Raw genomic sequence first — 40,557 nt, forward strand, 5'->3', positions numbered from 1 at the left:
CCGTGCGTGCGCGAAGCTGGTGGCTCGAATTCCGTGAAATCATCCTCAAAGCCACCGTCTACAACCTTCGCCGGAGCGTCCGATATCCGTGAAATCCAGCGCAGTGTACCGAAACTACAGAGCCCAATATCTTAATTTGATGTCCGGCAATACGGGCAGTGCTGTTCTGTGACCTTCGAATTATAAATTCGGCCGCAAGCAACGCATTCTTTGATGGGATTGTTGCTCATACGAGTCTTAAGCTATAATATAATATAGCAGTTCCCCTATTTTCTCGCCATCAGACAGTAGAAGGACTGTACTGACAGATTGAAAACCGCGAATAGGTCATTGTCAGGAATCCAGCAACGTGCGATTTGTCTCGTCGCGTGTGGACAGAGCCTTGAGACCTAAACTGAAATAATCCAGTTAACAGTAGTTATTTCACAGAGAAATGCGTTAGTCCTTGTAAGTGACCTCGAATATGGATTTGACCGATACCCCTCAGGATATACCGGGAGACGATGAAGAAGCCCCTGACTTCGATGCGTGGGAGTCTCCTGACGAGGTACTGAAGGAAGGACCGACCAGAGAGCGGATGCTGGATGTCATCATGCAGCTACGGGAGCCAACGAAGGTGTCTACCATCGCGACGCGAGCAGACTGTGACACAGAGACAGCCCGTGACTATCTCCAGTGGTTTGCTGAGATGGGGATGGTGCGTGAGCTGTCCGGACGGCCTGTACGATATGAGCGAAACAACTCCTATCTGAAGTGGCGCAGAATCGAGCAGATTCGCCAACGGTACTCAGAGACAGAGATTGTGGCACGTCTCAAAGAGACGCTTGATGCGGCCACGGAGTATCGAGAACGCTTCGAAGTCGACTCTCCCGACGATGTCTCTCTTGTCGAGGAGAGCTATGAAGGGTCAGTAGAGGACATCTGGGAAGCGGTATCAAACTGGAAGACCCTCGAAGAGAGAGCAGCGCTGTTGGATGCTGCTCGCCGCGAGGATACGTCTGGCGGGCATACTGAGACAATCGATGCCTGAGCGGGATACAGACGGTGTTGGTGGCATCGATAGCGATGTCTTAGAACGGATCGGACGACGTCTTCGTGGGAGTGCTCGTTTTGCAACTGTCGAATACCGCCCTGAGTATGCCCCGAACGCAGTCGTCGCCGAGTACGATCTCGGATATTTCCCCGCCGCCATAGAGCGTGCACATCTTCGCATCCGGTGGTTCAAAACGGATGATTTCAACATTCACTACTCCGAGCAGTATCGGGACGGAAACTCGTGGGAGTGCAGATGGGACCGTCATCCGAACAGCCACAACGACCGGGAGCATTTTCATCCGCCGCCTGACGCAACGACGCCCGGTCAGAACATGAACTTCGAAAGCGACTGGCGTGCAGTTATTTCTGAGATTCTGTCGGAGTCAGATGAGCGTATTCAGTCATTCTGGGAGTGATCGTAGTACCCTCTGTTAGGGTCGGTGAGAACTTTTCCCAGCTAGCCGCTTCGCTCTTCTCGGGTATTTGCCGCAAAAGGGGACTGAGGGGGTCAGGGGTGTAGCGAATCACACCCGTCCACCGATTGATTCCATCGTTGCTCGCTTCCAACCGGGGCGAGTCAGCGTTCTCCTCCCGATTTCGGCTGTGAGGGCAGTGAGTAATTTCTCAGAAACCCGCTTCGCATTTCCCGCGTATTAGCCCCCAAAGGGGGCTGAGGGGATGTGGGGCGGAGCAGGTCCGAGAGATAGTTGTGATGTCACGACTATCGCGGTCTCGCATCTCGTGCCGGTCCACCCCGTGAATCCCCTCAGAGAGACGACCATGAGTGTCAACACCAACTCCGACGTAGCGTCCCGTGCGGCAAACATCAGCGGCGAATTCGAGACAATCGGTGTCGACATGTCGCCGGCATCGGTCGAAGAGCAGATGGAGTCGATGACCGCGTTCAAGGTGCCTGTCGACGACGCACAGGTGGCGGTCGTTCGCAAGCTCATCGATGAGTTCGACCTTTCGGACGACGACGTCTCCGAGGACCTCGCGGCTCTGGCGGGCTACAGTTCCGGTGGCGATCGGTCAGAGGACTTCGACCGAACGCTCCTCAGTGAGATAGCGGACCTCGGCGACGAAGAGTGGGTGGACGTTCGAGCACAGGTCGTCGACCTCTGGGATGTAACGCACGACTCCATGGCTCAGGTCGGCCTCGTGGCAGACGAGAGTGCCCAGATGAAGTTCGTCAAGTGGGCGAAGAACACCGACGAGCTCCCGACTCTCGAAGAAGGTGTGACCTACGACTTCTCGTCGGTCATCACCAACGAGTACGAGGGCAAATTCAGTATCTCGCTGAACAAAGCCAGTAGCGTCGTAGAGGCCGAACAGGAAGTCATCCCGGCCGACGGCTCTGTGAGTGCCACCGGGACGCTCGTCGCCATCGAGGATGGCTCTGGGCTCATCAAGCGCTGCCCGGAGGAGAACTGCAGTCGACTGGTGACGAACGGCCGCTGTGCTGAACACGGTGAGGTCGATGGTGAGTTCGACCTTCGTATCAAGGCGATTCTCGACGATGGTCAGTCGGCAGTCCGGGCGCTGTTCAACGACGAAATGACCGAAGCGGTCACTGGCATGAGCCTGGAGGAAGCTATCGAGATGGCGATGGAAACAGTGGATCCCACTGTCGTACTCAACGCCTTCCGAGACCAACTCATCGGCCGAACCTTCGAGGTCAGTGGTCCCGTCATCGGCGACTACTTCCTCGTCGACGATGTGGCCCAGACAGTCTACTCCAGTGAACAGCCTGGTCTGGAAGACGGTGCCCTCGATCCGGCACGAACGCAGCGCCAACCGGCCAAGCGTGTCTTTGCACAGGACCTGAATCAGGCGACGCACTCCTTCACCCGTCCCGAAGACGGTGAGGAGGACCGAGCGCCGAACTTATCACTGCTCCCCTCCGGTGAAGCAGCCAACCGGGTCTTCGTCGTTGGAACGCTCATGGAGACGAAGGATGTCGGGACGGACTCAGAGTACTGGCGCGGGACGGTCATGGCGGCTTCTGAATCGGTCAGTGTCTACGCTGGTGAGTACCAGCCGGAGGCGATGCAGGTCCTCTCTTCGACCGAGACACCCTGCTATGTGGCTGTAATCGGGAAGATACACAGCTACGAAACGGATTACGGAATCAACGTCTCGCTCCAGCCGGAACACATTTCGGTGGTGGACGAAGCGGTTCGGGACTCGTGGGTAGCAGAGACGCTGGACGCTACGCAGGATAGACTGGACGCACTGGAAAGCGGTGAGACGGAGGAAGCAGACGCTGTGTTGGCTGTCTACGAGGGGAATACGGACGACGTCGAGGCGGCGGTTGAGGACGCTGTCGACGAACTGGTAGCCGAGATGGACGTTCCGGAGACACCAGCTCAGTAGGAGCCCTCGTTCTGGTTGTTCTTGCTTAGTAGAGATATCCAAGTGGGTTGAGGCTGCCTACGAGAATCGATCTGTGCAATGAGTGTATCGGGTGCCACCTCAACTCTGGTTTGTTCAATAGAGCCTCCCTAAGAATTGCTGGCTTGATTTTAGATAGAAGAAACTCATAGGTTTTATCCGAGACAATCATATAAACGAACATGACTGACCATGCCGAGAGCCACTCTTGATACTATAGAGGAGTTGCTTGAGAGTGTTCAAGACGATGTGACCGATTCGGAAACTATCTATAAAATCAGAAGCGCACGGCAACTTCTCAACGTATTGCGACAGAAGCATGATGACCTTGACGAAGCCATCAATGAGACAGTTTCTGACGAAGAAATCATCGAAAATCTAACCCAATTGGGATATCTGGATTGAATTAGAGAGGCTATTGATACGGTCCCCACCTTCTGAACAGGTCTTCAAACGGAATTACGCCTGTAAAGGAATTCAACAACCGTTCCGTGCCGCTGCTCAGCTGAGAATATCGAAGACTTCGACCGCTTTGTACTCTTTCCCGCGCTCTTTCCCGGTTACCTCTTCAAGGAGCCCGTCTGCTTCGAGGTCATCCACGATCTTGTAGGCAGTGCGGCGTGAGACATCGAGGTAGTCCACCAGATCTGGAGCCGTAAAATACGGGTACTGAAGCAACTGTTGGGCAAACTTGTCCGTATTCGTGTTGCCGGAGTATTCCTTTTCGTAGCGCTCTTGTAGTTCTCTCAGCTGCTGTGTCCGTTCGTAGGATGTCTCGGCTTGGCTTCTGAGCCCTTCGAGGAAGAACGTCAGCCACTCCTCCCACGCGCCTTCTTCACTCACAGCACGCATTCGCTCAACGTATTCGATTTTATTCCGGTTGAAGTACGCGCTGGGGTAGATGTATGGACTCTCGAGGTAGCCGTTCTTCGCAAGGTAAAGGATGATCAGGAGGCGTCCAAGCCGTCCATTCCCATCTGAAAATGGATGGACTGTCTCGAAGTAATAGTGGATGATGGCGGCATCGACGAGTGGGTGATATTGGCCGCCCATCTGGATATAGGATTCAAGCGACTGCATCAGCGGGGTGAGTCCTTCCGGTGTCGGTGGGACAAACGGACGCTTTCCGGGTCTGGGGCTCGTCAGATGGACCATGTGGTCGCGGAAATCTCCGACCACGTCGCCATCATTGCGGACGTCTTCGAGAAGCATTGAATGGAGTTTTTTGATCAGCGAGAGCGTTATTTCCTCCCCGCTTTCGATCCGGTCGAGTCCATACGTCAGCGCGGCTTCGTAGTTGAGGGCCTCTTTCAGGTCTTTCTCGACTGTCGCGTCTTCGTCCCCCGAGGGATTCTGGGTGTGATATGCTTCGACGTCCTGGTACTCGACATCGGCGCCTTCGATACGTGCTGATTCGACCGCTTCGATACGGATAAGAGAAGTGTAGAGAACTGCAGCGAAATCGACCGTTGAGCTAATTCCGTCGACACGACCGATTTGATACGCTGCTTCAGAAACTAGATCATGCACCTGTGCAGAAATTTCGAGCTTTGGCTCTACCGGCAACGGCTCAGGTGAATAGTACGGATTTGGGTGATAGGGGACGTACTTTCCCGGTGCACTGTCGGGTAGGTCCTTCTCAGCCATTTCAGTAGTCCAATGTCTCCCCTCTATTGGTATAGTTGTTTTTATACTCGGTATACGTATACTGAGTGAGAGGCCGCTGATGTAACATTCAGCGTGAATTGTATACGTGGAGGCGCTGATTCCTGCTCTATGTAAAGTGAGTATTTAAATAACTATATTAGTGTGGTGGGATACCTGACCGACATGTTAGATAGGTGGTGCTGCTGCACTTATCGTCCAGATTATAATAGCGAATATCAGCCTAAGTAGGAGGGTGCGTGTGCCCTTACTTGATTAGGAGGGTAAGGAGGGCACGAACATTAGTAGGGGGTGCAGTAAGAAAAACTAAGAGCCTGATATACACTGTCTTCAATATTTTTGATACTATTTCAAGACAATGTCTTGTTATCTCCAGATTTGTTGGTGTTTCTGGAACTCGAACGATCTGTAGCCCCCTGATGATTCTCTGCTGGAAGACCGAGTTCAGCAAACGAGACAGATGAATCCTCGATGTCGTCGACGGGGATCGAGTCGACGACTGTTAGTGGGATATCTTTCATCCGAGAGCCGAGTTCGCGTTTGACCAAGGTCGTGCTTTCATCTACTGAGCTGGCCTCTATTTCCACTGTAATGTCCAGAACGACCATGGCGTAGCCGTGTGTGCAAAGCACTGCTTCCATCTCCCATTCACAGTTTGGGCAAGCAACGTCCTGGACCGATATATCGGCAGAGCGAACCGCCGAGGCGTCTGCTCGACGGCCTACCTCCGCAACGGCGATATTGATTGTATCTTGGACGCCTGGTGCCCCTGGCACGACCCACGGCAGCGTGAGTCGTACTTGATACCAGTCTTCTGACTGCGCTACATCCGTGCTCATGGTGAACTGTTATCTGGAGTATTCGTCTTCCCACAGCTAGGCACATCGGGTGCTTCGTTGGCTGTTGAAACTGTGCTACTCTTCAAAATCTGGCTATGGATCATTATTGGGGGGGGTATCTAACGAGCGCCAGCAGGAGGGCTGACACATTGGAGGGCCATGACCCCTGTCCCGTTATCGACGAGGGGTAATTTGGTGGGCTGACTATGGAGGGCTATCTCACCCGCAAGCGGTGCATTGCAGGGGTTCGATTCAGGCTTTCTCCGCAATGCACTCTTTAGCGGGGATTGATATAATGACTCCAGAGTTACAACAGTTGCAACGGTGCCTGATTCTTATCGATATGGTTGGGTCCATCCAATCGATAGCGATCTTCAATTGTTGCCGCAGCGGTGAATCCGCTCCCATCTTGAGAACTCCTTGCTACCGAGCGATTCATACCGTCGATGGCCTGTGTGGAGTCCCAAAGAAGTGCGTACGAGCCCGCAAATTGCCTCTGTGGGTCGGTAGCAGAACCCCTGATGGAGGAATCCTCGCGCTTTAGCGCGCGGGAGATATCAATCTCGCAATTCGACTGACTCAAGAACTCAATGGGCGCATTTCTTACAACGCATTAACCAACACTGGGTGGGTAAAGAACCGAATTGTTGGTTAAGACAAGAGCACACTCCCGCTCATGAGCCATCGAAGGGAAGAATAGAGATCTGAGTTCGTCGCTGAACTCGGGGGTGTTAGTGGTCGTTACAGTTCTGTTGGACAGTTGCAGCACTCTCGTTGGTGTGAGAGACGTACCTTGAGATCCAAACGACGGTTCCAGTGGTGTTCAGTGGTGAACCTCCTGGGACCGGAGTTCTTCGTACTCAGAGCAGCTGTCGACACCAGCACGGTCGAGGCAGATTGGGTGATAGAACGCCCGGACACCGCTGTCGTAGGACATCGAGCCGGATTGCTGTTGGCACACCCAGCAGGCTGAGGAATCCCATGCACTATCCGAAGATAGGTGGGTATCAGTCTGCTCATCCGCTCCGTTGGAGATAGTCTCACTGGTGTTGGGCTGCGCTATCGTCGATTGACGGGTGACGGTAGCGATCTCGGCAGACATGATCCAATTCAGCCAGTCCGAATCGGGCCATTCAGTCGAGGTATCGCCAACATATCTCGCCATTGCGTTCGCAGATTCGCCCGTAGACTCGTCTTCACTGGCAGCGTTGCTGCGCTTGTGGGTCGGAGGCGTAGGGCGGTGTTGCGTTGGCGGTCGCCTCGTCGACGTTCGCGCGGCTTTCTCGAGGATGCGAATGTCGCTATCCCATCGAGAATTCAGCGAGGGCTGGTCGTTGAATTCGCCTTTGCGGAAGTCCGTGAGACGAACCAAATCGCCTTCGTTCGGTTCCACAAAGATGCTCTCAGACACAATCACCTCGCCGTCGGCATCGTCTGGATCCGAAGTCGAACGGGTGATGACTCGTTCGCTGGGTTTCCAGACTGCAACGTACGCGAAGCCGGAATCATCCTCCAGAATAAATCCAAACTTGATCTTCGGATTATCCGGATAATACACTCGCTTCACTCGTCCCTGAGTGGAGACATACCCCCTCGTAGAGTAGGTATTGGTGTACTGGATGTTGCCGATCTTCAGGACGTTCCGAGGATCGTGTTTCTCCAGTTCTGACTGGCTCAGGACTGCAGATGAAAGATCCCGTCCATCTAACACGCAGCGTGCTAAGACGGATGCCATCTGGACAGGCGTCTTCGTTCGAATTTCGTGAGCATGCGGGAAGTCTGTGTAGAAGCGCTTGGCTTCAGCCAAGACTTCAGGCACACTCTCAGGATGATTTGCTTCGAGTTCTCGAAGCGGGTCTGACTGTTCCTGAATCGATTGTTCGAATCGCTCGCTACGTCGCTGTGGGACGATGCTGTTCTGCTCTTCGCGATAGATCGCTAAGGCATCAGTGTGTGCATCGAGTACAGCAGCAACGCCAGACGTCTGACCGTGTTGGTCGATTCCGTTGGTCACCTTCTTGAGCTCGTAATCGAGTGCAAGTCGGCGTTCGATACCGGGAATCGAGGACCGCGAGTACTGCTCCGGGTTTGGAACGATTGCTCCGAGTGGGAGCGTCGAACCATCCGGGAGTGATACTTCGAGGTCGGTCGGTTCTATCCCCAAAGCAGACGCAGGCGTCTGCTCGGCTTTCGGGATGTAGTCACGCGAACGGAGTCGAAGCGTCCGGAAATCGAGTTGATTCCACGGGACGAGCTTCTGGTCCGTCGGAGTCGTGGTATCAGCGGAACCACTGGGGTAAGATTCATCGAGGCCAGAGGACACACCAACTAACTGGTCGCCAGTCGGATCGGTGAGTTTGTCTGCGCCTTTCAGGATGAGCGCACTGCTCGGCGGAACAGAGTCAGGTTCGGACAGTGCATCGGGTGCGCTGCCAATCACGTTGATCTCTGCCCTCCGTTCGTCGCTACGAGAGGGTACCATGGGTTGCCCATCGAACCATCCGTAGCAGTCGCTCTCGGAGAGCGTTGCGCTTTCTTGCCCAGCCACGTCCCAGTCTGAAGGAATGTCGTCACTGCGAGCCTCGACCGCATCGAGGCCCATGTAGCGTCGGACATACGGGGACTGGGGAACGTCGCCATGGTGGGTGTCGGTACTACCGCTCTTCTTGTGATCGTCCTCGTTGGAGCGATCGCTGTTGCTGTCGCTGCACATGATCTAAGAAAGCAAGCCGATGCTTTCCGGTCTCTACAACGCTTGAACTGAGTATAACTGTAGCTGATGATTAGAGAGCCATCTGGCGATTCTTGAAGGATAGCCACACAAAATCCACACATTGGCTGTGGAGTCTGGCTTCGGCTTCTGGGCGGGGCAATAGTGACTGTAGCTATAGGCCAATCTCGCATCTCAGCAGCGGCTCAGAAGTATCGAAAGGAAAGGCGAGGTTCGCCTTCCTAGATCATGTGGGACCGTTCAAGGTCCAATTCTCTGTACGCTGAGCGTGGATATAACCATAGCGGTGTAGGTGGTTTTGATCCGGACGGCGTATCACGGCTCCAGAGGCAAGCAGATGTGTAAATGCACTATTCCATCGTCGAGATGTTCCCGAGTCAAGAATGATACTCTAAAGTATCATACTCTGGAGTTTGATTATTGCGAGTATGATTTTGCCGTCACGACTAGTTGACAGGCGAACAGTACTCACTCAGCTAGCCGTCCTCTTCACAGCCAACCTGTCCGCCAGTATTTGCCCCCAAAGGGGGCTGAGGGAGTTCGAGAGGAGGCGATAGTGACATCGTGGCCTTCATCCTCACGTGGTGTTCCAAGCAATGAGAGCCAACTACAGACAGCGTGGACAGAACCGACTGACGAACGCAGAGATCGAACAGGGTAGCCGCTTCGACGAATTAGATATGCGCGGCCTCTATGCGAGCCCGCATCTGCAGAGTGACTGCTTGGGGACTCGCTTGGAGAACGCCGGCGAACTGTTGCTCGCCGCTCGTTCCGAGCCCGAATACGATGAATTCGGGGAGCCAATCGAAGGCACCGGTCAGGTAGAACTCGACGCCCACTGGGTGAACGCTAGCCTCCGAACGAGCGTCGCTACGGATATCGACCCGATAGATCTGGCCGACGAGGATCTCACTGGCCTCCCACTGGAAGCGCAAGAGCGCCTGCATGGGCTTCGATCCGAACGCAAACGCCAGCGTGAGAAAGCCTTAGCTGCAGCTGTAATCGGTATCGACCGAGAGGCTCGTCGACGGGATGAACTCCTCGATGAGCAGCGCAATCGTCGGGAGGACTACCTGGACCGCGTGCTCGGCGCTGGACTCACTCGCTACGATCCGTTTGAACGCCTCGACGGCGGGACGGCAGCTACCGTTCGCGAGACGGCCGCGAAACTGTCTGATCGGTTGCTCACTGGCCCAACACTTGAGGCCCTTGAACACCGCCTTGCGGGCAAGGTTCTCGGTGGGCAGTCACTCTACACAGCGATGTCGAACCTTCAGGATGAGTGCTTCCAGGAGGCAGGCGTTATTCAGCCCATCGCGACGGTCCCTGTAATCCCATCGAAGTACAACGTTGAGGCCGACATCCAGGGCGAGGTCACGACACTCTGGCAGCCAAAATCGTCGTCCCAACAGCAGGTCGGCATCATCAAAGACGACACGGGGACAATCAAGTTCACTATCTGGACCCGCTCAGGGCAGGATGTCATCCTCCACGAAGGCGACCTCGTCCGAATCGTCGCCGGAAAGGTCGGAAAGTACAACGACCAAGCGACGCTAGCGGCGGATTCTGAGACGCTCATTACTATCATCGACCGGGGGGATGGGCCGGCGCCGCGGGGCGATATCGCTGACGTCGACTGGGAGGCGGTCAAAGAGCGCAACATCAAGCGCGGAATCGAACAACCCCATCAAGTGCATTCGGCGAAGACGATCCCGGCTATGGGTGCGCCTGGTGTCGAGAAGGTTTCTCGTCCTGTCCATACACCACCCGACCGGCTTGATGAGTCGGAGGGCAACGGCGTCGACGCAGGTGAGTGGCTGAAGGCGACGGAAATCTACGAAGAAGGTGGCGCGATTCCACTCCCCGAGTGGTGGCGGACTCAGGATAACGTCGTCACCGTCGACGTCGACGATGATGCCTCCAGTCAAGCAGTCAACGCTGCTATCCAAGAAGTGGTCGCGAATACGTCAGCACCGGATGCTGAGCCTGCATCAGCTGGATGGGAGTCCGATGATACTGCTGAGACCGATGCCGAACAGGTGGTCGTTCCCGATGGCGGTCAGACCATACACAAGGCTCCGATCCCTCCGGGGAAACGCCGATTCTGGGCGCTCATTCGTGATGAAGCGTTGTTCGGAACTGCATTGCAGTCCGTGAGTGAATCCGCGCCAGCGTCGACAGCAGCCAGCGAACTCGTGGGTGTCGCAGAACGGCAGGAAGATGTCGAAACGACAGCTATCTCAGAGCCGGATATCATCCTTCCGTCGACAAGTGCGACGTGTCCGGAGTGTACTCACGACCGGGCACACTATCGCCTCGTCCAGCTGCGTTCTATTGACGAACCTCCAACGAGAATGCTGACCTGCTGTAAGTGTGCTAATCGATGGCGAGAGGACAACTGATTCAAAATCGTAAACAAAAACCCAGAATCATATAAATACGATTTTGACTTGCAGTTTACGCAACTCCCTTACTAGACCGTTCAAAACACCCGGTTTCTTCCCTCCCAGTGAAGAGAAGAGAGCCGGTGAGTCTCTCACTCTGGGATTGTTATTCCCGCCTGTCAGCATCACGTGTCCTAAACTCACTCATCACCGCTTCCAAACACTATCATGAGCTTTTACGCTTCTATCTCCGGCTACATCACGTACCATTCGAACGAACATCTCGAAGCTGTCCTTGACTATCTCAAAGATGGAGGCTGGATCAATGACAGCGAACAGTGGCTCGTTGACGGCGATTCAACTCACACCCGAGGCCAGCCCGCTGTCAATCACCACAGCAATTCTCTCCTCATCCCATTTGGACACTATCGCAATTTGGCCCGAGTGACGACGGAACTTTTTGCAGGAGCGACTGATGGGTGCGTCGTCAGCGCATCTACCGATGGTTGCTTCGATGCCTGGCGTGAGACACCGCTCGACAGTGCTTCTGGTGTTTCACCGGGGGCAGGCGGAGCTGTTTCTTCGGTCGAATGCATCGATCTCCTTGACTACGCACGGCTCCGAGGGCTGGGAACGAGAACCCCCTGTGAACCTGGATATATTGAGTGGCAGCAATCTGTAGTCGATGCGTTCCACGATGAGTACGATCCTGATCTCCCTGAGTCTCTGAGACCGGTCAATGGTTGAGAAAACGCTATCGTTATACCGATAACTCTTAGTGATTTTCACGGGGCAACACTAATACTGTTAGCTGTAATAACGATAACTAGTGATGATGGAGTATAACGACGAGACGGCGGCTAAAATCATGTTGGCGATTCGTCCGGGGGATTCTATCCGACGGATCGCCCAGAAGATTGACGCCTCATACTCCTGGGTCTATGACTGGATTGAACGATTAGACGACGCGGACTTCATTCGTCGGGACGGCGGTGTCTATGTCGAGAACTACGCTATTAGAGATCGCTATTTCGATCTCATGGCGGCAATCTCGCAGTCGGTTTCTCCCTCAATAGACGATGGATACGTTATCCCCCACTTTGCCGAAATGTCGTTCGCCTACACGAAAATTGATAGCGTCTATGTCTGGACTCATGGGGGATATCAGATAGCTCGGGGTCACGACGATTATCCGATTTTTCTCAAAGTTCGTGACCAGGATGTCGAGCGGTGGATCGCCTTCTTTGATGAGTTCGGTATCCCCAACTCAGTTGAAGAGCGATTAGATGAAAGTGTGCTTGATTCGCCGGTCTCGTACGTCCTCTTTCCCACTGCTGACGAGCTCGAACCTGAGTGGGTGGAGGGCAACCCTGTTATTTCACTCGACGAGACGATTTCTCATATGATGGAGAACCGTGTGAACTACGAACCGGCTTTGGAGATGATCGCTACAGAATACGATCGGGATCTCGACGCTAGTCACGAGGATCCACGGTTGAAATCATGAGTCTGGGTGAACGTGAAGCGGAGCTGTTAGACACACTTGAGGCTGTAATTGGGGCTGAACTCCCATATGTTCTAGTCGGAGGATGGGCAATTGCAGCCTTTAATCAGCGTTTCACGACCGATGTCGACGTTGTCATACCGGCCCAAGCACTAGAGGCGTATACCGATCTTCTGACTGAACGTAACTACGAGGTCACCGCCGATGTGAAGCGAAACGACCTGTATGAGGGGCGGACTGTCCGGTTCACAAAAGATGTTGGGAATCCAGTCCAGTTCGATGCGATGGTTGATGCTTTGGGCTGTCGACAAACAGAGGCTGAGTGGTCTTATCGACACCTGGCAGAGCATTCTATAGAGAAAGAACTGCGCACTGCTCGTCCGATTACAGCTCGGATTCCGGAACAAGAGTTACTGTTTTCTCTGAAACTTCACAGTGGTCGAAAAGCAGACACACGCGATCTGGTTGTTCTCGCTGCCGATGCTGATTTTGAACGAATCGGTCGACATCTTCACCGTGGAGAGCCAGAAAAACTCGCAGCACGCATCGAAATCGTTCTTGAGCGCCTCACCTCTCCAGATTTCGAAGATGCGTTTAAAGGGGTCTTCGAGCAAGCATCAGTACCAACACAGGATATTGATGCAGTAGCTGCCTTCCTTCGCGATCAGCTTCGACGTCTCGATACTGATCAGTGACTACCACTCTCATTTAGCCAGATAGCGCTTCACGCTGATTTGTGCGCCCCTGTGGGATAGGGGCCGACGAACTGTTGTCCCGTATTTAATGTCCACAGAATCTTCACCCGCAACTGGTCGTCGACAACAGAACCAAGACCGCGCAAAACACTCTACGGAAGAAACATCTTCGCGCCAGACACCATCGGAGCGCTGCTGTCCTGAGTGTGAGAGCGACGACTTGGTCGTTCAACAAAACGAAACGTACTGCGAGGGATGTGGCCTCGTTGTCCACCGTGACGACCTTGATCGTCGCCGGAGGTGGAACTACACCGAGAGTGGACGTGAGCCCGAACGGACTGGCTCTCCAAGCACTCCTCGGCTCCACGACCGAGGCCTCTCGACCGATATCGGCTACTACCGGGACGGCGCCGGAAACCCGCTCGATTCGAATACTCAACGGCTGTTTTCGCGCCTCCGTCGCTGGGATGCTCAGTCGAAAGTCCCCTCAAAACGGGATAAATCGCTGCGGGATGGGCTTAGCGAGATTGCTCGGCTCATTAGCGTTCTGGACCTCTCAGACACGATATTCGACGAAGCCGTGGATATCTATCGGAAAGCGTGGGGTGCGAACTTGCTCAAGGGTCGCTCCATCGAGGCGATTGCCAGTGGTAGTGTCTTCGCGGCCTGCCGACTGGAACAGCTACCCCGGCATAGAACTGAGGTGGCCGACGTCGCCCGTGTCGACAGTGATGCGATCAATAACGCCTATACGCAGCTGAATCGGGAATTGGAATTGGCAATCCCACCACCCCTTCCGCAAGATTTCCTCCCACGTATTGCGTCGACAATCGGAGCGGGCAATTACATTGAACAACGTGCCCGAGAGCTGCTTCTTTGTCCTGCGGTCGGCAGACTTTCGAATGGACGACCGCCGTCTGGGGTTGCAGCCGCCGCATTATATCACGTTCAGCAGGCTGAGACTGATGGAAAACGCGCATCTCAAAAGGCCATTGCTGAAGCTGGCTTCACTTCCGCACTCACCATTCGAACGATCTGGCGGAAGCTTCAGGAGCTCGAAAAGGAGGGTAAATTGTGCGACAACGCCGATACGACCCTTACCTAACACACCCGGCGGTAATCAGCCAAGCGGTAGCGTAGGACGATTGGAAAAGAACATCTCCAATGCTGATTTGTCACCCCCGATGCGGTGAGGGGAGATAAGCCTGCAAGTGTGCTACCAAGGAGCCACTGCATTCCTTGGATTTTCCCGCCACTGCGAATCTATCGCAGAGCAACTAATCGATTATGAGCACGAACACTGAATCCACAGCAGACGCACAGCCCGAAGACGATATCGACAATCTGGAAATCGAAGCCGCCCCGGAAGGTACGGTTGAAGAAGACGATACTGACGCAACAAGAAACGAAGGCGTCGATGGTGAGGCTGACATCGACGGTGAGCCAGCAGCCGACCTGACCGACGAGCAAGACACCAGTGAGGAGTCGATAGCGGAGGCTTCCGACGAAGCTGATGCCAAAGACGAGACTGAGGAGGAAAGCGTACTCACGGGCCCTCCAGAGCGCTTTCAGGCTGCGATCTTGGGTGGCGAACTCAAGAATTTTGTCTCAACGCTGCGAGTCCTCGTTGACGAGGCGAAACTGACTGTTGGACCGGACGGCATTACTAGCAGAGCGGTTGACCCAGCGAACGTCGCGATGTACGATCTAGAACTGTCGGCTGCTGCATTCGAATCCTACGAGTCCAGTGACGGCTTGCTGGGAGTCAATCTGGAGCGATTCGAGTCCGTTCTAAAACTCGCAAAGAAAGATGATCTCGTCCAGGTTTCGTTCGACACTTCCACGTACAAGCTTCTCATCGTCATCGACGGTGTCGAGTTCACGATGGCGTGTATCGACCCCGATAGTATACGGCAAGAACCCGAGATTCCAGAGATGGAACTCCCAATCAACCTTACCGTTGAGGGGAGTCAGATATCGCGAGCGGTGAAGGCTGCTGACATGGTCTCCGATCACATTGGATTCCGCTGCGTAGAAGCTGACGAAACAGTGTTCATCGAGGCTGAAGGTGATACCGATGACGTCTCGCTCAGACTCATTGCTGACGAATACGAGAGTCTAGACGCCGCTGACGGACGAGCACTATTCAGTCTTGACTACATCAAGAACATCTCCAAAAAGCTTCCCAAGACTGAGGATGTCACTCTCACATTCGGAGACCAATTCCCGATGCTGGTAGACTACGAAATTGCAGACGGCGAGTGTAGTGTCGCAGCGATGGTGGCTCCACGTATCGAGACCTGATGACGGCCAGAGAGCGGCTCCGAATGCATCTCGTACAGGCATTGACGCGGGCGGAATCTCCAGATGTAATCGTGCATCTCCAGGCGGCCATTCGAGAATGCGATTCTCTGCCGCCGGCATCGTTAACTGAGTGTCCGATCTGTGGTTGCTGTGGTCTACCAGAACGCCTGCTTTCACATGACTGTTGCAACGGATGCGATAGGTAGCCGCATATTCGGTGGTTCACGCGGAAATCGGTGAGTGCAGCTCTCTCGCGGATTAACCAACACGAGGCGCTACTCTATGCCACTGTTGGTTAAACTATCTCTGTTTTCCCGATCTGGAGGTTACCTGTGGCGGCTCTGTTGAAATCCAATCCTTTAGATGGGTTCTCGTGTGATACAGTCAGTCAGTAGAACTGCTTATTGAGCGCTTCGTCCAAGTTGGAAGAACGGATAGGAAAGAATAGCAGTGTACACGATAATAGCTATAACAATCACATAGCTAATAAATCCACCCAAACCACCGTAAGTTGCCCCCCGGAAAATCTGTCGAACAGCGAACGGAGACAGCAAACAAATGACCAGTGCCATGCTGAGATTGCGGTGAATTTGCTCAGTTGCAGCGCCGCGAACAGATGCGAATCCTGGCGCGGCTCCGGCAAGCCCAATTTGAATGGCACCGACAACGGACATGAGAGGATATAGGATTAAAATTGCAGTAATCCCAAGAAGAGACCCTGTGACCCCGCTTACAAGGAAAATAGTTGTCGCTGGTTGATTAATATGCCTGTGACAAGCGACTGCAATACCAATAGTCACCGCAGCACTACCAACACCGATTGGATAGCCAATACCCAAGCCAACCGCTCTTATCGGATCAAGCACTGGTGCGACACCAATATCCATCAGAAAATCTTGATATAACACTGGAACAAGAATGAGCAAAATCCCAATAATACACGAAAGCAAACTCACTCTTTTATAATTATATGAGTTTTAAAACACAGCGTGCGGTAAGTATTTTCTCCTGACACCATCATTTGTCATTTTATCGATTCTCTGTACTGAGCGGGACGTTTCCTTTCTGTATTGACCGCGCAGAGCCAGAATCTATCACCTACTGAGGGTTTCAACAAAGCCTCTGTGTCGTAGTACACGCAGTCATCGTGACCGGCTCGCCGTCGATACTGTCTTTCAAATTATGCAGGTCAGAGAAGAGAAAAGCAGACAAAAGGAGCAGAGTTGAGGAATCAGGCATCCAGAGAGAGGACGATATCTGCATCCCACAGGAGGGTGTATTGGCTGTAATGTCCTTTTCCTTCACCAGTCCCCCGTCGGCTGCCCGCAATTTCTAGGAAACAGAGTTCGTTGAGCAATTGCCGTGTTCGTTCGGCTGATAGCGGATCGGCACCACTCTGCTCACACACGTCGAGATACGTCTCGCGTATCTTCATCGTCCGGAACCACTCCCGCTCAGGCTGGTTTTTCGTGAGATTCGCCAGCGCGATCAAGACATGTTTGCTGTGAGGAGGCAACCCCGATATGAGTTCGAGTAGACGGTCAACTTCTGCCGAAGCCCGTGCATCAGAGAGGTGAGATTCCTTCACCCGGTCGGCGTTTTCCTTATTCGCTTGGTCACCAGCATACCGAAGGAGTCGCATGGCCTTTCGAGCATCTCCGTGTTCTTTCGCGCTCAGAGCAGCCGCACGAGGAATCACCCCGTCGTCGAGAACTCCATCAGCAAAGGCATCAGTCCGATTCTGGAGAATTTCCCGGATTTGACTGGCGTCGTAGGGCTCAAAGATGAATTCGTTGTGCCCGAACGAGCTCTTTGTCCGCTCGCTCATCTTCTCCCGGTAGTTAATTTTGTTCGACACTGCAATCACGCCAATCGGAACATCCACACTCCCGTCCTCTCCTGCCCGAGAAAGCGCCATCAACAGGTCGTCGTTATTGAGTTTGTCAACTTCATCGAGGATGATGATCGCAGCGTCGTAAAAATCATTCAGCACCGACCAGACTCGCTCGAAATACTCATTCTCGGAAATCCCTCGGGCTGGGAACGTCATACTGCTCTCTGGTGGGTTGATTGCCCGACCGTACTTGCTCAGGGCGTCGGAGTTGCCCTTTGCCTGCTGGCAATTGACGTATCCCGTTGCAAGCCTCACACCGCGATTCTCCGCTTCTTCTTTAGCGATTTTTGAGACGTGCTTTGCGACGAGGGACTTTCCACAGCCCGTTTTCCCGTAGATGATGATCGAATTCGGCGGCTGACCAACGACTATTGGCCCGATCTCTTCTGCCACCTTCTCAATTTGTTCATCGCGACCGACGATGCGCTTCTCACTGGGGACATAGTCGATTTGGAGTATCTCCCGTTGTTCAAAGATTCCCCCACCACCCTCGTCGATATTCTCAAAGACACTGTGGATAGTGTCTGACCCATCTTCGCTATCCATTGTCAGAATCAAACAGTTGTAACCGCAATAAAGATTTGGGGACCGAGTTAGGAGTAATAATCTGGATATAGGCCCTGAGAGTCTTGATATATAGATTCCCGTCTTACGAAAAACTCAGTCGAGACACACCAGATTTTGAGTAAGGGGTTGCAGAGACACACACCAAATTTGGAGTAAGAAATAGAAGAGAGGTGAGGTCGGAAAGAACCGCAGTTAGAGCTGTGCTTGTTGGTTTACACCTTCTGAACCTACTACACTACTACTTACTAGAATAGCTAGACTAGAGAGACACACCTAGTTTGGAGTAAGAAAACCTCCCTAGACACCAGTATCTGACCCCCTATCCCACTGAATCTACATTCCTTACTCAAAATCAGGTGTGTGTGTCGTCTGCTGACCTTCCAGATACTGACATTTCAATTGGCACAATGGCCGCTTCCATTACCTGCCAATTTGTTTCCCCCAAGGCGGCGTGGGGTTGATGCCTGACTGGAGTGTCTCCTGAGTCCTTTGGCGCTCTCTCTAAGTCAACACCGGGGAAGTCTCAGTCAGGCTTATTACACTCCCACTCCGCTGTCTGCTCCATTTGCGGCTCTCCCTTTCTCTTTTATACAATACAACAGTACAATGTCAGCAAACTCACCCTCGCACTCTGACCAGCAGAGCGCAGTGACACCCAGTGAACAGAGCGCCGATGGATCGGCTGAACCAACTTCACAGAAGAACGACTCGCCAACTGTACCGATAGCCGATCTTCTGAAACAGGAATCTGTCCTTCGGTTCGCTGGTCTCACTGAACACGATTCTCAGGACTATCCAAATGAACTCGAGAGTAACATGTGGTGTCGGTCGAGTACTCCACAGACGTTCAAAGATGTCGTAAAGGCACTCCCAGCAGCGTCTTCTGGTGAACTGTGGGCGACAAACGAGTTTATCGGGACTTCCGGAGACGTTGATATCGACGCTATACGCTCCGTCGAGGGGCTGGATATCGAGGCTCTGGAACGAGGCACTGGCTCAGCTCTGGAGACGATAGCACAACGGTCGGCTGCTGAACCTGTGGTGGACGTACAGGACCACCAGGACATCGTCGACGAGCGACGAAAAGCGTTACACGCTCTTGGCTACGATGTCAAATTTCGGTGGCAAATCGCCAGCGACTCATACACCATCATCAATCCGCAAGATGCGTATCTCCCAATCATCAGCGCCCTCCAGCAACGGGGAGAAGATGACGTATTCGGATGGGCTTCCTACCGGGATTGGGGTGGACTGTTGAAGATGGTCGTCGTCTGTCCAAGTCTTCGCCGTGTCGTCTCTGCCGGTGAGGAAGATCTGGAAGAACTGGATGACGATGGTCTCAAAGCTGCCACCTCCGAAGACGAAGCTCCGGAAACAGTGGTGTATGGAGGCTTTCAAACTGGCTACGATTTCCGGGGGACACAGACACTCTGGGCACGGCCTGTTCTATTCTTCCCGGCTTCTGGAACTGTCCTTCCCGACACAGGAAAGCGATACACCCGCCGCCACTACGGAAAGGCCACTGATGCGGCTCACGAACGGGCAAACAATCGGACTCCTATCAACGAGTGGTGGCGGTCGATCTACGACGACATCGATACCCGGATGGTCACAGTCGAAACGGCAATTCAGCGGTCGCGGGCAATCGCGTATGACTTCGAAGAACTCCCGTTCAGTCTGCAGGAGTGTTACACGTACTGGGGGATCGCGAAGAAGTACGCCGAACGGGCGGCGAATCGAGCACAGACAATTGCCCGTCCGACAACTCGCCCAACCGTGTTCAATATCCAGTTGTCGTTGCTCATTGCGCTTCTTGAAGAGTACAATGGGTCGATGGCTTCGAATTCCTATCAAGAGTATATCGAAGTAGCCGGCGAGCTCTACCGGACGCCGTCGATGATGATTCAACTGGCCATGCAGGAGCACGACAAGCAAACTACCGATTCAACTGACCGAGTGCTTCCCGGCGACCAGCAGACTCTATCTGATTCGTTAGAAGATCTCATCGACATTCCTGGAATCTCCGTCGACTCGGAAGTGGATCTCTCGAACAAACAGGCCCAGCGTGTCCAACACGGTGTTCAGAGGCAATTGGACCACTTGGGATGACTGACTCTGCAGCAGCACGATGATACTATTTTATAGATTCCGCGGAAAATATAATATATGTCTGAGAGTCCTACTCGACACTCCCATCCCCTCGATTTGATGCTCGCAGTATCTGATGTCGTGGTGAATAAGCGGTATGCCCAAATCTACGCTCAAGTGCTTACACTCGATACCCCGACTGTCGAGGAGCTCTCTGAAGATCTTGATAGTTCGACCACCACTGTCTATGAGGACGTGAAGCACCTGGTTGAGAGTGGCATCCTTGAGCGCGTTACTGAGACTCAGCCACACCGATATCAGGCCCGAGACATCGATCTCAACGTCCAAGCCGGAGATGAAACCTATGAGATTACGCCGGCGCTGTTCGTTGCTCTAGCTCGCAGTGGAACGAATGAGAATCTTCGATTGTTTATAGACCGTCACGGCACAGGCGGGCTTGCAGGCGCACTCGAGTACGCTCGTAACTACGTTCAGGGTCAGATGAACGCCCGAATTATGGCACGCGAGCAGGATATACCCGTTCTGGAAGCGGAGACCATTCTACAGGAGCTGCGTGACGTGCTCCTCGATGTCGAACCGGATCGAGAACAGAGTCCTGATATCGAAGAGGTGGAAGCCGAAGTTGACGATAGAAATTACGAGTGAACGGCGTCAAATTACGCCGTACCCCCGGGACGCCTCCCAAATTTGGAGGCAAATTATTTTTGCGAGCAACTGTAATCTCTAACCATGTCTCAGGAAGTCGAAGACGAAACTACGGTGAACGAGAGCTACTCGGTCACGGTTCCAGCAGCGGTACGCCGAGAAGCAGGTGTTGAGGCAGGCGATAAACTCCGTTGGCACGTCGACGAGGATGGGACACTCTCTGTTAAACTCGTGAAGCAACAGTACGGGGCATTTTCAGAGCTAGAGCCAGTTGATGTGGGTGAAGCAACTGACGCCGCCGAGGACCACGATCTCATCGCTGGAGACTATTGATGGCCGCAGTCGTGGTTGACGCGAATATTCTCATTGCCGCCCGACTGTCTCGCGACCAGAACCACGAGCGAGGTGCCGCTATCTCCGAAGCTATCGATCAGGGCCAACTCCCAACAGCATATGTCCTTAGTGATGTCCTCGAAGAGGTCATCAATTATCTGCAAGCCCGGGGTGGGCATGATGTCGCTACTAAGACGCTGGATGCACTCATCGAAAGTAGCGGATTCTCACTCAAACAGACACCAAAATCTGACTTTGACGCCGGCCGTTCGGTGTTCCGTCAGTACGAATCGCTCTCGTTAACTGACGCTGTTATCGTGGCAGCGATGCAGCGTGAGGACATTGAGTATCTCTACAGCTTCGATGACGGATTCGACAGTGTACCTGATATCACTCGTCTCACCACGCCGGATAATCCGTTTGACCAGTAGTCAAAGGAGTTTGGAATTGCAATTCAGCGGCTCTGTTGAGATCCTTCGTGGCCAAAGGGCCGATACGGTGAATCGTTCGATACAGTGAACTCAAATATCAGTCAACCTGGTGACTTACCCGGCACCTGTCAGGAACACCGTACGAGGGCGGTGTTTAGTTAAGCGTGAAAAGTGAGGCGGGCGAATTTCTTGGTGCTCTATGCCAGAAATCGTCCGCCTCAGCGGTAGTAGCGACTGGATAGATTTGGATTTTGTGGAACGCGAGCGGACACCCGAGCGAGCGATGAAGCTCGGTATTCAGATGCACGTGGCTGGTCTATCACTATCGAATACTATCTCTGTTCTTGATAATTTGGGTGTCAATCGTTCCAGAAAAGCCGTCCACGATTGGGTGCAAAAAGCCGATTTACAGCCAATCAGCGGCAAATCACCGAATCAGATTGCAGTCGACGAAACGGTGATTCGAATCAACGATCAACAGTTCTGGCTGTACGCCGCCGCGAATCCGGCAACAAACGAAATTCTCCATCTACGGCTATTTTCGACCACTACAACCGCTCTCACCGAAATATTTCTCAAAGAACTGCAGCAAAAACATGATGTCGAAACCGCCGTATTTCTCGTAGATGGTGCGAAACACCTCCGAGCTGCCCTTCAACGAGCAGGCCTCCGATTTCAGACAGAACGCCACGGAAATCGGAACGCTGTCGAACGTATCTTTCGAGAAGTAAAACGACGAACCTCTTCTTTCTCAAACTGTTTCAGCCACGTCGAACCAAGTACAGCTGAAAATTGGCTCCAGAGTTTCGCTCGCTGGCACAATGCTCCAAACTAAACACGACCCCTCTGGAGGGCGGTGTTTAGTTAAGCGCGAAAAGTGAGGCAGATGACGAACCTCCTCTTTTTCGAACTGTTTCAGCCACGTCGAACCAGAAACAGGTCACACACTTACCGCGCCCAACGGCTACTTCTCAGAAGTCTATTAGAAAAGCCGTGCAAGACTTAGGGGGCGCACGTATCGGTTAAGATAGGGAGATTGCTCAGCAAATCGTGTACGTCGATGAGGGAGTACCGTCTTCCTGAATCATCACATATGCGCCTCCATAACACTGATTCGTCTTGATAGTTACCTGCCCGGTTTCATTACGCGCAGTCCAATAGATCTGAAACGTCTCGATACCTTCAGGAGACGCTCTATCGGTGTTGTATACCTCTCGGTCTTCGTCGGGGTCAAGTACATAACTCTGATTGTGAACGGTCTCCCCCGTCGCATTTCGTACAACAGTAATGTCGAACGATGCGCTCTCATTGCCATAGTTTTCGAGATACACTGGATGATCTGAGGCCGGTTGTTCCGAAGCGGGAGTCCCCATACATCCAGTTACGAATAATATCGCTGTGAAAGCACAGAACGCCTTCAGCCAGCGGTCTCGCATGACTTGAGCATATAGTAATCAGCATGAATACTTTCTGTTGAATACGCATTCGTACCAAGCGGTCGTTTCGTCCCATTTACCACCGGATAATAGGATTTCGACAGAAATAGCTTAGCGACCCACCGGTTCAGAGCTGAATTTATCTCTCCCTGCTGGATGAGGAGTGCAGAACATGCCTCCACACATAGAAGCATGTCTATCAATTCATCCACGACACAGACGAGTAGCGATGGGTCTCCGGAGGGACAGCGGGTTCTCTCCCACTTAGTCCACCGACTCCTGCGAGCCGAAGGAGGGAGTGTACCTGTCGAACGGGTCACGCTCAGAGTCTCGGATTTCACTGACTTGAGCGACCAGCAAGCAGCAGACCTCATCGACGAAGGAGAGAAGAGCGGAATATACACACTCACACGCTCGAGTGGCGGTAGCGCAACTATCGACAACGTCGTTCCCCAGGGAGAGGAACCGGAGGTGATTACCGCCGCATTTGGTCAGGGTCCACCAGACGACACTGTTGACTTCCGTATAATCGGTGTCGTAACTGATTCAATCAACGATGCACTCCAGGAAGCCGGCTACACTGACTTGGGGGCCCTCTCGGAGGCAGACATCGACGACCTCACACACTTGACTAGTACCCTCACTGAGAGCCGAGCTGAGGCTATTGTTGCGGAAGCTAAGCAACACGTTCCCGTTGGTCATACGCTGGCCGAGCGAGCGGCGTCGTACTATGCTCAGCGAAGCAATCCAGCAAGTGGCGTGGGTGAGGCCCGCGTTACTGATTTAACCAACATTACAGAGACAGTCGGTGAGCCGCGCTACCTCTCTAAAGGATGGGATGCTGGCGATGAACGCGGGATGTACGTATCTGATGTCGGTCGCAACACGACTAAGCCAGTTCCGACTGGATTGCACATCCTCGATAATCCGGACTACCCAGGTGTTCCCAAAGCAGAGACTCATCCCGATGCCAGCTACGATGCCCTGCCTGTTGGCGAGGATGGAGCAGTTATCCCTCCCGCTGTCCCCATCGATCCGCGTCTTCAGCTCCCACTTGACGAACTCATTGCGAAGAAACTCGCACGAGGGCTCGTTCCTATCCGAGTGGTAGGCCCGCGAGGGTCGGGGAAGAACTATCTTATCAAGTACCTCTGCCACAAGACAAATCGTGGCTATCAGTCCATCGACGTCGACCGGGCGACGGAGCCCGAGGACCTCTTTGGGCCACTTGTTCCCGACGGCGACGTGATCATCCCACGCAACGGCGCCGTGAAACAGGGGCTGATCAACGGCGATACAATCGTCATCAACGAGTTCCCTGTCATGCAAGCCGGGGCAGCGATTGCGCTGCACCGACTCCTGAACGAGGGGACACTCCTGGTCAAGAGCCACGGCGAACTTGTCGAACCACACCCCTCGGCGCGACTCATCATCACGATGAATCCGCCAACCAGAGAATACAGAGACTCGGAACCGATGAACTCGGCGACGAGAGGGCGCTTTCGGTCGTTCGAGCAACCGTACATCCAAGATATCGACGAGGAAGTCGAGACATTGTATCCGCAGGTCAACGGTGACACCGAAGTTGTGGACCGTACGACCCTGAAGCGAATCGTCCGGTTTGCTCACAAGACCCGCGAAAACGAGAACTGGCCGACTCTCAGCACACGGAATCTCACAATCCTCTGTGAGCACATCGAAGACGGAGCATCCCCGAAAGCCGCTACAAAGAATGAACTCTGGGCTGTGGCAGAACCCAATCAGTACCCGGAAGATGCTCACGAGACGCTGAACGATATTTTGTGAATCTGCCTACGGCGGGAAGGGAGGTAGCCACTATCCGTCGTCATACTTACTTGCCCATCTTCTGTCTGTGTTACGTACTGCTATCAAATCGCGCACTCATGGCGTCACCTCGTACTTTTCAGCTAGTTCCTGGAAGTCCTCCCACTCGGGAAGTCGAGACGTCCGCTGGTCTCCGCTGGTGTCGAGGTATGTGCAAAGATCGTCGACGACGTCGTCGACGCCGTACTTGGTGGCCTGAGCTCGGAGTTCGTCCCTGTCGATACTGGCGTGACTGAGCAAGAGTAGGCAATATGACTGAGCCCGTGCACCCGAATCAATCACGAGCATATGGCAGCACAATATCTCCGGTGAGAGTTCACTCATCGTCTTCGAATAGAGGTAGTATCGGCGGTCACGGGCCAACAGCGGCAGGTCATATCGCTGGAATTGGTCCGGCCCTGTCGGAATGAAGTGTTCTTCGGTAATCTCAGTCGTCGTCTGGACAAGGAACTCGTCGAGGGCTTCCCACAGAATGGTGTACGTGTTGGCCTGTTGTTCGACAGTCTGGCGGTGACCGTGATGGGCAAGCTCACGAGCGAATGCACTCAACTGTTCGAAGCCGTCATTCAGTGCGTACGTCCCATTGTCGGTTTGGTAGACGATTCCCCGATGCTGAAGCGGGGAAAGCGCACGGTGGACGCTACTCCTGTGGACATCGGTGTGACGTGCGAGATCAGTTACAGTCCGTGGGGTATCGAGAAAGTAGCAAACACGGAGAGCAGCCCCTGACAACAGCTCCGGCCAGTCAATGTGTGAATACTGCTGCGTGAGAGCGGCGAGTAATTCGAGTGCTTTTGCGTCCGATAGTCGAATCTGCTTTGTCTTTCCTTGTCGACGTGTCTCGACGAGTCCAGACGTTTCGAGCTGTTCGACGAGTTTTGAGGTATAGCTGAGACTTCGATCGAGATTCGCCGCGAGCTCAGAGACCGTCTGCTCACCGCGGAGGGCAGTGAGGGCGCGAATCTCGCCTTCTGTGAGCATACTGTTGCATAATAGCGAATCAATATATAAATCACTTCGGTATTTTGCAACGCCAAACCGCTATTTCATAGCGGGTTTTTTACCATCGCCGAACTGATAACAGGTGTCCCCACCAGTACTGATTTAGAGAGCGCGAGTCCGGTCAGTACAGGCCATGGATGTCTCGTTTGTTTCTCTGCTTCCAGCATGGATAGGAGTACTTGGTCTTCACCATCCTTATATAGCCAGAGTGACATTCTACTGTACGGAATCACAGTTTCACACTGTGCGTTTGTCCCGACGATGAAGGGGCCGCTTGAACCGGGTCTACCGGACGTGCAGGGGGTTATCCCTTGTTCTCTTCGCGTGGTCGTCACGCGGAACGCCTTAACAAACTCCGCATTCCGCACTACGAGCCACCACTATGTCACAAACCACCGACTCGGCGTCACTCGACAGCATGTTCGACGCCCTACGAAACCCGTACCGCCGACGAATCATGCTCGCTATCTCGGACCACAATCCACGCGATATAACTGAATTTACCCAAAACAAATTCGCATCCCCCACATTGGTCAATACAAGTGAACCAGTGAGAGAGACTGGTGATTGAGCGGCTTGAAGTCATTTTTTGGTTCTTACGTATTATCCTTTATTATCTGTCGGCATGATTCAATGAATTCAACCAAGTCTCGACCGGCGTCTCGCGAAATGCTAATGAGAATTATTTCTGATTCTGAATATGGGAACTGAATTATACACGCGTTCTCATGGTAGTCAACTAGAGCACGTCGTTCCCCTACCGGTTTACCTTCAAGTCCGGGTGATAGAAATGGATCTTGAAGCCGGAATGTGTTTACGACTTCTCTGTATCCTTCTTTTGTATATTCTTGTTGTAGATCGTCATTGAGATAGTGGATGTCGAAATCGTCGTTCTTGATAATGACTACTGTCCGAAGACCGTGGCCAATGCGGTCATAGATGTACTCTGCAAGTATTTCTGCTGCCTGTTCGACCATACAGCATTTTAATACCGGCCAGAATATAGTTACTTCTAACTGGATCTGTCATTATGGTAGACTACTCGGCCTTTCGCGTATCCCTGTGTAAAAAATTCGCCCGAATCTCAGTGCAGAAGCAGACACCGATACACCAGAAGGGAGGTTTCTCGGGGACCGAATCTTGAACGCACGCGACTCAATACCGGCTTCAGTATCTAATTACTGTCATAGGCATTATTGGCTTTGTTGTAATCCTCAGAAGATGATACATTCTGACTCTGTGCGGTCAATACAAGCCAGTGAAGACTTGCTTCGTCACACTGACTTTGACCACTTGTGGTTACACTTTGAACACTCGAAATTATGGAACGCTTCCCCATCTTTGTTTTCTGTTCCCGTCGATGCGGCGAGAGGATATTCACATTCTGGGCACGCCGTAGTGGGCATATTGACCGTTTATCCCATACACAGAAACATCTATTGCCATGTTGGGCCGTGCAAATCACTTCGCACACCTACTGAGCAGATAGTTCAGTAGTCTCTGAGTGAAACAAATTGAGGCATCGTGCTGACTACACTGTCTATATTCCGCACCAAAGTAAAATTTGGCGCAAAATAATATTTTTCAGGACCGGCTGGTTTGTGTCCCCCAACTCACAGAGGGGCGTTCCATTCAGGAGTTTTCAATCGTGCCGCCATCCGCCACTAAGCTCACCGCCAGAAGTATCGTCAACGAAATCAATCCCCAGGTGACTGAAGTTACTCGCCTGTCGTCCCAGCGGGCTGACCGACTGCGAGAGTTTATCTGCGGCCATCTACCTCCCGACATATCGATCTCTGTCCGAGTCTCACTGGGTGTGCAGACCGCAGCCATGCTCCCTGCCGACGTCGACGCAGTTGTCTCATCAGATGCGACCGAAATCGAACGCAATCAAGCCGAAGCCCTCTTAGCCGATATCGATGCGGACTACTTGGTGCTGATAACGGGGAATGAGGCCGACTTAGACCGAATCCCACTCAACGATCAACTCACTGCCGATCACGCACACCAGTTCGGACTCGCATTTCACGAACTGCTCCACATCCTCAAAACCGCTATTAGTGGCATCGGCGACCTCATCGAGGCTAGCGTCGAATCAAAGTACCACGAACAGGTTCACGACCTCATCAATATCATCGAGGATGGGGCAATCGAGTCAGAAGCGATTCACGGCGACAATTTCAGTGACAACGCTGGCATCCGTCTGGAATTGACTCGGCGTCTCCACTCACAGACGCCAGAGGAGTTACCTGCGGACAAGTGCCTCAAATATTCTTTCTGGGACGCAGTGACTGGATATCTCTACGACAGAACTATTTTCGAGACTGGCACAATCGACTGCTTGCTCAACCCGAAGGATACACGACTCGAGTTCTTGACCGAGGTCGATAGAGATGCGTTTCTTAACGTCCGGAAACAGCTGGATGAGATGGTCGACAGCGCCCTCAAAATACGGAGCGCAAGTCGAGAGGATACCGACCACGGACATGATAAGACCGCTTCACTCCGCAGAGCACGGGTCGTAATCGACACCTGGAACAATGCCATCGAGCCGTTGCTCGAAGTAGACGACGAGCCCAAGCAAACTTCCAGCGAAGACGGTGCTACTGCTCCGGAAGTAGACAACAATGCTGCAAGGGGGGCTGAAGCAACCCACGAATCACAAAATGGTGATCGAGATGCAGATTCGAGCCGAAACGAAGGGGGGTTGTCAGATTCACTGACGACAGAACCCGCTGGTGACCAGGACGAGAATTTCGACACCGACGTTACACTCGACCGTCAAACCACGGAGACGTCTGGACAGGATATCTTTGAGCAGCCGCTGATTACACCTGAGCCTGATTCGACTACACCGGGGAGGTTAGATCCGTCTGGTGGAGGCGGCGGAATTGAGCCAGAAACTGCTTCGGCATCGAATAGTTCCCCCTCCCAAAGAAGTCCAGAACGACCCTCGGATAATTTGGATAATATGGATGATCCGAGTTATCAAGATACTGCAGGTGACCGGACTGAGGACGAAACTGTTGAACCACAAACGAAGGCGCAGGCAATCGCACAGGCGACGGAACGTGCAAGGGAGACACAGCAGGCCGATGATGGTCATCATGGGCAGGATGCGGTAGACGATGGTGACGACAAGCTGGAGTCAACAGCCAGTCAACTCACACTCGATACTTTCGAGCGAGACCGCCAACAAACCCCTGGAAATAATCCAAATTCGGAGGTTGAGGAGAGCGCCGGCGACGCCGAAGGAGGTTCGACGAATCTTCCCAGTCCCGATTTACAAGGGTCGATATCATCACCTGACGCTGAGAGCAACCGTGATGACGCGGAGATGGGGCAGAGTGGCGGAGTCGATAGTATGGCCCCCGAACTGCCAAGCGTCGCTGAAATCCCATCAGGACCGGCTCACGGCCAGCAAGAAGATAGCTCCTCGAGAGGAGATACCGAGACCTTCGAGACGGCGCTCTCTCAAGACAAGCGAGCAGCCCACGGTGAAGCCACAAGAAATGGTATCGATGAAGAGGCCCTCGAAATTGAATTCGAGGCGCTAGCGGACCAATTCGCACGTGAGACAGGAGAAGAGCAGGAGAAATCGTCCGCTCCCTTAGAACAAGATGAAGGCTCGGCAGGCGGCCCCGGCAGCCTTGAGGAATTGAATGTCTTGCCAGTGGGTGGAACTCCCGTTCCGAGAAACGAGTGGGCTGACGTAGAGAAAAGTGCTGAGCGGGTCGGAGACACGCTCGATATGTATCTCAGGTTAGATCGGCGAAAGAGTGTTCGTCGAGGACTCACAGCCGGCGCGTACGACACCAGGGCAGGACATCGGTTGGCAATCGGAGACCCTCGTGTGTGTAAAAGTCGGACCCTCGGAAACGAGAAGCAGTACTCCTTGGTCCTTATTCTCGATCGGTCGGGGTCGATGCGGAGAGGGACACCCGCAAAAATTGATGTCGCCACGAAAGCCGTCGCACGATTCGCTGTCGCAGCCGAAGGGCTGGGAATCAACGTTGCAATCGTCGACTTCATCGACAACGAAGCCCGTCTTGCCAAGCCGTTCAGTGTCGACAGCAGGCACCTCCAGGCAACGTTGCTCGATACCTCCTGTGGCGGTGGGACGCCTCTGGCAGACGCTATCTCACTTGGGAACCAACTAGTGGAAACACAGCGTGACGAGCCGCTTATCATCACAATGACGGATGGACTCCCCAGTGACAGCGACGATGTCGAAGTTCAGATTCGGGACTCAATCGCTCCAGTCTGTTCGCTGACGCTCGCAACGGATTGTACCCCTGGGTCTCCTCCAGCTAGAGCAGAAGAACTAGCCCCGTATTTCGAGCGGGAGTCAGTAATCTACTCGGCCGAACGGCTTGATGATCGGCTAGAACAGTTCGCGAGTTTGCTCGCGGGCTTTTAGCCCCAGTTAGACGTCTGAGATCACCGCTAGTTTGTGGCCCCCAGTGGGGTGAGGGCGCTTCGTCCGAACTCCATGAGCAATCCGACTATCGAATCTGCAGACGACCGTGTGCCACCGCTCTCGTTACCAGCTGGATCTCTCTCCCGTAGCGACCGGCGGTATGGGTACGAGGTAGGCGTCGATCCGCCAGATATCGAACCCATAGAGCATCAAATCCGTCTCGATTTCATTAACGGCGAGCGGATTCGGTCCGACCACCTACTGAGCGATTACAACCATTGGACCTACGATGCTGATGATCCGTCTACCGACCCTTGGCTCCGAGGGCCGGCGAAACCGAATGGGCTGCAATTAGCTGAGGAGTCCTGTCTTTACCGGGTGAAAGAAGAAGAACGCTTCTTCGAATGCCCAGAGGACAGCGCTGTGATAGCGGATGCCCCAGTCTACCTTGCAGCACAATTAGAGGAGGTCAGAGAGCACGACGACACCGAAAGCGCACTCGAAAAAGCGAGAGAACGACGCGTAAACTGGTACCGAGAATCGATTCCCGGTAAGAATCTGTACCAGATACTCAAGAAGTCGTCATATGGGACGCTCATCAGTGGCGGCAAAGGGCCATCACTGGCCACTGCTGCATTGACCGAGGACAATGTGTTTGAGGGAACAGTCGTTGTCAGTGAGGATACGGACCCGAAAAAATACGCCAGACAGCAGAACCTCCCGGAAGAGTTCGTCTATCGTGAGTCAGAATTCACCCATGCGGATTCGGATCCTGCTCCCTCTATCGTGGACTTTGGAATCGAATTGCCTGCACCACTCTTGATTGGTTGCTTCGTTAACGGCAGTCGGTATCCCTTCATTCCCTGGGGAGATGGATTGACCTGCTCCTGCCCGTACAAGCATGACCAGGCGTGGCGGGTCATGTGCAAACACGAATTGCTCGCGAGCAATATCTGTGGGTTCGAATCGTCATCGATCTTCATCCCGAGTGTCAGGGGTATCGATATTCCACATCGGGAACGGCGATTCGTCAGTCCCGAAATAGTCGCGACGCACCGACCGACGACCAACTGAGCCGACTTTCGTTTGTACACACATGACTACATTACTGGACGACGATATCCGAAAGAGGGTCACTGATCCTCTTGACTCGATTCATCAAGAAACCGGAGACACCCCGTTTCGAGTGTTTTCCGACTGGGTCAACCTAACACTCGCGGGCTTCAGCGGTGATGAAGAAAGCTATCAGAAGACACTCAGCCGATACAGGATCGACGGATTCGATGAGGATGCTGTAGACCGACTAGTCAATCTTCATGCTGAGGCTCTCGGGGGGTTAGTCCTCGGGTTGGAAGAGTCAAAGGAGGATATTCTGGGAGGGGTGTACGAACACTACGGCCTTACTAGCGACCGCTTTGGTCAGTACTTCACACCAGGACCGGTAAGCCGAGCGATGGCAGCGATGACTATTCCAGACGACGGGGATCTACGAGAGGCAACACTTGACGATCCTCTGGTCATCGGTGACATATCCGGGTGTGGGAGCGGACGACTCATTGTGGACAGTGCTCGACAGTTACGGACAGTTGCTCCCGAGGTCGCGGCAGTCTTCATTGGATACGAAAAGGATTCGCTGTGTGCGAAGATGGCAGTAATCAATTTCGTACTCAACGACATCATCGGATACGTTCTCCTCGGTGACGCTCTGAAACTCAAGCCTCAGAAAGTGTGGTCAGCTGGAACAGGACGGATGCTCAAAGGGGAACGACCAGTATCCGTATTGACTGCTGAAGAGACGGATTGGGTCGTGTCACGATTCTTCGGAGAGGAAGACAGAAACGCTGCTGAAGAAACCTCACAGGGATCTCTTGTCGACTTTGAACTAGGATAGCCGATGCGGAGAGACTAAAACTACCGAGAGACCGGGTTGTAACGGTTGTAAACGCCTCTATTTTATGCAGAATCTCGGCGTATTGCAATCCGTGAATGTCGCCCAAAGATATCCCACTCTCAGTCCTAAATCCGATGTCGAAGCCGATTCTTACAGGATGCTAACGATAATGGATGGTCCGGGTGTCAAAGGGTTAGAGCGGTATTGGCTCGGTTATTACCGAGAGGATCTACACGATGATGATGGATCGTTTCTGGCACGACCAGTGGGACATCAAGAGCTACCCCACCCGATGACACGACCTGAAATTGAAGACTGGGCACTTGACCGGTTGAGTATTCCTGACGACGCGTTCTAGAAATTGGGAGCATCAGATAGAGTCTGAGTCGGTGGGTGGTCCCACCCTCCGCGAACTACTCTGGTTTATTTTCCGCGGGCGGACTGGCGGGAACGTGACGGCTATCTAGTGACGCCGTTAACGGAGTCTTTTCCGCCGACGAGGATATCATGTCTACAGAGAATCCTAAGAAAAGCAGCTGCACAGAGAGATCGTTCGCGGTCCATCATCAGAGCATATTCGTAGAAGATACGGTCAGCTCTGACGGTAGCGGCGAGACTGAACTGCTCGAAATCGATGACACGCCCTTCGAAACCACACTGTCTGACCACGGGCTGGATATCGACACACAGGCCAGAACCCCACGAATCGACAGTGGAGGGAGCCAAGAGTTCGTCGATGACAGACCATTGTCTGCTATCCGAGCGAGCAACGGAGGGAACGGCACGGAGGGGAGACAAGAAGCACTCTTCGTCAACACCGAGGTTGACCAGCGGACGTTGGGTGGCGGCCAAGCCAACGCCAGGTGCCTGTTCGAAACTGAACCTCGACAGAAATCCAGACTCAATGCCGATGAGGAATAGCTTGTATCTCCTGCAGGTTTGTCTCACCCGACGAGATGATGGCTTCGAGAAGTACAGATAGGAAACCTGGCCGGGAACAGCAAGTCTACGATGTCGTAATCGAAATAACTCTGGAAAATACCGACCGAGGGGTAGCTGATGAGTTCTCGATGGCACTGCAGATTAGGGAACTCGACCTCGCCTCAATCGAGGTGATTCTATCGGTGGTTGCGCCAAACCAATGCGCTGCCTACGCCAGAGGGAACGCGCTAGCCCGGGCCGTACTGGATGCTGCCGGTCTCGTCGATGCATATCGTATCGGAGACGTCTCTCTAATCGAGGTACGATGATGCTCGTCTGTCCGGAGTGTCTGGAGGGTAAATTCTCGTGGGTTGTCGAACAGGTTCAGTTCGGTGCAGTGTACGAACTGGAGAACGGGGGATACACCGAAGAGACTTGGAAAAACGGGGATATTGTGGGTGACGACATCGCTGACAACGGGGTATTCTGCTGTAGGTGCATGGAAGCTCGAGCCCACGAAGATCTTGTCCCGGCAAAAGGGGCTACTGACGACGCTGCAGTCGGGGCAGAATAAGGCCGGTTTCTACCTGTGTAGATCCAGTAGTGTTAAAAAACGGTTTTCAGAGCTTTCTATCAAGCCGTAGGATGTGTGAAACGGACTCAACCGAGATAGATGCAGGAAATAGATACTAATGAATGAATCCTTCCCAAAGACAGAGAGTGGTGAACCGGATTACGAACAGGCGATTGCGGAATTGACGTTCGACGAAGCCACCCCGGCTTCGCCAGTGTATATCTCCGATGGTACGGAAACGCTGGGAGTTACCGGTGTGGATGAGAAGAGCGGCTCAGTCCGGTTGGAACATCACAGAGGCGGAACTGCGACAGCCGACATAGAACAGCTCTGGAACGACTGGGTAGACGGGGGACTCATTTACAAGCAAAAGCGATTCCTGAACACCGAAGAGAGCGTGTATAATACAGAGACACATGCGCCAGTCGCTCGAACGGTTATTGCTGACGCACTGAGTATTGCCCGAGATGAGCTGGGGGATCTCGAATCACGTGCACCTGAGGGTGGTCCCTGGACAGAAGATGTTCGTAATACCATTACCCAGTTGCAGATGGCATTAGAGACGGGTGCAGAGCGGTAGCAATTGGATTTTGGCGGATTAAGACGTACCAGAGTACACGATTTCGGCAATCTCAGCATAACGGAGCGATCCAGCACTACGCTGTGGAGAACTTCGGAACGTGAGATACAACTGAATTTGTCAGCGACGAGCCTGTGGGCCGCCAAATACCCGGTTACACCTTCATCATGGGAAACTCCATTACTTCTAAGAATGTCGCGTCAGGGTCGACTGTTCAACCTGAAAGACGCTCAGAGGTACTCAATGACCACACCGATGTCGCCGAGAAAGTCGCACGAGCCCGACAAGCAAACTATGTTGCATTTCTGTCTCGGCACCCATTCGCGACAGACGCATATGAGGCAGGCTTCGTGACCGGGATTCGTGAAGACTGTAGCCTGCAGACAAATGCTCTACGTAACGTCGACGTCCCAATACTGATGTTGGATAATGACTTCAAGAATCCAGACCTGCAGAGATATCTGTCGCGATTTCGGGAGATCGAGCCCGAAATTGGTGTCGTCGGAGACGCACGTTCAGCCGATGAGGCACATATCTTAGTTGAGGAGGCCCGTAAGCTGAAAACAGAGTACCCAGACTCAACGCTCATCATAGTCCCAAAATGCCACGAGGCAATCGAGATCATCGGTTCAGCCGATGTACCGGGCACAGAGATTGTATTAGGCTACTCAATGGGATACTCAGATATCCTGGCCTCAGACTTCTCGGACTACTCGGACTGGCGTGGACGGCGTGTACACCTGCTAGGAGCAAGCCCCACCAAACAGTGGGAGGTGATTCAACAGTTGACCTCACCAACATTGTTCGGCGATCCACCTGCAGATATCGTCGGGCTGGATTGGAACGGTGCGCACAAAGTCGCCTACATCGGTGAATATTGGAGTCGGGAAGGCTGGCAACGAAGCGACCATCTCTCCATCAGGGAAACAGTGAAGAAGAGCCTTCGTGAGATGCGCTTGTTCTGGAAAGAACGCGGTGTCTGGCCTCGTGAGGGGACGACCCCGGTTGACCGTTTAGGTGAGGCTGTCCAGGTGCCAGACGATGAGGTGTTTGCAAACGGAATGCACATCTCTGAAGCGGGTGACTACGAGGGTCCGGATGATTGGGAGGATCGACTTGACCCCGAAGACGATGAGACGATACCACTCGAACATGCAATCGTTCACCAGTATACCGACGGCAGTATCCGGGCATTTCGCTCAGAAACCGAGCGGGTATACACCGAATACCACGAGGGCTTGATTACGCCGTAGACAGTCCGTAGATAGCAAAACCCACAATCACCACAGACTGTGGGCGAGCCTGTCAGCCATCAACTCTGCAAGGGGATTGATAGCGTAAAAGAAGAACTCCACTGTGCCGAATTTGTCTCCCCTAATAGAGGTGAGGGCTTGAATTCAATGGACTCTATCACAGCGTCACAAACCGCTTCTCGACCACCCGGTTTCTCAGAGGAAAGCATCGCGCACATCCGCCGTGTAAAGCACCTTCGCGCTATCGTCAGAGAAGATCTCGGTCCGGATGTTGAGTGTGGCGGTCTGGAACAAAAAGTAGCCAGTTCACTGTATCACCACCATCCGTCGATTCGGCTCGAAGATGCACTGGAACTGAAGTGCCATCTGAAAGAGCCGTCTACGGAGGGTTCGACAGACTCTGCTATCAAGGGCATCGTCGACGAAGCTTGTACACTACTGGAGAGCTGGGGTCGTCTCGGTCAGACCCAGTCTGAGGACCCGAATGCAGCCTTTGACTACTAGTGACATCCTCCCCGTCGTAAACGACGGGGCTTCCCACACGGTGGGAATGCCAGTCAGTCGTCGCTGGCAGTGGGTTTCGACTCTTGAAACGTTGTGAGTGTCATCTGCGAGGGTGTCTCGCTCTGCTCACACTGAGTCGTGGCGGTGTCACAACCGCTCCCGTCCTGTGGCGAGTCATCGCCTGCTTGTTTCCACGGCAGACTCTCTCCCCACGGGTCTACGCGACGTGCGATGTTCGCACTCGCGTTAATATCTGCTTGGAACGTCGATACGTGGCACTCTGAGTTCTTGCACTTGAACTCGGCTTGCCGAGGGCGATACCCGATGTGCTTGCACGAGTGGCACGTCTTCGAGGTGTACTGCGGGTGAACGTACCTGACTGGAATCCCGGCGTCCTTCGCCTTGTCCTCGATACGTCCCTGCAAGCGAGCGAAGGCCCACGAGTGCAAGCGTCGATTCATGTACTTCCCGTAGTCCAGTGATTCGCGGATGTACGCCAAGTCCTCCATCACGATAACTGGATTCACGAACTGACGAGCATACTCCACGGACTCACGAGAAGCCTTCTCGATGATGTCAGTGAGACGGTTCTGGTAGTACGAGAAACGTTCCTCGATACGCCACTCAGATGCGTCACGCTCTTGGAGTCGCTTGAGAGTAGTGAACATCTCTTTGCGGATTCGCTTGGCTTCCCTCCCGTTGATGAGGAGTGGTTTCGTGGGAGTGTCGTGTTGGAGGGCACAGCCCGTGACCAACATCGACTCGCCAATATCGAACCCAACCCGAGTCGGATTCTCGGGCAACTCAGAAGTGTCCTCGATTTCGTATTCAACAGTAACGTGGAGTGTCCACGTCTTCTGGTGTTTCTGCAAGCGAAGTTCGCCCACTTTGGTACTCGATTCCTCATCGAGCATCTCATCCCACAACTCCCCTTGTTCGGGATTCAAACGGAGTGGTATCCAGAAGTTGGTTCCCCGACCGGGTTGCGGAACGTTCCAACAGATTTCGTACTCACGCGATGTGTCGCGGTCGAACTTCCCGGCTCGATTCACGAATCGGAGCGGGTGTTCGTCGTCCAACTCGTTGGCGTTGTACGTGTTGTGGAGTTTCGGGACGTAGGATTTGAGGGCGTCTTTCGCTTGGTACGGTAAGTTGTACGGTGTCACCACTTTGTTCGTGGCGCTCATCGTCTCACAGTCTTGCTCGAAGGCATCGTGGAGTGCGTCTCGGTATTCGGACAGCGTTTGCTGGAGGCGTTGCTCTTTGCACCACGTTGGGGGTGCGAGCGTGGCTTCCAGCGTTTTATTCGCCGTCTGAGTCGTTGACATCGTAGCCTTCGGATTCGAGTGCTTTGCGGAGGAGTTCGGGGTACGCTCGTGAGTGGCGTATCCCGTGGTCCCGGGCGTATTCCTTCAAGGCTTCGTGAAGTGGCCCGCCTCGCTCCATATCGAAGTCGGCCCTCATCCATCAAAACGTAAGAAGTAGCGTAAGTTAAAGATAACGGTCGGCATTCGGATTGAGCGTCAGAGCGTGGTTTGTTCAGGAATTGTCGATTCCCTCCCGGCCTGAAGGCCGGGATTCCCTCCTTGAAGGAAGATGGCCACTGACCAGGCGGTGCTTGAAACGCTTCCTCCAGAGAAACTTCTCGCTGCTACAAGATTACGTGTCATCAGGGCAGCGATTCGAATGTTTACCGAGGTAGAGAGTCTCGACTACTATATTTCTCACGAGAGAAATAGTGGAGGACGGGAGGGGATACTCAGAATGCTTCGTGACCGGAAAAACGAACTCAGTGAGGCATCCGGCGGAAGCCCCCAAGATGGAAAATTGAAACAGTATCCAACAAAGGCCGCCCACACGGAACCATTAGAGATGATCCACACGGAATACGAACCTCGTTTGATACGACGAGAGTTTGCACCGGACTGGAATGAGCTATAGATAGTCGTGAGAAGAGTTCAGCCCGTCTCGCTGAAAACTTGCTTGACGGGGTAACGAAGCGCTGCTAGCCGGCTCAGATCGCCTTTTCGATACGGCACTGACCAGGTGCGAGTGTTCCCTTTCAGGTCTTTGCGGCCGATAATGATTCGTACCGGACCTCTCGGAGTCTTTGCGAGAGATAACCAACTCTCGCATAATGATGTTCCACGGAAACTTATTGATGGTCCTGATACCCACAGATTGCTATTCTCGTTCGAATACCCACGTTTGAACCAGGTTTGAGCGCTGTCCATGAACTGTTCAAACCGATCTGGTAATTCTTCGCCGATATGGCAGATGAGATATGATGAATTTCCCTTGTCAATGTCTTTCTTCCAGAACTCTAAGAAGACGTGATCAGACGGAGCTTGAATCACATTTACCCATGCTCGCTCTGTTCCCTTTCCGTGGAGCGATATAGAGGAAATTTTCTGCCAGCCGTCCGGTGATGTGCCCGAGTCATAGTAGCCCCGAAGCGGGGGGACCACTTCGAGGGCATGGGCACGGAGATATTCATCCGGGAACGGGACAGAAATCTCAACCGCATCGGGGGAGTCTGGTTTGAGGAGCTGTTGGACAACTTCAGAGTAGCCGTCGATATCTTCAGTAATTGGGATAGCGTGAGGCCATGGAGTCCGAAGTTGGTCTTCTCTAAAGCTCATATCATGGCCGTCGAAATCTTCCTGATAAGCCCAGTAGACTGTGTAGCCCGCCAGGAGAAGCTGAGGGGTTCCGAAGATAGGGAATAATGCACAGGTCGAGTGCCGACTGTTCAGCACTCTGAACTAGGTCTGGCACTCTGATTTACGACTGAAATAGGGATATTTGCCATTTCTCGTACATTATATACTCGTCAGCCGCGCCAAACGAGTTTTCGAGATGTGCCGGAAGCTGGATGAGTTCCTGGAATACAGAGGAGTGACCTCGATCTCGCTAAGGAGCTATCTGAAAACAGCTGCCAGGCTATTTATGCAGAACACATCCGATGAAACATCTGCTCAGTAAGCGTGCACACTGATGAGCTCATTCAATAAAAGTGTCTAATGGAGTGATGCCACGGTGCTGACTACACGCTTTCTGAGAAAAGACGGCGATATCATTCAGTCACAGGTACTGATACCCAGAGTAGCATCCGTCTCTAATATGGATGAACCAGAAAACATATATCAGATCTATATCCATTACATCTATCTTGCAAAGAAGAGACTCAGCCGCTTCATTCACCCGAGCACGCTTGGCACTCGGGTTCGGGATTTCTCTCGGTATTGCATATTTCCTCTATCGGCTTACTATCACTCCCGGTCAATTTGGAATTGATTTTGAGATATATCGAGCCGCCGCTGCAGACCTGCATGCGGGCAAGGTGGTCTATGGTCGTTCTCCTGTCGGCGTCTCAAATCTCACGTACCGCTATCCAATCGTATTATTGGCCCCGTTTTCGCTGTATCTCTTGGTTTCTCCGATTACCGGCTTTGCTATCCATATTGCCGGGACAGTTCTTGTCAGCGTTTTACTTGGACTCACCATTGCGAAGGCAACCGAATCATACGGGCTGCAGCTGTCGAATTATGATCGTATCCTGATCTGTGGATTTATTGTAATCAGCCCAATTAGCGCACCATCGTTGGTAAATGGTAATATCAACCACCACATTGCATTGGCGCTGGGAATCGGTCTAATATGGATGGAACAGAACCGAGAACAACACGCTGGTGTTGCTCTTGGATTAGCAGCGCTTCCAAAGGTCTTCCCCGCTGCTATCGGCATTTGGTTAGTCTGGCGGCGAAAATGGTATACTAGTTTGGTTGCTATAATCACCGGTATCGGGGCGCTTACGGCTGGTGCCGTACTTTTTGGTTTAAACCGCACACAGAGATATTTCGTTGAGGAGCTTCTCCCACGAGGGACTGCAAACGCTGTTTCAGGCGGCCTTTCACCGTCAAGTCTATACGTCACACTTCAGCGGCCTCTTTCCGTTATTTTCACCGATGCAAGCGGAACGGCTCTAACAGTACTCTCTCTTATAATAGTCGCCCCGGTAGTGGCCTACGCATATCTACAGAGTGAAGGTCGTATTCAACAGCTCATTGCGCTCCTCTCGACGTTGTGCGGAATTTTGCTAGTGATCCCCTCGTATACTATGTATTTCGTCCTCGTTTTTTATCCGCTAATTCCGCTATTATATCTTCTCTCAGGATGGCCTGGTAGGATTTTCACGGCGGGTGTAATTTTCATGCAATTCACGTTGAAACTCCATGATGCGACTATGCTGGTTCGCATGCTCAACTTACCTGTCTGGGGTACTGAAACGCTAGTTGTTAGCCTTCAAGCCTTCTATACGCTAGGCACGCCTGTCCTCTGGGGAACCATCGCTGTTCTCATAGCTGGCATTTGGCAGGTACATTCACAGCAATCTGAAAATTAGCGTAATAACACTGTGTTTTATCAGTATATTTCTGCCGAGCTATTAATTCGGCAAAGTGATATTAGAAAGAGTGGCACTGTAGTTTCGCTAGCCGCGACAGCTACGACTGCGTTATCTCGGTAGAAAGCGAAGAGACAGATTGGTTTGACATCCGAAATCCGCCTCTTCACCCGTGTTACGGTCGCTAAGTCTAAAT

The 40,557-nt window shown here is 53.0% G+C and carries 33 protein-coding genes and 1 pseudogene; 25 read left to right on the forward strand and 9 right to left on the reverse strand.

The features are described 5' to 3' along the window. From NDI56_RS21405 to NDI56_RS21420, 4 genes and pseudogenes are all read left to right on the forward strand, one after another. Positions 1-92: pseudogene (locus NDI56_RS21405) on the forward strand (IS5/IS1182 family transposase); the annotation flags it as partial. Positions 93-463: 371 nt separating this feature from the next. After that, positions 464-1,030: a DUF7342 family protein gene (locus NDI56_RS21410; RefSeq protein WP_417936060.1), complete on the forward strand. Its 567-nt coding sequence runs from the start codon at positions 464-466 to the stop codon at positions 1,028-1,030. Continuing rightward, a complete protein-coding gene (locus NDI56_RS21415) occupies positions 1,023-1,451 on the forward strand; it encodes a toxin-antitoxin system TumE family protein (RefSeq protein ID WP_310921792.1) in 429 nt (142 codons plus the stop codon). The genes NDI56_RS21410 and NDI56_RS21415 overlap by 8 nt, the downstream gene beginning before the upstream one ends. Before the next feature lie 364 nt (positions 1,452-1,815). Beyond that, entirely contained in the window at positions 1,816-3,411 is a 1,596-nt protein-coding gene (locus NDI56_RS21420; RefSeq protein ID WP_310921793.1) for a hypothetical protein, read from the forward strand. Positions 3,412-3,930: 519 nt separating this feature from the next. On the opposite strand, the gene NDI56_RS21425 is transcribed toward NDI56_RS21420, so the two are convergent. From NDI56_RS21425 to NDI56_RS21435, 3 genes are all read right to left on the reverse strand, one after another. Next, positions 3,931-5,076 carry a Fic family protein gene (locus NDI56_RS21425; RefSeq protein WP_220599935.1) on the reverse strand — a complete coding sequence of 382 codons (1,146 nt, stop codon included), beginning with the start codon at positions 5,074-5,076 and terminating at the stop codon, positions 3,931-3,933. 368 nt (positions 5,077-5,444) lie between these two features. Then, positions 5,445-5,933 carry a DUF555 domain-containing protein gene (locus tag NDI56_RS21430; protein ID WP_236044534.1) on the reverse strand — a complete coding sequence of 163 codons (489 nt, stop codon included), beginning with the start codon at positions 5,931-5,933 and terminating at the stop codon, positions 5,445-5,447. Between the two features lie 823 nt (positions 5,934-6,756). Next, positions 6,757-8,535: a hypothetical protein gene (locus tag NDI56_RS21435; protein WP_310921794.1), complete on the reverse strand. Its 1,779-nt coding sequence runs from the start codon at positions 8,533-8,535 to the stop codon at positions 6,757-6,759. Positions 8,536-9,260: 725 nt separating this feature from the next. Here NDI56_RS21435 and NDI56_RS21440 point away from each other — a divergent pair. From NDI56_RS21440 to NDI56_RS21460, 5 genes are all read left to right on the forward strand, one after another. Further along, positions 9,261-11,066 carry a hypothetical protein gene (locus NDI56_RS21440; RefSeq protein ID WP_310921795.1) on the forward strand — a complete coding sequence of 602 codons (1,806 nt, stop codon included), beginning with the start codon at positions 9,261-9,263 and terminating at the stop codon, positions 11,064-11,066. An 817-nt stretch (positions 11,067-11,883) separates the two neighbouring features. Continuing rightward, positions 11,884-12,555, forward strand: coding sequence for a helix-turn-helix domain-containing protein (locus NDI56_RS21445; protein ID WP_310921796.1), 672 nt, complete (start codon positions 11,884-11,886; stop codon positions 12,553-12,555). Then, positions 12,552-13,247, forward strand: a complete 696-nt coding sequence (locus NDI56_RS21450) for a hypothetical protein (RefSeq protein ID WP_220589709.1) — start codon at positions 12,552-12,554, stop codon at positions 13,245-13,247. Before NDI56_RS21445 ends, NDI56_RS21450 begins: the two co-directional genes overlap by 4 nt. A gap of 88 nt (positions 13,248-13,335) precedes the next feature. After that, positions 13,336-14,352 (forward strand): transcription initiation factor IIB, encoded by a 1,017-nt coding sequence (locus NDI56_RS21455; protein ID WP_310921797.1) that lies wholly within the window; start codon positions 13,336-13,338, stop codon positions 14,350-14,352. Between the two features lie 182 nt (positions 14,353-14,534). Beyond that, positions 14,535-15,551, forward strand: a complete 1,017-nt coding sequence (locus NDI56_RS21460; RefSeq protein ID WP_310921798.1) for a DNA polymerase sliding clamp — start codon at positions 14,535-14,537, stop codon at positions 15,549-15,551. Between the two features lie 401 nt (positions 15,552-15,952). Here the strand turns inward: NDI56_RS21460 and NDI56_RS21465 are convergent, their stop codons facing one another. After that, a complete protein-coding gene (locus NDI56_RS21465) occupies positions 15,953-16,507 on the reverse strand; it encodes a hypothetical protein (RefSeq protein WP_310921799.1) in 555 nt (184 codons plus the stop codon). Positions 16,508-16,782: 275 nt separating this feature from the next. After that, on the reverse strand, positions 16,783-17,991 hold the full coding sequence (locus tag NDI56_RS21470) for an orc1/cdc6 family replication initiation protein (RefSeq protein ID WP_310921800.1): 1,209 nt from the start codon (positions 17,989-17,991) through the stop codon (positions 16,783-16,785). Between the two features lie 627 nt (positions 17,992-18,618). Here NDI56_RS21470 and NDI56_RS21475 point away from each other — a divergent pair. The 6 genes from NDI56_RS21475 (at position 18,619) to NDI56_RS21500 (ending at position 24,772) form a co-directional block, all read left to right on the forward strand. Next, positions 18,619-20,121, forward strand: coding sequence for a hypothetical protein (locus tag NDI56_RS21475; RefSeq protein WP_310921801.1), 1,503 nt, complete (start codon positions 18,619-18,621; stop codon positions 20,119-20,121). A gap of 57 nt (positions 20,122-20,178) precedes the next feature. Continuing rightward, a complete protein-coding gene (locus tag NDI56_RS21480) occupies positions 20,179-20,766 on the forward strand; it encodes a DUF7437 domain-containing protein (RefSeq protein ID WP_310921803.1) in 588 nt (195 codons plus the stop codon). 84 nt (positions 20,767-20,850) lie between these two features. Beyond that, positions 20,851-21,099 carry an AbrB/MazE/SpoVT family DNA-binding domain-containing protein gene (locus NDI56_RS21485; protein WP_220589719.1) on the forward strand — a complete coding sequence of 83 codons (249 nt, stop codon included), beginning with the start codon at positions 20,851-20,853 and terminating at the stop codon, positions 21,097-21,099. After that, the gene (locus NDI56_RS21490; protein WP_310921805.1) at positions 21,099-21,530 is read left to right on the forward strand and encodes a type II toxin-antitoxin system VapC family toxin; all 432 of its coding nucleotides are present in this window, start codon (positions 21,099-21,101) and stop codon (positions 21,528-21,530) included. The genes NDI56_RS21485 and NDI56_RS21490 overlap by 1 nt, the downstream gene beginning before the upstream one ends. Before the next feature lie 199 nt (positions 21,531-21,729). Beyond that, on the forward strand, positions 21,730-22,365 hold the full coding sequence (locus tag NDI56_RS21495; protein ID WP_310921806.1) for an IS6 family transposase: 636 nt from the start codon (positions 21,730-21,732) through the stop codon (positions 22,363-22,365). A 946-nt stretch (positions 22,366-23,311) separates the two neighbouring features. After that, complete coding sequence (locus NDI56_RS21500; RefSeq protein WP_310921807.1) at positions 23,312-24,772, forward strand: AAA family ATPase; 1,461 nt, start codon at positions 23,312-23,314, stop codon at positions 24,770-24,772. Between the two features lie 96 nt (positions 24,773-24,868). Here the strand turns inward: NDI56_RS21500 and NDI56_RS21505 are convergent, their stop codons facing one another. Next, positions 24,869-25,792 carry a winged helix-turn-helix domain-containing protein gene (locus NDI56_RS21505; protein ID WP_310921808.1) on the reverse strand — a complete coding sequence of 308 codons (924 nt, stop codon included), beginning with the start codon at positions 25,790-25,792 and terminating at the stop codon, positions 24,869-24,871. Between the two features lie 617 nt (positions 25,793-26,409). Continuing rightward, on the reverse strand, positions 26,410-26,790 hold the full coding sequence (locus NDI56_RS21510) for a DUF7522 family protein (protein WP_310921809.1): 381 nt from the start codon (positions 26,788-26,790) through the stop codon (positions 26,410-26,412). 839 nt (positions 26,791-27,629) lie between these two features. Between NDI56_RS21510 and NDI56_RS21515 the strand changes: the two genes are divergently transcribed. From NDI56_RS21515 to NDI56_RS21550, 8 genes are all read left to right on the forward strand, one after another. Next, the gene (locus NDI56_RS21515) at positions 27,630-30,233 is read left to right on the forward strand and encodes a VWA domain-containing protein (RefSeq protein WP_310921810.1); all 2,604 of its coding nucleotides are present in this window, start codon (positions 27,630-27,632) and stop codon (positions 30,231-30,233) included. 72 nt (positions 30,234-30,305) lie between these two features. Beyond that, a complete protein-coding gene (locus tag NDI56_RS21520; RefSeq protein ID WP_310921811.1) occupies positions 30,306-31,307 on the forward strand; it encodes a hypothetical protein in 1,002 nt (333 codons plus the stop codon). 22 nt (positions 31,308-31,329) lie between these two features. Next, the gene (locus NDI56_RS21525) at positions 31,330-32,124 is read left to right on the forward strand and encodes an N-6 DNA methylase (protein ID WP_310921812.1); all 795 of its coding nucleotides are present in this window, start codon (positions 31,330-31,332) and stop codon (positions 32,122-32,124) included. Between the two features lie 507 nt (positions 32,125-32,631). Then, positions 32,632-33,045, forward strand: a complete 414-nt coding sequence (locus NDI56_RS21530; RefSeq protein ID WP_310921813.1) for a hypothetical protein — start codon at positions 32,632-32,634, stop codon at positions 33,043-33,045. 35 nt (positions 33,046-33,080) lie between these two features. Continuing rightward, positions 33,081-33,374 carry a hypothetical protein gene (locus NDI56_RS21535; RefSeq protein ID WP_310921814.1) on the forward strand — a complete coding sequence of 98 codons (294 nt, stop codon included), beginning with the start codon at positions 33,081-33,083 and terminating at the stop codon, positions 33,372-33,374. Further along, the gene (locus NDI56_RS21540) at positions 33,371-33,619 is read left to right on the forward strand and encodes a hypothetical protein (protein WP_220589732.1); all 249 of its coding nucleotides are present in this window, start codon (positions 33,371-33,373) and stop codon (positions 33,617-33,619) included. Before NDI56_RS21535 ends, NDI56_RS21540 begins: the two co-directional genes overlap by 4 nt. 118 nt (positions 33,620-33,737) lie before the next feature. Next, positions 33,738-34,199 (forward strand): hypothetical protein, encoded by a 462-nt coding sequence (locus NDI56_RS21545; protein WP_220589733.1) that lies wholly within the window; start codon positions 33,738-33,740, stop codon positions 34,197-34,199. 305 nt (positions 34,200-34,504) lie between these two features. Beyond that, entirely contained in the window at positions 34,505-35,452 is a 948-nt protein-coding gene (locus tag NDI56_RS21550) for a DUF6610 family protein (protein ID WP_220589811.1), read from the forward strand. A gap of 557 nt (positions 35,453-36,009) precedes the next feature. Here NDI56_RS21550 and NDI56_RS21555 read toward each other — a convergent pair. After that, the gene (locus NDI56_RS21555) at positions 36,010-37,284 is read right to left on the reverse strand and encodes an RNA-guided endonuclease TnpB family protein (protein WP_220589734.1); all 1,275 of its coding nucleotides are present in this window, start codon (positions 37,282-37,284) and stop codon (positions 36,010-36,012) included. 268 nt (positions 37,285-37,552) lie between these two features. On the opposite strand from NDI56_RS21555, the gene NDI56_RS21560 reads away from it, so the two are divergent. Continuing rightward, a complete protein-coding gene (locus tag NDI56_RS21560; protein WP_220589735.1) occupies positions 37,553-37,897 on the forward strand; it encodes a DUF8129 domain-containing protein in 345 nt (114 codons plus the stop codon). A 17-nt stretch (positions 37,898-37,914) separates the two neighbouring features. Here NDI56_RS21560 and NDI56_RS21565 read toward each other — a convergent pair whose 3' ends face one another. Then, complete coding sequence (locus NDI56_RS21565; protein WP_310921815.1) at positions 37,915-38,598, reverse strand: hypothetical protein; 684 nt, start codon at positions 38,596-38,598, stop codon at positions 37,915-37,917. 572 nt (positions 38,599-39,170) lie between these two features. Here NDI56_RS21565 and NDI56_RS21570 point away from each other — a divergent pair. Then, a complete protein-coding gene (locus tag NDI56_RS21570; RefSeq protein WP_220589737.1) occupies positions 39,171-40,361 on the forward strand; it encodes a glycosyltransferase family 87 protein in 1,191 nt (396 codons plus the stop codon). Positions 40,362-40,557: the final 196 nt, after the last annotated feature.

The sequence above is a fragment of the Halomicroarcula saliterrae genome (assembly GCF_031624395.1).
Classification (GTDB): Archaea; Halobacteriota; Halobacteria; order Halobacteriales; family Haloarculaceae; genus Haloarcula; species Haloarcula saliterrae.

Excerpts from the sequence above, each read along its gene's own strand:
- NDI56_RS21410 (WP_417936060.1), top strand. The coding sequence starts at position 464 with ATGGATTTGACCGATACCCCTCAGGATATACCGGGAGACGATGAAGAA.
- NDI56_RS21415 (WP_310921792.1), top strand. The coding sequence starts at position 1,023 with ATGCCTGAGCGGGATACAGACGGTGTTGGTGGCATCGATAGCGATGTC.
- NDI56_RS21420 (WP_310921793.1), top strand. The coding sequence starts at position 1,816 with ATGAGTGTCAACACCAACTCCGACGTAGCGTCCCGTGCGGCAAACATC.
- NDI56_RS21425 (WP_220599935.1), bottom strand. The coding sequence starts at position 5,076 with ATGGCTGAGAAGGACCTACCCGACAGTGCACCGGGAAAGTACGTCCCC.
- NDI56_RS21430 (WP_236044534.1), bottom strand. The coding sequence starts at position 5,933 with ATGAGCACGGATGTAGCGCAGTCAGAAGACTGGTATCAAGTACGACTC.
- NDI56_RS21435 (WP_310921794.1), bottom strand. The coding sequence starts at position 8,535 with ATGGGCCTCGATGCGGTCGAGGCTCGCAGTGACGACATTCCTTCAGAC.
- NDI56_RS21440 (WP_310921795.1), top strand. The coding sequence starts at position 9,261 with ATGAGAGCCAACTACAGACAGCGTGGACAGAACCGACTGACGAACGCA.
- NDI56_RS21445 (WP_310921796.1), top strand. The coding sequence starts at position 11,884 with ATGGAGTATAACGACGAGACGGCGGCTAAAATCATGTTGGCGATTCGT.
- NDI56_RS21450 (WP_220589709.1), top strand. The coding sequence starts at position 12,552 with ATGAGTCTGGGTGAACGTGAAGCGGAGCTGTTAGACACACTTGAGGCT.
- NDI56_RS21455 (WP_310921797.1), top strand. The coding sequence starts at position 13,336 with ATGTCCACAGAATCTTCACCCGCAACTGGTCGTCGACAACAGAACCAA.
- NDI56_RS21460 (WP_310921798.1), top strand. The coding sequence starts at position 14,535 with ATGAGCACGAACACTGAATCCACAGCAGACGCACAGCCCGAAGACGAT.
- NDI56_RS21470 (WP_310921800.1), bottom strand. The coding sequence starts at position 17,991 with ATGGATAGCGAAGATGGGTCAGACACTATCCACAGTGTCTTTGAGAAT.
- NDI56_RS21475 (WP_310921801.1), top strand. The coding sequence starts at position 18,619 with ATGTCAGCAAACTCACCCTCGCACTCTGACCAGCAGAGCGCAGTGACA.
- NDI56_RS21480 (WP_310921803.1), top strand. The coding sequence starts at position 20,179 with ATGTCTGAGAGTCCTACTCGACACTCCCATCCCCTCGATTTGATGCTC.
- NDI56_RS21485 (WP_220589719.1), top strand. The coding sequence starts at position 20,851 with ATGTCTCAGGAAGTCGAAGACGAAACTACGGTGAACGAGAGCTACTCG.
- NDI56_RS21490 (WP_310921805.1), top strand. The coding sequence starts at position 21,099 with ATGGCCGCAGTCGTGGTTGACGCGAATATTCTCATTGCCGCCCGACTG.
- NDI56_RS21495 (WP_310921806.1), top strand. The coding sequence starts at position 21,730 with ATGCCAGAAATCGTCCGCCTCAGCGGTAGTAGCGACTGGATAGATTTG.
- NDI56_RS21505 (WP_310921808.1), bottom strand. The coding sequence starts at position 25,792 with ATGCTCACAGAAGGCGAGATTCGCGCCCTCACTGCCCTCCGCGGTGAG.
- NDI56_RS21510 (WP_310921809.1), bottom strand. The coding sequence starts at position 26,790 with ATGGTCGAACAGGCAGCAGAAATACTTGCAGAGTACATCTATGACCGC.
- NDI56_RS21520 (WP_310921811.1), top strand. The coding sequence starts at position 30,306 with ATGAGCAATCCGACTATCGAATCTGCAGACGACCGTGTGCCACCGCTC.
- NDI56_RS21525 (WP_310921812.1), top strand. The coding sequence starts at position 31,330 with ATGACTACATTACTGGACGACGATATCCGAAAGAGGGTCACTGATCCT.
- NDI56_RS21530 (WP_310921813.1), top strand. The coding sequence starts at position 32,632 with ATGTCTACAGAGAATCCTAAGAAAAGCAGCTGCACAGAGAGATCGTTC.
- NDI56_RS21535 (WP_310921814.1), top strand. The coding sequence starts at position 33,081 with ATGATGGCTTCGAGAAGTACAGATAGGAAACCTGGCCGGGAACAGCAA.
- NDI56_RS21540 (WP_220589732.1), top strand. The coding sequence starts at position 33,371 with ATGATGCTCGTCTGTCCGGAGTGTCTGGAGGGTAAATTCTCGTGGGTT.
- NDI56_RS21545 (WP_220589733.1), top strand. The coding sequence starts at position 33,738 with ATGAATGAATCCTTCCCAAAGACAGAGAGTGGTGAACCGGATTACGAA.
- NDI56_RS21555 (WP_220589734.1), bottom strand. The coding sequence starts at position 37,284 with ATGTCAACGACTCAGACGGCGAATAAAACGCTGGAAGCCACGCTCGCA.
- NDI56_RS21560 (WP_220589735.1), top strand. The coding sequence starts at position 37,553 with ATGGCCACTGACCAGGCGGTGCTTGAAACGCTTCCTCCAGAGAAACTT.
- NDI56_RS21565 (WP_310921815.1), bottom strand. The coding sequence starts at position 38,598 with ATGAGCTTTAGAGAAGACCAACTTCGGACTCCATGGCCTCACGCTATC.